The organism is Pseudaestuariivita sp. (assembly GCF_052825805.1).
On sequence record NZ_JBRBVB010000003.1, the window covers coordinates 448514 to 504752 of the forward strand.

At 66.6% G+C, this 56239-nt stretch carries 51 protein-coding genes (2 of these 51 cut by a window edge); 34 read left to right on the top strand and 17 right to left on the bottom strand.

What is annotated here, in order from left to right:
• From ACU0B3_RS06460 to sseA, 10 genes are all read left to right on the top strand, one after another.
• Positions 1–3703: the 3' portion of an alpha-2-macroglobulin family protein gene (locus ACU0B3_RS06460; protein ID WP_446260005.1), read on the top strand. The gene continues 1703 nt to the left of window position 1, outside the view; the window shows 3703 of its 5406 coding nt (coding positions 1704–5406); its start codon lies off the left edge, out of view; its stop codon occupies positions 3701–3703.
• Positions 3700–5724 (top strand): penicillin-binding protein 1C, encoded by a 2025-nt coding sequence (pbpC, locus tag ACU0B3_RS06465; protein WP_446260006.1) that lies wholly within the window; start codon positions 3700–3702, stop codon positions 5722–5724. Before ACU0B3_RS06460 ends, pbpC begins: the two co-directional genes overlap by 4 nt.
• 96 nt (positions 5725–5820) lie before the next feature.
• Positions 5821–7341, top strand: a complete 1521-nt coding sequence (gene gpmI / locus ACU0B3_RS06470) for a 2,3-bisphosphoglycerate-independent phosphoglycerate mutase (protein ID WP_446260007.1) — start codon at positions 5821–5823, stop codon at positions 7339–7341.
• The gene (locus ACU0B3_RS06475; RefSeq protein ID WP_446260008.1) at positions 7338–8471 is read left to right on the top strand and encodes a murein hydrolase activator EnvC family protein; all 1134 of its coding nucleotides are present in this window, start codon (positions 7338–7340) and stop codon (positions 8469–8471) included. Before gpmI ends, ACU0B3_RS06475 begins: the two co-directional genes overlap by 4 nt.
• Before the next feature lie 3 nt (positions 8472–8474).
• Entirely contained in the window at positions 8475–9809 is a 1335-nt protein-coding gene (locus ACU0B3_RS06480; RefSeq protein WP_446260009.1) for a S41 family peptidase, read from the top strand.
• 182 nt (positions 9810–9991) lie between these two features.
• Entirely contained in the window at positions 9992–10477 is a 486-nt protein-coding gene (locus ACU0B3_RS06485; protein ID WP_446260211.1) for an RNA pyrophosphohydrolase, read from the top strand.
• Positions 10474–10968, top strand: coding sequence for a hypothetical protein (locus ACU0B3_RS06490; protein WP_446260010.1), 495 nt, complete (start codon positions 10474–10476; stop codon positions 10966–10968). Before ACU0B3_RS06485 ends, ACU0B3_RS06490 begins: the two co-directional genes overlap by 4 nt.
• Positions 10969–11003: 35 nt before the next feature.
• The gene (gene smpB / locus ACU0B3_RS06495; protein WP_446260011.1) at positions 11004–11480 is read left to right on the top strand and encodes an SsrA-binding protein SmpB; all 477 of its coding nucleotides are present in this window, start codon (positions 11004–11006) and stop codon (positions 11478–11480) included.
• A 116-nt stretch (positions 11481–11596) separates the two neighbouring features.
• Positions 11597–11887, top strand: coding sequence for a hypothetical protein (locus ACU0B3_RS06500; protein ID WP_446260012.1), 291 nt, complete (start codon positions 11597–11599; stop codon positions 11885–11887).
• A 118-nt stretch (positions 11888–12005) separates the two neighbouring features.
• The gene (gene sseA, locus ACU0B3_RS06505; RefSeq protein WP_446260013.1) at positions 12006–12860 is read left to right on the top strand and encodes a 3-mercaptopyruvate sulfurtransferase; all 855 of its coding nucleotides are present in this window, start codon (positions 12006–12008) and stop codon (positions 12858–12860) included.
• 487 nt (positions 12861–13347) lie between these two features.
• On the opposite strand, the gene ACU0B3_RS06510 is transcribed toward sseA, so the two are convergent.
• Positions 13348–13980, bottom strand: coding sequence for a LysE family translocator (locus tag ACU0B3_RS06510; protein ID WP_446260014.1), 633 nt, complete (start codon positions 13978–13980; stop codon positions 13348–13350).
• A gap of 233 nt (positions 13981–14213) precedes the next feature.
• Between ACU0B3_RS06510 and ACU0B3_RS06515 the strand changes: the two genes are divergently transcribed.
• Positions 14214–14528, top strand: coding sequence for a hypothetical protein (locus tag ACU0B3_RS06515; protein ID WP_446260015.1), 315 nt, complete (start codon positions 14214–14216; stop codon positions 14526–14528).
• A gap of 22 nt (positions 14529–14550) precedes the next feature.
• On the opposite strand, the gene ACU0B3_RS06520 is transcribed toward ACU0B3_RS06515, so the two are convergent.
• The 3 genes from ACU0B3_RS06520 to ACU0B3_RS06530 all read right to left on the bottom strand — a co-directional run bounded on the left by ACU0B3_RS06520 (position 14551) and on the right by ACU0B3_RS06530 (position 18212).
• Complete coding sequence (locus tag ACU0B3_RS06520) at positions 14551–15345, bottom strand: metallophosphoesterase family protein (RefSeq protein WP_446260016.1); 795 nt, start codon at positions 15343–15345, stop codon at positions 14551–14553.
• Between the two features lie 33 nt (positions 15346–15378).
• Positions 15379–16974 carry a phosphoglycerate dehydrogenase gene (gene serA, locus ACU0B3_RS06525; RefSeq protein ID WP_446260017.1) on the bottom strand — a complete coding sequence of 532 codons (1596 nt, stop codon included), beginning with the start codon at positions 16972–16974 and terminating at the stop codon, positions 15379–15381.
• Positions 16975–17072: 98 nt separating this feature from the next.
• The gene (locus ACU0B3_RS06530) at positions 17073–18212 is read right to left on the bottom strand and encodes a phosphoserine transaminase (protein WP_446260018.1); all 1140 of its coding nucleotides are present in this window, start codon (positions 18210–18212) and stop codon (positions 17073–17075) included.
• A 155-nt stretch (positions 18213–18367) separates the two neighbouring features.
• Between ACU0B3_RS06530 and serB the strand changes: the two genes are divergently transcribed.
• Positions 18368–19246, top strand: coding sequence for a phosphoserine phosphatase SerB (gene serB / locus ACU0B3_RS06535; protein WP_446260019.1), 879 nt, complete (start codon positions 18368–18370; stop codon positions 19244–19246).
• Between the two features lie 18 nt (positions 19247–19264).
• Here the strand turns inward: serB and ACU0B3_RS06540 are convergent, their stop codons facing one another.
• Complete coding sequence (locus ACU0B3_RS06540; RefSeq protein ID WP_446260020.1) at positions 19265–20260, bottom strand: asparaginase; 996 nt, start codon at positions 20258–20260, stop codon at positions 19265–19267.
• A 225-nt stretch (positions 20261–20485) separates the two neighbouring features.
• Between ACU0B3_RS06540 and ACU0B3_RS06545 the strand changes: the two genes are divergently transcribed.
• From ACU0B3_RS06545 to ACU0B3_RS06555, 3 genes are all read left to right on the top strand, one after another.
• Positions 20486–21016 carry an invasion associated locus B family protein gene (locus tag ACU0B3_RS06545; protein ID WP_446260212.1) on the top strand — a complete coding sequence of 177 codons (531 nt, stop codon included), beginning with the start codon at positions 20486–20488 and terminating at the stop codon, positions 21014–21016.
• 201 nt (positions 21017–21217) lie between these two features.
• Positions 21218–22405, top strand: coding sequence for a 23S rRNA (adenine(2503)-C(2))-methyltransferase RlmN (gene rlmN, locus ACU0B3_RS06550; protein WP_446260021.1), 1188 nt, complete (start codon positions 21218–21220; stop codon positions 22403–22405).
• Between the two features lie 181 nt (positions 22406–22586).
• Entirely contained in the window at positions 22587–22787 is a 201-nt protein-coding gene (locus tag ACU0B3_RS06555) for a hypothetical protein (RefSeq protein WP_446260022.1), read from the top strand.
• 4 nt (positions 22788–22791) lie between these two features.
• Here ACU0B3_RS06555 and ACU0B3_RS06560 read toward each other — a convergent pair whose 3' ends face one another.
• A complete protein-coding gene (locus ACU0B3_RS06560) occupies positions 22792–23604 on the bottom strand; it encodes an LOG family protein (protein ID WP_446260023.1) in 813 nt (270 codons plus the stop codon).
• A gap of 76 nt (positions 23605–23680) precedes the next feature.
• Here ACU0B3_RS06560 and ACU0B3_RS06565 point away from each other — a divergent pair, with 76 nt between their 5' ends.
• Both ACU0B3_RS06565 and dapD read left to right on the top strand, forming a co-directional pair.
• Positions 23681–24589 (top strand): threonine/serine dehydratase, encoded by a 909-nt coding sequence (locus ACU0B3_RS06565; RefSeq protein WP_446260024.1) that lies wholly within the window; start codon positions 23681–23683, stop codon positions 24587–24589.
• 236 nt (positions 24590–24825) lie between these two features.
• On the top strand, positions 24826–25653 hold the full coding sequence (dapD, locus tag ACU0B3_RS06570; protein ID WP_446260025.1) for a 2,3,4,5-tetrahydropyridine-2,6-dicarboxylate N-succinyltransferase: 828 nt from the start codon (positions 24826–24828) through the stop codon (positions 25651–25653).
• A 30-nt stretch (positions 25654–25683) separates the two neighbouring features.
• Here the strand turns inward: dapD and rnr are convergent, their stop codons facing one another.
• The 6 genes from rnr to ACU0B3_RS06600 all read right to left on the bottom strand — a co-directional run bounded on the left by rnr (position 25684) and on the right by ACU0B3_RS06600 (position 31362).
• A complete protein-coding gene (gene rnr / locus ACU0B3_RS06575) occupies positions 25684–27933 on the bottom strand; it encodes a ribonuclease R (protein WP_446260026.1) in 2250 nt (749 codons plus the stop codon).
• A 71-nt stretch (positions 27934–28004) separates the two neighbouring features.
• A complete protein-coding gene (locus tag ACU0B3_RS06580) occupies positions 28005–28589 on the bottom strand; it encodes a TIGR04282 family arsenosugar biosynthesis glycosyltransferase (RefSeq protein ID WP_446260027.1) in 585 nt (194 codons plus the stop codon).
• Between the two features lie 139 nt (positions 28590–28728).
• Positions 28729–29151, bottom strand: coding sequence for a GNAT family N-acetyltransferase (locus ACU0B3_RS06585; protein WP_446260028.1), 423 nt, complete (start codon positions 29149–29151; stop codon positions 28729–28731).
• Positions 29148–30290 (bottom strand): succinyl-diaminopimelate desuccinylase, encoded by a 1143-nt coding sequence (gene dapE, locus ACU0B3_RS06590; RefSeq protein WP_446260029.1) that lies wholly within the window; start codon positions 30288–30290, stop codon positions 29148–29150. Before dapE ends, ACU0B3_RS06585 begins: the two co-directional genes overlap by 4 nt.
• Entirely contained in the window at positions 30280–30621 is a 342-nt protein-coding gene (locus ACU0B3_RS06595) for a hypothetical protein (protein ID WP_446260030.1), read from the bottom strand. Before ACU0B3_RS06595 ends, dapE begins: the two co-directional genes overlap by 11 nt.
• Before the next feature lie 39 nt (positions 30622–30660).
• Positions 30661–31362 carry a glutathione S-transferase family protein gene (locus ACU0B3_RS06600; protein ID WP_446260031.1) on the bottom strand — a complete coding sequence of 234 codons (702 nt, stop codon included), beginning with the start codon at positions 31360–31362 and terminating at the stop codon, positions 30661–30663.
• An 82-nt stretch (positions 31363–31444) separates the two neighbouring features.
• On the opposite strand from ACU0B3_RS06600, the gene ACU0B3_RS06605 reads away from it, so the two are divergent.
• The gene (locus ACU0B3_RS06605) at positions 31445–32131 is read left to right on the top strand and encodes a helix-turn-helix transcriptional regulator (RefSeq protein ID WP_446260032.1); all 687 of its coding nucleotides are present in this window, start codon (positions 31445–31447) and stop codon (positions 32129–32131) included.
• A gap of 94 nt (positions 32132–32225) precedes the next feature.
• Entirely contained in the window at positions 32226–33485 is a 1260-nt protein-coding gene (locus ACU0B3_RS06610; protein ID WP_446260033.1) for a lytic murein transglycosylase, read from the top strand.
• Between the two features lie 38 nt (positions 33486–33523).
• Here ACU0B3_RS06610 and ACU0B3_RS06615 read toward each other — a convergent pair whose 3' ends face one another.
• Positions 33524–34342 carry a sulfotransferase family protein gene (locus ACU0B3_RS06615; RefSeq protein WP_446260034.1) on the bottom strand — a complete coding sequence of 273 codons (819 nt, stop codon included), beginning with the start codon at positions 34340–34342 and terminating at the stop codon, positions 33524–33526.
• Positions 34343–34513: 171 nt separating this feature from the next.
• Here ACU0B3_RS06615 and ACU0B3_RS06620 point away from each other — a divergent pair, with 171 nt between their 5' ends.
• The 3 genes from ACU0B3_RS06620 to ACU0B3_RS06630 all read left to right on the top strand — a co-directional run bounded on the left by ACU0B3_RS06620 (position 34514) and on the right by ACU0B3_RS06630 (position 37068).
• Positions 34514–36091 carry a DUF5928 domain-containing protein gene (locus ACU0B3_RS06620; RefSeq protein WP_446260035.1) on the top strand — a complete coding sequence of 526 codons (1578 nt, stop codon included), beginning with the start codon at positions 34514–34516 and terminating at the stop codon, positions 36089–36091.
• A gap of 34 nt (positions 36092–36125) precedes the next feature.
• Positions 36126–36494: a histidine triad nucleotide-binding protein gene (locus tag ACU0B3_RS06625; protein WP_446260036.1), complete on the top strand. Its 369-nt coding sequence runs from the start codon at positions 36126–36128 to the stop codon at positions 36492–36494.
• Between the two features lie 103 nt (positions 36495–36597).
• Complete coding sequence (locus ACU0B3_RS06630) at positions 36598–37068, top strand: DUF1203 domain-containing protein (protein ID WP_446260037.1); 471 nt, start codon at positions 36598–36600, stop codon at positions 37066–37068.
• Between the two features lie 75 nt (positions 37069–37143).
• Here ACU0B3_RS06630 and ACU0B3_RS06635 read toward each other — a convergent pair whose 3' ends face one another.
• Positions 37144–38127: a mechanosensitive ion channel family protein gene (locus tag ACU0B3_RS06635; protein ID WP_446260038.1), complete on the bottom strand. Its 984-nt coding sequence runs from the start codon at positions 38125–38127 to the stop codon at positions 37144–37146.
• Between the two features lie 124 nt (positions 38128–38251).
• Between ACU0B3_RS06635 and ACU0B3_RS06640 the strand changes: the two genes are divergently transcribed.
• Entirely contained in the window at positions 38252–38431 is a 180-nt protein-coding gene (locus ACU0B3_RS06640) for a zinc-finger domain-containing protein (protein ID WP_446260213.1), read from the top strand.
• Positions 38432–38515: 84 nt separating this feature from the next.
• On the opposite strand, the gene ACU0B3_RS06645 is transcribed toward ACU0B3_RS06640, so the two are convergent.
• Positions 38516–39079, bottom strand: a complete 564-nt coding sequence (locus ACU0B3_RS06645; protein ID WP_446260039.1) for a hypothetical protein — start codon at positions 39077–39079, stop codon at positions 38516–38518.
• On the opposite strand from ACU0B3_RS06645, the gene polA reads away from it, so the two are divergent.
• The 4 genes from polA to ACU0B3_RS06665 all read left to right on the top strand — a co-directional run bounded on the left by polA (position 39041) and on the right by ACU0B3_RS06665 (position 43573).
• Positions 39041–41854, top strand: coding sequence for a DNA polymerase I (polA, locus tag ACU0B3_RS06650; protein ID WP_446260040.1), 2814 nt, complete (start codon positions 39041–39043; stop codon positions 41852–41854). The two genes, ACU0B3_RS06645 and polA, sit on opposite strands and share 39 nt — an antisense overlap.
• A gap of 78 nt (positions 41855–41932) precedes the next feature.
• The gene (locus ACU0B3_RS06655; protein ID WP_446260041.1) at positions 41933–42439 is read left to right on the top strand and encodes a GNAT family N-acetyltransferase; all 507 of its coding nucleotides are present in this window, start codon (positions 41933–41935) and stop codon (positions 42437–42439) included.
• On the top strand, positions 42436–43014 hold the full coding sequence (locus ACU0B3_RS06660; RefSeq protein ID WP_446260042.1) for a YdeI/OmpD-associated family protein: 579 nt from the start codon (positions 42436–42438) through the stop codon (positions 43012–43014). The genes ACU0B3_RS06655 and ACU0B3_RS06660 overlap by 4 nt, the downstream gene beginning before the upstream one ends.
• Before the next feature lie 31 nt (positions 43015–43045).
• On the top strand, positions 43046–43573 hold the full coding sequence (locus ACU0B3_RS06665) for a pseudouridine synthase (protein ID WP_446260043.1): 528 nt from the start codon (positions 43046–43048) through the stop codon (positions 43571–43573).
• Between the two features lie 228 nt (positions 43574–43801).
• Here ACU0B3_RS06665 and ACU0B3_RS06670 read toward each other — a convergent pair whose 3' ends face one another.
• The gene (locus ACU0B3_RS06670) at positions 43802–44377 is read right to left on the bottom strand and encodes a DUF1285 domain-containing protein (protein ID WP_446260044.1); all 576 of its coding nucleotides are present in this window, start codon (positions 44375–44377) and stop codon (positions 43802–43804) included.
• Positions 44378–44446: 69 nt separating this feature from the next.
• Here ACU0B3_RS06670 and ACU0B3_RS06675 point away from each other — a divergent pair, with 69 nt between their 5' ends.
• The 4 genes from ACU0B3_RS06675 to ACU0B3_RS06690 are packed head-to-tail and all read left to right on the top strand — an operon-like array spanning position 44447 to position 51136.
• On the top strand, positions 44447–45463 hold the full coding sequence (locus tag ACU0B3_RS06675) for an AAA family ATPase (protein ID WP_446260045.1): 1017 nt from the start codon (positions 44447–44449) through the stop codon (positions 45461–45463).
• Positions 45463–46332 (top strand): DUF58 domain-containing protein, encoded by an 870-nt coding sequence (locus ACU0B3_RS06680; protein WP_446260214.1) that lies wholly within the window; start codon positions 45463–45465, stop codon positions 46330–46332. Before ACU0B3_RS06675 ends, ACU0B3_RS06680 begins: the two co-directional genes overlap by 1 nt.
• Positions 46332–49100: a DUF4159 domain-containing protein gene (locus tag ACU0B3_RS06685; protein WP_446260046.1), complete on the top strand. Its 2769-nt coding sequence runs from the start codon at positions 46332–46334 to the stop codon at positions 49098–49100. Before ACU0B3_RS06680 ends, ACU0B3_RS06685 begins: the two co-directional genes overlap by 1 nt.
• Complete coding sequence (locus tag ACU0B3_RS06690) at positions 49097–51136, top strand: hypothetical protein (RefSeq protein WP_446260047.1); 2040 nt, start codon at positions 49097–49099, stop codon at positions 51134–51136. The genes ACU0B3_RS06685 and ACU0B3_RS06690 overlap by 4 nt, the downstream gene beginning before the upstream one ends.
• A 91-nt stretch (positions 51137–51227) precedes the next feature.
• Here the strand turns inward: ACU0B3_RS06690 and ACU0B3_RS06695 are convergent, their stop codons facing one another.
• On the bottom strand, positions 51228–52430 hold the full coding sequence (locus ACU0B3_RS06695; RefSeq protein WP_446260048.1) for an MFS transporter: 1203 nt from the start codon (positions 52428–52430) through the stop codon (positions 51228–51230).
• 101 nt (positions 52431–52531) lie between these two features.
• Here ACU0B3_RS06695 and xylB point away from each other — a divergent pair, with 101 nt between their 5' ends.
• The 3 genes in view from xylB to ACU0B3_RS06710 are tightly spaced (at most 27 nt apart) and all read left to right on the top strand, a layout consistent with a single transcriptional unit that may run on beyond the window.
• Complete coding sequence (xylB, locus tag ACU0B3_RS06700) at positions 52532–53998, top strand: xylulokinase (protein WP_446260049.1); 1467 nt, start codon at positions 52532–52534, stop codon at positions 53996–53998.
• Positions 53995–55299, top strand: a complete 1305-nt coding sequence (gene xylA / locus ACU0B3_RS06705) for a xylose isomerase (RefSeq protein ID WP_446260050.1) — start codon at positions 53995–53997, stop codon at positions 55297–55299. The genes xylB and xylA overlap by 4 nt, the downstream gene beginning before the upstream one ends.
• A 27-nt stretch (positions 55300–55326) precedes the next feature.
• Positions 55327–56239, top strand: partial view of an aldose epimerase family protein gene (locus ACU0B3_RS06710; RefSeq protein ID WP_446260051.1) — the 5' portion only. 47 nt of this gene lie beyond the right edge of the window; 913 of the gene's 960 nt are visible here — the first part of the coding sequence; it begins with the start codon at positions 55327–55329; the stop codon falls past the right edge of the window.

A 56239-nucleotide genomic window follows, 5' to 3' on the forward strand; every position in this document is an offset into this window, starting at 1 on the left:
GTTCCTTCCGCTGACGGGGCCTGCGTTCGATCTGTCGGACCGGGGTGTCGAGGGCAATCCGCCGGCGGCCCCCATCGACGTCTTTGTCACCACGGACCGGGGGGCCTACCGCGCCGGGGCAGTGATCCATGCCACGGCGCTGGTCCGGGACGATGTGGGCGCGGCGCTGCCGGATTTGCCGCTGACGGCGGTTCTGACGCGTCCCGACGGAGTTGAGTACACGCGCAAGCTGGCGGATGCGTCGGCGGCGGGTGGCCATGTCTTTGCCTTTGCCACGGGAGCTTCCGTGCCGCGGGGGACCTGGGGGCTGGCGATGTATGCCGACACGAGCGCGGCGCCGCTTGCCCGGACGCGGGTGCTGGTCGAAGATTTGGTGCCGGAACGGATCGACTTTGATCTCGGCCTGCCGGAGACGCCACTGGCCGCGCGCCGCCCGGTGGAGGTGCGCGTTACGGCGCGGTACCTTTTTGGAGCGCCGGGCGCTGACCTGCCTTTGGAGGCGCGGGTGCGAGTCGCTCCGGTGCGCCGTCTCGAGGCGTTCCCAGGCGTGGTCTTTGGCCGCCATGACGCGGAGCGCCGTTCGGTGACGCGGTACCAGACGCCGGTGCGGACGGATGCCGAGGGCGATGCGCTCCTGTCGCTGGCCCTGCCGGAGCGTCTGCGCCACGCCTTACCACTGGAACTGACGGTGATTGGCGAGATGGCCGAGGGGTCGGGGCGCCCTGTGGAGCGCAGTGCGGCGCAGATCATGCTGCCGGACGCGCCGCTGTTGGGGCTGAAGCCTGCCGCCGAGGGACCGGTGCCGGAGGGCAGCACGGCCGTCTTTGACGTGATGGCCTTGGCGCCTGACCTAACGCCAGCTGCCGCGCCAGTGGTCTGGCATGTGAATCGCGTCGAGACGGAGTACCAGTGGTACGCGCAGAACGGGAGGTGGCGGTGGGAGCCGATCACCTCCCGCACGCGTGTGGCGGAGGGGCGGCTTGACGTGGGAGCAGAGACGCCGGGGCGCCTTGAGGTGGCGGTGGACTGGGGGCGCTATGAGCTGGTCGCGGTGCATGAAGAGATGCCGGCGGTCGCGGCGTCACTGATGTTCGAGGCCGGATGGGGCGCAGCGCCAACGACGGACGCGGCGCCGGACCGGCTGGAGGTCACGCTCGACAAGGCGCGGTATGCTCCGGGGGAGACGGCCGTTCTGACGCTCGAGGCGCGCGCGGCGGGGCGCGCGGTGGTCTCGGTCCTGTCGCACAAGGTGATCGACACGATCGAGGCGGAGGTGAGTGCCGGCACCAACCGCCTGTCCGTCCCGGTGACGGAGGCGTGGGGGTCCGGGGTCTATGTCACCGCGCAGGTGATCCGCCCACTGGAGGAGGCGACGGGCCGCGTGCCGGTCCGCGCGCTGGGCCTCGTCCATGCGGCAGTCGATCCCGGTCCGCGCGCGCTCGACGTGACGCTGGAAGCACCGGTTGAGGTGCGCCCGAACACGCGGATGACGGCGCGGGTCAAGGTCGGCGGTCTGACGGGGGTGGGCGAGGCCCACCTTACGCTGGCCACCGTGGACGTGGGGGTCCTCAACCTCACGGGGTTCGAGCCGCCTGATCCGCAGGATCACTACTTTGGCCAGAGGCGGCTGGGCGTGGCGCTACGCGATCTCTATGGACGGCTTTTGGACGGGCAGAGCGGCGTGCTTGGCGCGCTGCGATCCGGCGGGGACGGGAGTGCCGAGGCGCGCCTGCAGGCACCGCCCCCGACGGAGGAGGTGGTCGCGCTCTTCAGCGGGCTGGTGACCGTCGATGCCTCGGGCGTGGCGGAGGTCCCGCTGGACCTGCCGGCCTTTAATGGCACGCTCAAGCTGATGGCGGTCGCCTGGACGGAGACCGCGGTCGGGCAAGCCTCTGCCGACGTTCTGGTGCGCGATCCGGTGGTGATCACCGCTGCGATGCCGCGGTTCCTCGCGCCGGGAGATACGTCGCGTCTGGCGTTGACCTTTGCGCACACGGGTGGCGCAGCCGGGGAGATGGCGCTTGCCGTCGATGCAGGCGGCGTGACGCTAACCGACGCGCCTGAGACGGTGACATTGCCCGAAGGTGGGCGCAGCACGGTAAGCCTGTCGCTGACAGCGGACACGCCGGGGGATCACGAGATCGAGGTTGCGCTGACGCTGCCGGGGGGCGAGGTGCTGCGCAAGCCTCTGGTCCTCGGTGTGCGGGATACCAACCCGGAGGTGAGCGACACGCGTCGCCTGAGCCTTGCGCCCGGTGAGACGCTGACGCTGGGACCGGACCTCTTTGCCGGGCTGAGCGCGGGGCGGGCAACGCTGGCGGCGGGACCTCTGGCGCGGTTTGACGCGCCGGGTCTGCTGATGTCGCTGGACCGCTACCCCTACGGTTGCACCGAGCAGGTGACGAGCCGGGCGCTGCCGCTCCTCGCGCTGCCTTCGGTGGCGACGGCGGTGGGGCTTGGCACACAGGCGGAGATCGACGCGAAGCTGGCACAGGCGATCGGGCAAGTGCTGGCAAGGCAGGACAGCAACGGCGCCTTTGGCCTGTGGCGGACGGGGGGCGGAGACCTGTGGCTCGACGCCTATGTCACCGACTTTCTGAGCCGTGCCCGGAGCCAGGGGCATACCGTGCCCGAGCACGCGTTCGAGACGGCGCTCGACAACCTGCAGAACCGGGTGAACTACGCCCCCGACTTCGACCGGGGTGGGGAGGGTCTGGCCTACGCGCTTTATGTGCTTGCGCGGGAGGGGCAGGCTGCGATGGGGACGCTCCGTTATTATGCCGACGAGAAGGCGCGGGCGTTTGCCACGCCTCTGGCTGCGGCGCAAATGGGTGCGGCGCTGGCGCTTTATGGCGATCAGCGGCGGGCGGATGCGCTCTTTTCCGTGGCGGCGTCTGCCGGTTCGGATGACGCGGCGGGCGGCTACCGCGCGGACTACGGCACGGCGCAGCGCGATCTGGCGGGGCTTTTGACGCTGGCAGTCACACATGGCGCCGCGGGTGTGGACACGCAGGCGCTGTCGCGGCGGATCACGGCGCTGGGACGCCCGCGCTCGACGCAGGAGCAGGCGTGGACGCTGCTGGCCGCCGCCGCGCGCGGGTTTGACGCGCGGGGGACGGGGTTGACGCTGGACGGCAAGGCGCTCACCGGACCGCAGGTGGAGGTGCTCGGGTCGGATACGCTCACTGCGCCCCGGGCGGTGACCAACGCGGGCGCGCGTCCGGTCGACATCACGCTGACCACTTTCGGCGTGCCGCAGGGCGACGTGGCGGCGTCGAGCTTTGGCTATGTGCTGACCCGACGCTATTACACGATGGAGGGTGCGCCGATGCCGGACACGGTCGAGGTCGGGGACCGGTTCGTGACCGTTCTGACGCTGACCCCGGCAGAGGACGGGCGCGCGCGGATCATGGTCGACGACGCCTTGCCAGCGGGCTTTGAGATCGACAATTCGAACCTCCTGCGGGCCGGCGACGTGCGGGCGCTCGACTGGCTCAAGCCGGCGGAGGCGGTGTTCACCGAGGCGCGCACCGACCGGTTCCTCGCGGCGATCGACAAGCGCGGCACGGCGCCGGTGCAGCTGGCCTATATCGTGCGGGCGGTCAGCCCGGGCAGCTTTCACCACCCGCCCGCGGTGGCGGAGGATATGTACCAGCCGGCGTTCGGTGCCCGCACGGCCTCGGGCAGGATCGAGATCCGGTGAGGTGGGCCTTTGCCTGCGTGCTGATTGCGTGGAGCCTTGCCGCCGCGCTTGATGCTGCGCGCGACTGGGTGGCGCGGACGGAGCTGCCGGATCTGCTGACGGAGACCTCGGTGGAGGTGCTGGATCGCGGCGGTACGCTCTTGCGCGCTTATCCGGTGGAGGACGGGCGTTGGCGGCTGGACGTGGGCCTGCGGGACGTGGACCCGGGCTATATCGCCCTGCTCCTGCGCTACGAGGACAAGCGGTTTCGCAGTCACGCGGGTGTGGACCTGCAGGCGATGGCGCGGGCCGTCTGGCAGAGCCTGAGCGCCGGGCGGGTCGTCTCGGGTGGCTCGACGCTGACGATGCAGGTGGCGCGCCTTCTGGAGAACTCGGGCACCGGGCGGCTGGCCGGCAAGCTGCGGCAGGTGCGGCTGGCGCTCGCGCTGGAACAGCGGCTGAGCAAGGACGAGATCCTGACGCTTTACCTGCTGCACGCGCCGTTTGGCGGGAACCTCGAAGGGGTGCGCGCGGCGACGCTGGCCTACTTTGGCAAGGAGCCGGGACGGCTGACCCCGGCGGAGGCGGCGCTGCTGGTGGCCTTGCCGCAGGCGCCGGAGGCACGACGGCCGGATGTTTATCCCGAAAGGGCGCGCGCCGCGCGGGACCGGGTGCTGGCACGGATGGCAGAGGCGAGGGTATTGGAGCGCGAGGACGTGGTCGCGGCACGTCATGCGCCACTGCCGGAGGCGCGCCGGGCCTTGCCGCAGGATGCACCGCACCTCGCAGATCGTGCCGTGTCGGACGCGCCTTTGGCACAGACGCACCACCTCACGCTCGACGGGCAGCTGCAACGCGCACTCACCCGGCTGGCCCGCGACGTGGCCGAAGAGGCGGGGCGCGGGCTGGCCGTGGCGATTGTTGCGGCGGATCATCAGACAGGTGAGGTGCGTGCCTCGGTCGGGGCCTCGGTTTACGGCAATGCGCAGCCGGGCGGGTTTCTGGACCTCACGCGGGCGGCGCGCTCGCCGGGCTCGACGCTGAAACCCTTTGTCTACGGCCTCGCCTTTGACCGGGGGATGCTGCATCCCGAGACGCTGATCGACGACCGTCCGGTCGATTTCGACGGGTATGCGCCGCAGAACTTTGACGGGGTCTTTCGCGGGCAGCTGCCGGTGGCGGACGCCTTGCGCCTATCGCTGAACACGCCGGTGGTGCAGGTGGCCGAGGCGCTGGGGCCGGCACACCTGATGAGCTTTCTCGAGCGGTCAGGCGCCGAGCCGAGGCTGCCGTCGGGACAGGCGGGGCTGGCGGTCGTGCTGGGCGGTGTCGGGCTGTCGCTGCACGATCTGACACGCGCCTACGGCACGCTGGCGCGGGGCGGCAAGGCGGTGCCGTGGCACTGGTGTCAGGGCGCCGAGGTGAAGCCGGAAGCGCGGCTGATGACGCGGCGCTCGGCTTGGCAGGTCGCGCATATCCTGGCGGAGACGCCGCCCCCCACCGGCGCCCGCCCGCTGCGTATCGCGTACAAGACCGGGACCTCGTACGGGCATCGGGACACTTGGGCGGTCGGATTCGACGGGCGCCATGTGGTCGGGGTCTGGATTGGGCGGCCAGACGGGACGGCGGTGCCGGGCGTCTTTGGCGCCGAACTTGCCGCGCCGGTTGTCTTTGCCGCCTTCGAGCAGATCAGTACGGAGATCACGCCCCTGCCGCCGCCCCCACCGGAGACGCTGCTTGTCGGCCATGACCGCCTGCCGGATCACCTCAAGCGGTTCGGACGCGCGGCGGTGGACAGCGCGGCGCCGCGGCTTGCCTTTCCGCCGGACGGGGCTCAGGTGGCGCTGCGCGAGGGAGTGCTCACGGTCAAGGTGCGCGGCGGCGCGGCGCCGTACGTCTGGCTTGCCGAGGGCGCGGTCGCAAGTACGCGGACGGAGGCGCGGGAGCACGACCTGACCGGGCTAGGACCGGGCTGGACCACGCTTGCGGTGGTGGATGCCGCGGGCCGCGCGGCGCGGGTGGAGGTCGAGATCCTGCCCTGACCCGCGATGCGCGCAATCCGAACGATCTGCCGCCTTTTCCCCTGCCCGGCTCCCCGCTACAACGCGAGGGCGATTGCTGAGCGAGGACCCCGACCGATGACCGCCGTGAAACCCGTTGTGCTGTGCATCCTCGATGGCTGGGGGCTGAGCGACCGGGCCGAGGCAAACGCCCCGATGCTGGCCGACACGCCGCATTTCGACCGGCTGATGGCGACCTGTCCGAACGCGACGCTGGTCACGCACGGACCGGACGCGGGCCTGCCGAGCGGGCAGATGGGCAATTCCGAGGTCGGGCATACCAACATCGGCGCGGGGCGCGTGGTGGCGATGGACCTTGGCCAGATCGATCTGGCGATCGAGGACGGCAGCTTTTTCGAGGCGCCGGCACTGATGCAATTTGCCGAGACGCTCGCAGGCACGGGCGGCACGGCGCACCTGATGGGCGTTGCCTCGGACGGCGGGGTGCACGGGCATCTGGCACATATTCTTGCGGCAGCCGAGATGCTGACGGGGCGCGGCATTCCGGTCGTCGTGCACGCAATCACCGACGGGCGGGACGTGGCACCAAAGTCTGCCGATGGGTTCATGGCGGAGCTGTTGGGCCAACTGCCCGACGGGGCGACGGTCGGCACTGTCTCGGGGCGGTTCTACGCGCTGGACCGCGACAACCGCTGGGAGCGGGTGGAGACGGCCTACCGCGCAATGGTGCAAGGCGAGGGTCCGCAGGCTAAGGCGCCGGGCGACGTGATCGACGCCGCCTATGCAGACGGCACCACGGACGAGTTCATCCCGGCCAGCGTGATCGAAGGGTACGGCGGCATGGCGCCGGGTGACGGGCTCTTCTGCCTCAACTTCCGGGCGGACCGCGCGCGGGAAATCCTTGCTGCGATCTGCGACCCGCATTTCTCGGGCTTTGACCGGGGACCTCTGCCGCAGTTGGCGGCGCGGCTGGGGATGGTGACCTTTTCGGATCAGCACGCGGAGTGGCTGGGAGCGGTCTTTCCCAAGCGGCAGATCGCCAACACGCTGGGCGCGTGGGTGGCCAAGCACCGCTTGCGGCAGTTCCGGCTGGCGGAGACGGAGAAGTATCCGCACGTGACGTTCTTCCTGAACGGTGGCGTGGAGACACCGGAGCCCGGGGAGGACCGGCACATGCCGCCCTCGCCGAAGGTCGCCACGTATGATCTGCAACCCGAGATGTCTGCCGACGAAGTCACCGACGCCTTTGTCGATGCCGTTCGGGAGGGGTACGATCTGATCGTGACGAACTATGCCAACCCCGACATGGTCGGTCACACGGGGGATCTGGAGGCGGCCAAGGCGGCCTGCGCCGCGGTGGACCGCGGGCTGGGCCGTGTGCTCGATGCGCTCGAAGCGGCGGGGGGCGCGATGGTGCTGACCGCCGATCACGGCAATTGCGAGGTCATGGTCGACCCGGAGACGGGCGCGCCGCACACCGCGCATACGCTGAACCCGGTGCCTGTGCTGCTGGTGGGTGGGCCTGAAGGCGCCACCCTACGCAGCGGCGGGCGCCTCGCGGATCTCGCACCGACGGTGCTGGCTTTGATGGGGCTCGCGCAGCCGGACGAGATGACCGGGGAGAGCCTGATCGCATGAGGGCCGTTCTGGCAGCGATGCTGACGTGCCTGCCGCTGTGGGCTGTGGCGCAGGACGACCTTGGTACGGCGGCCTCTGCCGCGGCGCGGCAGATTGCGGAGGCGACGGATGCGCTGGAACGCGCCGAGACCGCGCGCGACCGTGTTCGGGCGCTGACGGGCGCGGTGCAGAGCTACGAGGCGGGCCTTTCGGCGCTGCGTGTCGGTCTGAGGGCCGCGACGATCGAGGAGCGGCGGCTGGAGATCAAGCTGGAGGCGGAGCGCGCAGACATGGCGCGCCTTTTGGGCGTTCTGCAGTCGATGGGTCAGGCGCAGCGGCCAACGGCCCTCCTGCACCCCGAGGGGCCGATGGGAACGGCGCGTGCGGGGATGCTCGTGCGCGACGTGGTGCCGGCGCTTGATGCGCGGGCGCAGGAATTGGCGGGGGACCTGGCGCGGGTGCGCGACATGCGCGCGATCCGCGAGCAGGCGGCACTCACGCTGCAGGAGGGGCTGAGCCAGGTGCAGACCGCGCGGGTGTCCCTGAGCCAGGCGATTGCGGACCGGACAGACCTGCCGCGGCGGTTCGTGGAAGATCCGGCGCAGACAGTGGCACTGCTTTCGGCGGCCGATACGCTCGACCAGTTCGCGCGCAACGTGCGTGTTCTGGCGCAGGACGAAGTGCCGGGCAGCCTGCCTTCGATTGCCGTGCGCAAGGGTGCGCTGCCGCTTCCGGCGCAGGGCACGATGCTGCGGCGCGCGGGCGAGGCGGACGCGGCGGGTGTGACGCGCCCGGGCCTCGTGCTGGCCACCCGCCCACAGGCGCTGGTGACAACGCCCACGGCGGCGACGTTGCGCTACCGCGGGCCTTTGCTGAGCTACGACCAGGTGGCGATCCTCGAGCCGCAGGCGGATCTCCTGATCGTGCTGGCTGGCATGGCGCAGGTCTTTGGCGACGCGGGTCAGGTGATCCCCGCCGGCACACCCGTCGGGCTGATGGGCGGCGAGGATGCGCTTATGACGCAGGCCGATCCCGCGTCACGCCTGCGTGAGGGGGGTGGTCCTGACCGGACGGAGTCGCTCTATATAGAAGTCAGAGAGAGTGGGAGCCCCGTGGACCCGATGACTTGGTTCACGCGTGAGAAGGGATAAGACATGAGAAAAGTCGCACTGGCCGCCATCGGCGGCACATTGGCAGGTATCCTCGCGACGACGCAGATCGCCGGACCCCTCGTGGCGCAGGAGGCCAGCTCGCGCGCGACCGTGTACGAGCAGCTGGACCTTTTTGGTGACATCTTCGAGCGGATCCGCGCGCAATATGTCGAGGAGGTCGAGCCGTCCGAGCTGATCGAGGCCGCCATCAACGGGATGCTGATCTCGCTGGACCCGCATTCCTCGTACCTGTCGCCCGACGATGCGCAGGCGATGCGCGTGCAGACCCGCGGCGAGTTCGGCGGGCTCGGGATCGAGGTGACGCAGGAGGAGGGCTTTGTGAAGGTCGTCTCTCCCATCGATGGCACGCCGGCGATGGAAGCCGGGATCGAGGCGGGTGACTTCATCACCCATGTGGACGGCGAGTCGGTTCTGGGTCTCGGCCTCGACGAGGCGGTCGACCTGATGCGCGGGCCGGTCGGCTCGGAGATCATCGTGACGATCTTGCGCGAGGGGGAAGCCGAGCCGTTCGACGTTTCGATCATCCGCGACACCATCAAGCTGACGGCGGTACGCTCGCGCACAGAGGGCGCCTCGGTCGTGTTGCGCGTGACCACGTTCAACGATCAGACGACGCCCAACCTCGAAGAGAAGCTGGCCGAAGAGGTCGAGGCGCTGGGCGGGCTCGACAACGTCAACGGGTTCATCATCGATCTGCGCAACAACCCCGGTGGCCTCCTGACGCAGGCGATCCGGGTGTCGGATGCGTTCCTTGAGAAGGGCGAGATCGTCTCGACCCGGGGCCGCGATCCGAACGACGGGGACCGGTTCAACGCAACGCCGGGCGATCTGGCGCAAGGCAAGCCGATCGTGGTGCTGATCAACGGCGGGTCGGCCTCGGCCTCGGAGATCGTGGCGGGCGCGTTGCAGGACCACCGCCGCGCGATAGTGGTCGGCACCAAGTCGTTCGGCAAGGGCTCGGTCCAGACGGTGATGCCGCTGCGGGGTGACGGTGCGATGCGCCTGACGACGGCGCGGTACTACACGCCGTCGGGCCGCTCGATCCAGGCGCTGGGCATCTCGCCCGACATCGTGGTGGTGCAACCGCGCCGTGAGCAGAATCCGGAGGACGAGGGCGAGGAGACCCGGGCCGGCCGGTCCGAGGCGGACCTGCGCGGCTCGCTCGACAACGATTCGCTGACCGAGGATCAGATCGAGCAGATCAAGGAAGAGCAGGCGAAGGCCGAAGCTGCCGCCGCGCTTCGCGAAGAGGATTACCAGCTGTCTTACGCGATCGACATCCTGAAGGGTCTGAACGCGCTTGGGCCGCAGGAGTGATAAGGGAGACGGATGGGTGCAAGCACCCATCCTACGAGCTGCGCGATGGTCGGTCGCGCGCGGTCTGCAAATGCGGTTTGGGGGCTCTGCCCCCGACGTTGAAACGCGCGGGCGTTTCAACGCCTCCCCCGAGGTATTTTTGAACCGAAGAAGCACGGGGCGTGGAGACTTGGGGGATGGGTGTGACGCCTGAAATTGCAGCTTTGCCGTATCGGCCGAATGTGGGAATCATGCTGCGGAACGCGGATGGCCTGGTGTTCACTGCGCAGCGCAGGGACCGGCCCGTGGGCACCGAAGCCTGGCAGATGCCGCAGGGCGGGATCGACCCCGGTGAGGATGCGCGCACTGCGGCATTGCGGGAGCTGGAGGAGGAGACCGGCGTGACGCCGGATCTCGTGACGGTCGAGGCAGAGAGCGCGGAGTGGATCACCTATGATCTGCCGGCGGAGCTGCAGGGCAAGCTCTGGAAGGGCAAGTGGCGCGGGCAGAAGCAGAAGTGGTTTCTGATACGCTTTGAGGGCCGCGACGATCAGATCAACATCTTTACCCAAGAGCCGGAGTTCACCGAGTGGCGGTGGTCGCCGGTCGATCAGCTGGTGCCGAACATCGTGCCGTTCAAGCGCGACGTCTACGAACGGGTGATCGCGGCGTTCGCGGGGCATCTGTGATCCGGGCGTTGGCGCTGGTGGCCGCTGTTGCGGGCGCAGGCAGTGCGGAAGCTTTCGAATGTGTGCATATCCCGGATGTTGCGGATGCGTTTTTGCGCGCGCAGGCGTCAGAGTTTCAGTTCGTGCCAGTGTATGGGCAGTTGTCCTACGGCGAAGTGGCGCCCGGCGTCGTGAAATATGACGAAGGGTCGTTCCCTCCGGCATCGACGCTGTATGAGGCGCGGATGGTCGGTGTGGCGCTTGGGCCGGACGGGTTTGACGTGCCCTTCGATGCGCCGTTTACCTTGGAGGTACAGTGTTTTCTGGAGCACTGCGGTTACATGGGCGAAGACATTCCGGTGCTGACATTTCTCCGCGCGGAGGACGGTGTGTATTCGGCCAGCGTCTCGATCTGTCCGGTCTTTACCTTCCACTCGCCAAGTCCTGAAGAACTTGCCATCGTCGTGGAGTGCCAGCGCGGCGGCACGTGTGAGCCGGACCCGGATCGCTAGACAAAGCGCGGCACCGCGCCTATCTCAGCCGGACCATGGCCAAACCCAAGACAGACCCGAATTACAAGGTGGTCGCCGAGAACCGGCGCGCGCGGTACGATTACGCGATCGAGGATGATCTGGAGTGCGGGATCGTGCTCGAGGGGTCCGAGGTCAAGTCACTGCGGCAGGGCGGGGCCAACATCGCGGAGAGCTACGCCGCGGTGGAGGAGGGCGAGCTGTGGCTCGTGAACTCGACCATCCTGCCCTATACGCAGGCCAAGACGTTCGGCCATGAGGAGAAGCGTCGGCGCAAGCTGCTGGTCTCCCGCAAGGAGCTGAGCCGGCTCTGGGCGGACACGCAGCGTAAGGGTATGACGCTGGTGCCGCTGGTGCTGTATTTCAACCACCGCGGCATGGCCAAGATGAAGATCGGCATCGCCAAGGGCAAGAAGAACGTCGACAAGCGGGCGACGGAGGCCAAGCGCGACTGGAACCGCCAAAAGCAGAGGCTCTTGCGGCACGGAGAGTAGCGGGGCGCTGCCTATGGTGCGTAGATCGGCGGTGCGTCTTGTGACATACTCGGCCGATGCCGCGCATCGGAGCGCGCGGCGCGTCTGACACGAACAAGCTCCGCAGGGAACGAAAAATGGAACTGATCATCAGCCTGATCGCGGGTGCGGTGGGCGGCAATGCCGCCGGTGCGGCCGTCAAGAGCCTGAACCAGGGCACGCTCATCAACTCGGTTGCCGGGATTGTCGGCGGCGGCCTTGGGGGTACGCTGCTGAGCGCGCTTGGATCGCCCGAGCTGGCGGGGGCCGTGGGGGAGGCCGGCGGGCTCGACATCGGCAGCATCGTCGGCCAGCTGGCCGGGGGCGGCGTCGGGGGCGGTGTCCTGCTCGCGGTGGTCGGCGTGGTGCGCAACATGATGGCCAAGTAAGCGGCAAGCTGGCACCCAAGGGCGCGTGCCGGTCGGCGCGCGTCACCGGGCCCGGCCCTTGCGCCAACACCTCCGCGCCTGTACCCCGCCGAGATGATGCAAAGCGGGGACGCATAACATGACGGACGATCCCAAGACGCTGGTGTCCACGGCCTGGCTCGAGGACAACCTCAAGAACCCTGACCTGCGGGTGCTGGACGGCTCGTGGCACATGCCTGCGGAGAACCGCGATCCCCGAGCGGAGTTCGAGGCCGAGCACATCCCCGGCGCGCGCTTTTTCGATATCGACGACATATCAGACCACCGCAGTGCGCTGCCGCACATGGCGCCGCCAGTGGAAAAGTTCCTGAGCCGCGTGCGCGCGCTGGGTACGGGCGACGGGCATCAGATCGTCGTCTATGACACCGCCGGGATCATGTCGGCGCCGCGGGTCTGGTGGCTCTTCAAGCTGATGGGACACGAGAACGTCGCGGTGCTCGATGGCGGCCTGCCGAAGTGGCGCGCCGAGGGGCGTCCGGTCGAGGACACGCCGCCGGTGATCCGCGATCGGCACATGGTGGCGCGCTTTCAGCCGCAGATGGTCAGGGACGTCACCGAGGTTTCCTTTGCGGCCAAGCTCGGCCAGACGGAGATCCTCGACGCGCGCGCGCCGGGGCGCTTTACCGGCGAGACGCCCGAGCCGCGCGAGGGGCTGCGATCGGGGCATATTCCAGGTTCGCGCAATGTGTTCTTCAAGGAGCTTTTGGACGCGGATGGCTCGATGAAGGACGCCCCGGCCCTGCGGGCGGTTTTCGAGGGAGCGGGCGCGGACCTCGGCAAGCCGATCATCACCACCTGCGGGTCGGGGATCACGGCGGCCGTTCTGACGCTGGCGCTGGCGCGGATCGGGGTCACGGACACGGCGCTCTACGATGGCAGCTGGACGGAGTGGGGTCAGTTCCCGACGGTGCCTGTGGCCACCGGGCCGGCCTGAGGCGGCATGTCCGGGTATCTCACATCTCGCATGGCTTTGGCCGGTTTGTTGGTCTGCCTCCTGCCCGGCTGCGCGGCGGTCACGGCGGGCAAGGCGGCAACCGATGTCGCCGTCTTTGCCGGGACGACGGCGGCCAAGGGCGTCTATGGCGCCGGGCGTCTCGTCGTGCGGGGAACCGCCGCCGGGGTCAGACGCCTGCGCGCGCCTTCGGGGGATTTCCCGGCAGGCGCCACGGTGTGTATTGGAGCGGATGGTGAGGTTTACGCACTAGCTCGGGAAGACCGGCGAGGGCGGTTGGTCTGTCCTTAGGTTGGGTGGGCGACCTTGGACCCGATGCACGCCGCCTAAATCACAGCACCCGCCTGACCGGCACGGTCAGGCCGCGTCATGCCGAAGGCATGCCTCCGGCATGACCCGCCCCCCGGGGGCGGCGCGTGCACATGTGTTTTCCTGTTTTCAGTTTTCGGCAACTACCGAAGCCAAACCCTCAACCCACCGGCCGTTTCGCAAAGAGGCCGGCGCAGCCCGCCGCGACCATGATCGCGCCTCCGCATCGGTTGGCCCAGCGCAGAACCCCGACGCTCCGCACCACCTGGCGCAACGCATCGGTGCCGAGTGCGAAGGCAAGCGCGTTGCCCGTGGCGAGCGCGGTGTAAAGCGCGACCAGCACCGCCGCCTGCACGACATATCCGCCTTCGGGCGTGATGAATTGCGGGATGAAGGCTGCGGCAAAGGCGATGCTCTTGGGGTTGAGCAGGGTCACCAGAAACCCATCGCGCAGACCTTCAAAGGCGCTCACGCCGCTCAGGTCCGGCTCGGCACTCGGCAGGTGAACCGGGGTACGCAGCATCTTGATCCCGAGGTAAATCAGGTACCCAGCCCCGATCCACTTGACCAAGGTAAAGGCCGTCGCCGAGGCCGCAAGCAGCGCCCCTGCCCCGGTCAGCGCCACAACCGAACCGACAAGCGTGCCCAGCCCGACGCCCAGCGCCATCGGCACCGACACGCGCCGCCCCTGCGTAAGCGCCCGCGTGATGACGAGCGCAATCGTAGGCCCCGGGATCGCCAGCGCGATCAGGCTGGCACCGGCAAAAATAGCAAGGGAGATAAGATCGGGCATGGCTTGGTGTAGGGAACGTGCAACCCCCTCTGCAACAACGTCGTTGCGTGTCGGAAGTCAAAGTGTGCCTCAGAAGTGATCTTTGCCCTCGGCGGCTCCAAGAACCTAATTTCTCTGCAGGCACCCGCGAGATGGCCAGCGCCACGGCAAAGCCGGGGTCGAGGTCTATCACTTGTCCCAGCAGCCAATGCAGTCCAAGATGAAGCGCACGCACCAAAGCAAAGAGGTTCCCCATGATGCAGCCTGTCCGTCGCGTCCTCCTGATTTCAGCTCTGCCACTTCTCGTCCTGACCGCCTGCACCGATGACAACAGCGTGGCCGGCTCCACCACCGATGCCGTGGTGTTTGTCGGCAAGACCGCAGTCAAGGGCGTGTACGGGGCAAGCCGGCTTGTGGTGCGGGGCGCGGCCTCGGGCGTGAAGCGTCTTCAGAAGCGCACACCCAACTACGCTGCTGGCACGATCGTGTGCTACAATTCCAAGGGGGAAATCTACTCCGAGGCGCTTGAGGACAACACCGGCAAGTTTGTCTGCCCAGACCCGTCGTAGCTTTGAGGCGTCCGAAGGTCGCTCATGCCGGAGGGAGGAGCCGGGCGCGGCCTTTGGCTTCGAGCGTCCAGACGGCATCTTTCTCGAACACGCCCACGCTCAGGGGGCGGCCGTAGCCGGCGCCGCTGTCGAGGTTCACGCGGTTGCCATGGTGCGTGGGGGTTTCGAGCGCCGTGTGGCCGTGCACCACGAGCCACGGAAGCGGGCCTTCGTACTCGAGCCAGCCTTCGCGGATCCAGACGAGGTCATCCTCGACTTGGTCGGCCAGCGGCACGCCCGGGCGGATGCCGGCGTGCACGAAGAGGCAGCCGCCCTCCTCGATGTAGAGCGGGCGGCGCGCGATGAAGTCGAGGTGGCTTTGCGGGACGGCGGCGCGGGCGGCGGTAAGCAGGGAGGCGTCCGGGACGTCTTCCCCCACGCCATACGAAGCCAGCGTCACGCGCCCGCCAAGCCGGGCGTGCATCCAGGTCAGGTCCTTGGCATGCAGGCGTGGTGGGCCGTTCTCGCCCGTCTCAACGAACGCACGCAGCATCAGGTCGTGATTGCCCAGCACGCAGTCCCAGTTGCGCCCGTCCTCTTCGATCCCGGCGCGTACGCGCTCGATCACCTCGGCGCTGCGCGAACCGCGGTCGCAGAGGTCACCGAGAAAGATCAACCGCGCGTCCGGGCCCCCGTCCGCCTCGATCCGCGCCAGCGCGGTCTCGAGCATCTCGAGCTGTCCGTGGATGTCGCCGATGGCGTAGATCGGAGCTGTCATGCGAGGTGCCTCGATATCGAACGCCGCCCCCGGGTGGGAGCGGCGGGTGTCGTGTCTCATGCGCCTTTGTGTGACGCAAGGTCAGGGAGAGACTTACCCCAAGTGGAACGCGAGCGGTTTGACCTGGGTGAACATGCCGGTGTCCTCGAGCTTTTTCAGCACCGGCGCGGGCACGGGGCTGTCGACGTAAAGAAGGGCGATGGCCTCCCCGCCCGCCTCGGCGCGCCCGAGGGTAAAGTTGGCGATGTTGACGCCGTTCTCGCCCATCGTCTGGCCCAGTGCACCGATGATGCCCGGCACGTCCTCGTTGGTGGTGTAGAGCATATGCGCGCCGATCTCCGCGTCGATGTTGATGCCCTTGATCTGGATGAACCGCGGCTTGCCGTCGCTGAACACGGTGCCAGCGACGGAGCGCTCGCGCTTGGCGGTGACCACGGTCACCTTGATGTAGCCGTCGAAGGCGCCGGACTTGTCCTGGTTGGTGGTGCTGATCTGGATGCCGCGTTCCTTGGCGATCACGGGGGCGGAGACCATGTTCACGTCCGGATTCACCCGCTTCATGATCCCGGCCACGACCGAGCAGTTGAGCGCCTCGAGGTTCATATCGGCGACAGTGCCATCGTAGAGGATGTTGATCGCGGTGATCGGCTCGTCCGTCATCTGCCCGATGAACGATCCGAGGTGATCGGCGAGTTTCACCCAGGGACCCATGACCTTGGCCTCCTCCGCCGTCACCGAAGGCATGTTGAGCGCGTTGGTCACGGCGCCGGTCAGCAGGTAGTCCGACATCTGTTCGGCCACCTGCAGGGCGACGTTCTCCTGCGCTTCGGTCGTGGCGGCGCCGAGGTGCGGCGTGCAGACGACGTTGGGCAGGTCGAAGAGCGGGTTCTCCTTGGCCGGCTCTTCGGCGAAGACGTCGAACGCTGCGCCTGCGACGTGGCCGGATTTCAGCAGCTCGGCGAGCGCCTCCTCGTCCACCAAACCGCCGCGGGCGCAGTTGACGATGCGCACGCCCTTTTTGGTCTTGGCGAGGTTCTCGCGGGACAGAATATTGGCAGTCGCCTCTGTGAACGGCACGTGCAGCGTGATGAAGTCGGCGCGCGCGAGCAGGTCATCCAGCTCGACCTTTTCGACGCCCATCTTCTGCGCCTTGTCCTCTCCAAGGAAGGGGTCGTAGGCCAGCACCTTCATCTTGAGCCCGCGGGCGCGGTCACAGACGATGCCGCCGATGTTGCCCGCGCCGATCACGCCCAGCGTCTTGCCGGTCAGCTCGACGCCCATGAACTTGGACTTTTCCCACTTGCCCGCATGGGTCGAGGCGGAGGCCTCGGGGATTTGCCGGGCGACGGCGAACATCATGGCGATGGCGTGCTCGGCGGTGGTGATCATGTTGCCGAAGGGCGTGTTCATGACGATCACGCCCTTTTTGGACGCCTCGACCTTGTCGATGTTGTCGGTGCCGATGCCGGCGCGGCCGATCACCTTGAGGTTGTCTGCGTGGCGCAGGATCGTCTCGGTGACCTTTGTGGCGGACCGGATGGCGAGACCGTCATATTGGCCGATGACCTCGGCCAGCTTGTCCTTGTCCTTGCCAAGGTCGGGCTGGAAGTCGACGTCGATGCCGCGGTCGCGGAAGATCTGCACGGCAGTTTCGGAGAGTTTGTCGGAGACGAGTACTTTGGGGGCCATGGTGGCGCTCCTTGAGAGATGGCGGGGGATGGGTGCAAGCACGCCATCCTACGTGTGCGATGGGGAGGTAGGATGGGTGATTTCACCCATCCCAGACGTCAGGAAAGTTCAGCTTCGAAGGCCCAGGCCAGCCAGGGGAGCATCGCGCAGATGTCCGAGGTCTCGACCGTACCGCCGCACCAGATGCGCAGGCCCGGAGGCGCGTCGCGGTAGGCGCCGACATCGAGCGCTACGTTCTCTGCCTCGAGCCGTTTGGCGATCGCCTTGGCAAAGGCGGCACCGTCGGTGATGCGCGGGTCGGTGAACTTGAGGCAGACGGAGGTGTTCGACCGGGTGTCCGGGTCCGACGCCAAGAAGTCGATCCAGTCGTGCGCGGCAACGAAGTCGGAGATCGCTTGGGTGTTTGCGTCCGCGCGGGCGATGAGGCCCTTGAGCCCACCCACCGAGCGCGCCCAGTCGAGGCAGTGCAGGTAGTCTTCGACCGCCAGCATCGAGGGCGTGTTGATCGTCGCGCCGCTAAAGATGCCGTCGATCAGCTTGCCGCCTTTGGTGAGGCGGAAAATCTTGGGCAAAGGCCAGGGCGGGGTATACGATTCGAGCCGCTCCACCGCGCGGGGGGAGAGCACGAGCATCCCGTGCGCCGCCTCACCGCCGAGCACCTTTTGCCAGGAGAAGGTCGTCACATCGAGCTTGTCCCACGGCAGGTCCATGGCAAACGCGGCAGAGGTCGCATCACAGAGCGTCAGGCCAGCACGGTCTGCGGGGATCACGTCGCCCGAGGGCACGCGCACGCCGGAGGTTGTGCCGTTCCAGGTGAAGCAGACATCCGCGTCCCAGTCCACGGCGGCCAGATCGACGATCTCGCCGTACTCGGCAGTGGTAACTTTGGCGTCGATGTCCAGCTGTTTGACTGCGTCGGTGACCCAGCCGGAGCCAAAGCTCTCCCACGCGAGCATCTCGACCTTGCGCGCGCCGAGCATCGACCACATCGCCATCTCGTAGGCGCCGGTGTCGGAGGCTGGCACGATGCCGATCTTGTAATCCGCCGGGATGCCGAGGACCTCGCGCGTGCCGTCTATGGCCGCTTTCAGCTTGTCCTTGCCGACAGCCGCGCGGTGCGAGCGCCCAAGGGCGGCATCCGAAAGCTTGTCCAGCGTGAATGTGGGGGGTTTGGCACAGGGGCCGGAGGAAAAACGCGGGTTTGCCGGCCGCGTGGCCGGTGGTGTAAGATCGCTCATGCTACCCTTCCAGATAAGCGCCCCTCGTTGGGGAGGGGTGTCCCGCTGCCGGGTATGCCGCGCCGCGGCACCTTTCACAACCGGCAAAATGCGCCTATAGCGCCGCTTGATCCTGCTTTTGCGACGCGCCGCGTCTTTGATCGGAAACCGATGCCATGTTGACCTGCGTTCTGACCGCGCCTCCCGGCCGCCTTGACCCTGCTCTGGTGCAGTCCCTGCGCAATGCCTGGGGCGGTGGCGAGGTGCGGTGGCTGAGCCCGGACGAGGCGTCGGAGTTCGACGTCGTCGAGGTGCCGGGCAATTTCGATGACACCTGGGCGGGTGTGCAGTCGATGGATGTCGATCTGAACGTGGTGCCTGCGGAGGGCCGCAGGAAGCGCGTGCTGATCGCGGACATGGATTCGACGATGATCGAACAGGAGTGCCTCGACGAGCTCGCCGATTTCGTCGGCGTCGGCGCCGCGGTCAAGGCGATCACGGCGCAGGCGATGAACGGAGAGCTGGACTTCGAGGAGGCGATCGACGCGCGCGTCGGGCTGCTGTCCGGGCATCCCGAGTCGATCATCGACACCGTCCTGATGGAGCGGATCACGTTGATGCCGGGTGGAAACGTGCTGCTGACCACGATGAAGGCAGAAGGCGCCTATGCGGCGCTGGTGTCCGGCGGGTTCACCGCCTTCACCGCCGCGATTGGTGCAAGGCTCGGGTTCGACGAGCATCGGGCGAACACGCTCTGCGCCGAGGGCGGTAAGCTGACGGGCAAAGTCGCGCGGCCAGTGCTGGGGCAGCAGGCGAAAGTGTCGGCGCTCGAAGAGATCACGGCGCGGCTCGGCCTCACAGATGCGGACGTGCTGGCGGTCGGGGACGGGGCCAACGATCTGGGCATGTTGGGGCGTGCGGGGCTGGGCGTGGCGCTGCACGCAAAACCGGCGGTTCAGGCGCAGTGCCGCGTGCGGGTCAACTTTTGCGATCTGACGGCTTTGCTGTTCCTGCAGGGCTATGACCGTGAGGCGTTTGTGCAGCCGAAGCGGTAAGGTGGGCAGCTGCCCACCCTACGCAAGCGCCGCGCAAACGTGGCCGGTCAGGGTGCCGCGCCAGTTGGTGATCGGGGCGTTCAGCCGTTTTTGCGCCATGGGATGCGCCGCGTCGAGCGCTCCGAGCCGCACGAGGAGTGCTGTGACGGCGGCCTCCGACGCGCGGGTGGCGCCGTCGACAACCTTGAGGGCGACGCCGAGCTGCTGATCGGGGAGGATCGCGATGAAGACGCCTTCGGCGCCCGTCTTGATCGCCACTTTGCCGTTCGTGGCGCGCATCAGCTCGGTGCAGGCGCGGCCTTCACCCGCGACGAGGTCGGGGTGCGCGCGCATGGCGTCGACGAGTTGTGCGGCGGCCTGTGAGGCCACATCGGAGCGGCTGGAGGCGGACGCGAACCACGCCATGGCGCGGGCGAGCCCGTGCAGGCTGGTGGCAAAGTTGGGTGCGGAGCATCCGTCGATGGCAAAGCCCGGGGACGTTGCGCGGCTCGTCTCCTCGAACGCGTCGAGGCAGGCCCGCTGCACGGGGTGGTCCGGGTCGATGTATTCGGGACCGGCGCCGAGGTGCTTGGCCAGGGTCAGAAAGCCGGTGTGCTTGCCCGAGCAATTGTTGTGCCACTGGCAAGGGCTGCCGCCCGCCTTGATCAACGCGTGCCGGGTGGCCGTGTCGGGAGGTGGCTGGGCGCCGCAGCGCAGGGCGGCTTCGGTCAGGTCGAGCGCCTTTAGCCATGCCGACACGCGGGACGTGTGGATGGGCGCGCCCTGGTGGGAGGCACAGGCAAGCGCGAGGTGCTGAGGCGTGAGGTGGTGCGCCTCGGCGGCGCCGGAGGTGAGGAGCGGCAGGGCCTGGATCATCTTGGCTGAGGAACGCGGCAGGATGACAGCGTCCGGGTCGCCCCACGCCTCGACGATCTCGCCATCCGGGCGGCATACGACGGCATGGCCGTGGTGCACGCATTCGAGGAAGCTGCCGCGCCAGACTTCGGCGAGCGGGACTGTTGCGTTTTGGGCCATGCGCCGGTTTCTCCCGAGACAAAAGGATGCAGCGGAAAACTGCCAAGAGGTCTTTTACGGACATGCAGCTTTGCGCTAATGTGTATGCGTCGTTGTGGACGGGGTCCACAGCATCCGCACAAGGCCGGTCAGGAGTGTGTCCCGGGCCTCAAGAAGAACGGAAGCGACGGGGCCGAGGGCCTGGCAATTTTGAGGTAGAGCAGCTTGGAGGCTGTAGGCATGCAGATGTTGAAAGTGGCAGCGACGGCGCTTGGGCTTGCCGTGGCGCTGGGGGCCGCCGGGACCGTGGCGGCGCAGGAGGTCAGCACCAACCGCGTGGCGGCCAAGACGGACTGGAGCGTCTTCGAGGGTAACGACCCGCGCGAGTGCTGGAGCGTTTCGGCACCCAAGGAGACGGTGAACACGCGCGACGGGCGCGTCGTCGCGGTGCGCCGCGGTGACATCCTGCTCATGGTCTTCTTCCGCCCGGCCGCGGGCAGTGCCGGGCAGGTCGCCTTTACCGGCGGGTATCCGTTTGCCAATGGCTCGACCGTGGCGGTCGATATTGGCGGGACGAATTTCGAGCTTTTCACCGACGGCGAGTGGGCCTGGCCGGCGACGCCCGCGGATGACGCCAAGGTCGTGACCGCGATGAAGCGCGGCGCGCAGGCGGTGCTGACGGCGCGCTCGGGCCGAGGCACGGTGACGAAGGACACGTTCTCCTTGCTGGGGTTCACGGCTGCGATCGAGGAAGCGGAGAAGCGCTGCGCGGGGTAGGCAGCCGCTCGATGGGGAGCCAGCCGCCAAACCGCACGACACCTTGGGGGGCCAGCCCCCCAAACCGCACGATGTCTTGGGGGGCCAGCCCCCCAAACCCCCCGGGATATTTTTAGCCAGAAGAAGATGAGACGCTTGGGCAAGGGGCCGGGGCGTCTTTCTCTTTTTGGCAAGGTAGTGTAGGTGCCGGGCCTTCAGCAGATGAGGTGTGACATGGTCGGCGCTCCGATCACTCAGGACGTGCATACGATCCCGCGCAATGTGCCGGAGGGTCCGGTGAACCTTGTTGGGTTGACGCGGGACGGGCTCAAAGCGGCGCTGGCTGCGGCAGGAACGCCGGAGAAGCAGCTGAAGATGCGCACGGGTCAGGTTTGGCAGTGGGTGTATCAGTGGGGCGTTCGGGATTTTGACGCGATGACCAACCTCAGCAAGGCCTATCGGGCGCTGCTTGCGGAGCATTTCGTGATTGCCCTGCCAGAGCTGGTCACGCGGCAGGTCAGCGAAGATGGCACGCGCAAGTATCTGGTGCGGATTGCGGGCGGGCATGAAGTCGAGGTGGTCTATATCCCCGAGGAGGATCGGGGGACGCTCTGTGTGTCGTCTCAAGTCGGGTGCACGTTGACCTGCTCCTTCTGTCACACCGGCACGCAGAAGCTGGTGCGCAACCTGACGCCCTCGGAGATTGTCGGACAGATCATGCTGGCACGCGACGATCTGGAGGAATGGCCGACACCCGGCGCGCCGAAGGACGAGACGCGGCTTTTGTCGAACATCGTGCTGATGGGGATGGGTGAGCCGCTCTACAACTTTGAGGCTGTACGCGACGCGATGAAGATCGCGATGGACCCGGAGGGCATTTCACTGTCTCGGCGGCGGATCACACTCTCGACCTCGGGGGTTGTGCCGGAGATTGCGCGCTGTGCCGAGGAGATCGGGTGTCAGCTGGCGGTGTCATTTCACGCGACGACGGATGAAGTGCGCGATGTGCTTGTGCCGATCAACAAGCGCTGGAACATCGAGACGTTGCTCGATGCTCTGAAGGCGTATCCGAGGCTTTCGAATTCGGAACGGATCACGTTCGAATACGTGATGCTCGACGGAGTGAACGACAGTGACGCAGATGCGCACCGGTTGGTAAAGCTGATCGAGGGCATCCCGGCCAAGATCAACCTGATCCCGTTCAACGAATGGCCGGGCGCGCCGTACAAGAGGTCGTCGAACAACCGGATCCGGCGCTTTGCGGACATCATCTACAAGGCGGGCTATGCCTCCCCGATCCGCACGCCGCGCGGGGAAGACATCATGGCGGCCTGCGGTCAGCTCAAGTCCGCCACCGAGCGCGCGCGCAAGAGCCGGGCGCAGATCGCGGCGGATGCGGGGCTTGGGTGACGCGGAGAGACTTCGGGTCTGAGGTCTTCGTCGATGCCGGGGTGTGCTGTGTAGTGCTGCCCGGCTTGGAGCAAGACATGCTCGTGCGCTTCGCAGAATCGCCTTAGTTCGGTGCCATATCCGCCGGCTTTGCCGCGCAGGCTCTTCCTTTGGGGGCAGGTGACAGGAGCAAGGCGAGCCGATGACCCATGTTTCAAAGAACCCGCTGGTGCTGCGTGACGTGTTCCTCATGGTCGCGCAGGACGTGCAGCGCGCGACGTCCCTGACGGACCTCAAACAGCGCCTCGCGAACAAGGGGTACGGCCTGCGCCGGACGCCCGACGGGCCGGTGCTGGTGACCATGCCGCACGGGCTGGAGCTGGGGCCGCTGCCGCAAGTTTGAAGGGTTAGTCTTCGAGCGCGCCGATGATCTTGGCAGCCTCGTCCGCGGTCTCTACGAATTGAAAGAGGTCGAGATCCTCTTCGGAGATCGTACCTGCGTCGGCAAGCGCCTCCCAGTTGACGATCTTGCGCCAGAAATCCTCGCCGAAGAGGAGCACCGGTACCCGGCGCATGCGGTCGGTCTGGATCAGCGTCAGTGTCTCGAAAAGCTCGTCGAGCGTGCCGAAGCCGCCGGGGAAGACGCAGATCGCCTTGGCGCGCATCAGAAAGTGCATCTTGCGGATCGCAAAGTAGTGGAAGTTAAAGCAGAGGCCGGGCGTGACGTACTCGTTCGGGGCTTGTTCGTGCGGGAGGACGATGTTGAGGCCGATGGAGGCGCCGCCGGCCTCCTTGGCGCCGCGATTGCCGGCCTCCATCACGCCGGGTCCGCCGCCCGTGACGATCACGTCCTCACGGCCGTAGCTCTGCATCGATTTGAGCGTGAGGATCCGCGACAGCTCGCGCGCCTCGTCGTAGTATTTCGACAGATCCGCCAGCGTCTTGGTCCGCGCCTCTTTCTTCTTGGACGGCTCGGGGATCCGTGCCCCGCCGAAGAGCACGATGGTCGAGGTGATGCCGCGCTCGTCCATGATCATTTCAGGCTTCATCAGCTCGAGTTGCAGCCGCACGGGGCGCAACTCGTCGCGGTACATGAACTCTTCGTCCGCGAAAGCAAGACGGTAGGCCGGCGCCAGGGTCTGCGGCGTCTCGGGGATGCCCTCGGCGCGGCTGCGGTCGGTGCCGGCATCGGTCATCGGGTTCTGGCGGCTGTCGGTCATGTCTGGCGGTGCCTCATGTTTTCTGCTTTGCCTGTGGTAGCGCCCAAGCCGATGAGACACCAGAGAGGCCCGCACCATGGTCACACCCGACGATATCTCTGCCGCCGCGGCGCGGATTGCAGGCCATGTGCGGCGCACGCCGGTTGTCGAGGGCATTGGCGGGGCGGTGTCGCTCAAGCTGGAGCATTTGCAGCACACTGGGTCTTTCAAGCCGCGGGGGGCGTTCAATACTCTTCTCAGCGGCGGCGTGCCGAAGGCGGGCGTTGTTGCAGCGTCTGGTGGCAACCATGGTGCGGCGGTCGCCTATGCCGCCAAGTCGCTGGGGATTCAGGCGCACATCTTTGTGCCTGAGATCGCGGGGCCGTCCAAGATCGCGCTGATCGAGCGGACAGGAGCCAAGCTGACGGTTGTGCCGGGCGCCTATGCCAATGCTTTGGAGGCCGCGCAAAGCTATGAGGCCGAGACGGGCGCGATGCAGGTGCATGCCTATGACGCACCCGGCACCGTGGCAGGACAAGGCACGATGATGGCGGAGTGGGAGGAGCAGGGCCTCGACGCGGACACGGTGCTGATCGCCGTGGGGGGCGGTGGTCTGATCGCGGGTGCGTTGGCGTGGCTCGGGGGGCGGCGCAAGGTGGTTGCGGTGGAGAGCACTGGCACCGCCACGCTCTATAACGCCCGCAAAGAGGGACCAGAGAGTACGATCCAGCCGCAGGGGGCAGCAGCGAATGCTCTTGGCGCGGCAAAGATCGGGCGGATTGCCTACAATCTGGCGGAGCGCGATGACGTGCAGACGGTGCTAGTGGATGACGATGCCATCGGCGCCGCGCAGACTTTGCTGTGGCAGGAGGTGCGCCAGCTGGTTGAGCCAGCCGGTGCGACTGCGTTGGCGGCGCTCACGTCGGGGGCTTACCAACCGGAACCAGACGAACGGGTTGCCGTGCTTGTCTGCGGCGGGAACATAGCTCCTGATCCGCTGAGCTAGAGTGGATAACCGTTCAGTTACTAGTACCGCCTTCACCAAAGCACCCGCCTGACGGGTACTGTCAGGCCGCGCCGTCCCGCCCCCATGGGGCGGCGCGATTACGCCACCCCGCGGGACGACGCGTGCTCGACTGTGTTTCTCTATTGGTTCGAAGATCATCTGCCGTAAGCGCCGCGCGATTGCCTCCCATCCCGCTTGGCGCTATGTGCCACGCGACTGACACGACGGAGGGTCCCATGTCGAACGCCGCACTCGAAACCGCCATCGAAGCCGCCTGGGAGGCGCGCGACACAATCACGTCCGCCACCACGGGCGAGACGCGCGAGGCGATCGAAGACACGCTGAACGCGCTCGACAGCGGGTCATTGCGGGTAGCGGAAAAACAGGTTGACGGCTCCTGGCACGTCAACCAATGGGCCAAGAAGGCAGTGCTCCTCGGCTTCCGCATCAAGGATATGGAACAGCAGGACGGCGGGCCGCAAGGCGGCGGCTGGTGGGACAAGGTCGACAGCAAGTTCAAGGGCTGGGGAGACAACCAGTGGAAGGCCGCAGGCTTCCGCGCCGTGCCGAACTGCGTCGTGCGCAAGTCCGCCTTTATCGCGCCGGGCGTGGTGCTGATGCCGTCCTTCGTCAACCTCGGTGCCTACGTGGACGAAGGCACGATGGTCGACACCTGGGCCACGGTCGGCTCCTGCGCGCAGATCGGCAAGAACGTGCATCTGTCGGGCGGCGTCGGCATCGGCGGCGTTCTGGAACCTATGCAGGCCGGGCCGACGATCATTGAGGACAACTGCTTTATCGGGGCGCGCTCGGAGGTGGTCGAGGGCTGTATCGTCCGCGAAGGCTCGGTGCTTGGCATGGGTGTCTTCATCGGCCAGTCGACCAAGATCGTGGACCGCGAAACGGGCGAGGTCATGTACGGCGAAGTGCCGCCCTACTCGGTCGTGGTCGCAGGCTCGATGCCGTCCAAGAACAACGTCTCGCTCTACTGCGCGGTGATCGTGAAGCGTGTGGACGAGCGCACCCGCTCGAAAACCGGGATCAACGAGCTGCTCCGCGACTGACGTTAGCCAGGATGGGTACGAGCACCCATCCTACCTGCGTTTGCGCTTGAGCTTCGCGCCTTTCTTCTTGGCTTTGACAAGGCGTCTCTTGCCGCCCCCGCTGCGCTTCCCGCCGGCTTTGGGCCCGCGGTGGAGTGCTTCGCCCTCAAGCTCGATCAGCTCGAGCGCCAAGCCGCCGGTGACGGGCGCGGCTTCGGTGAGGCGTGCGACGACGCGCTGGCCGAGGCCGATGACGGTGCCGCTGTCGGACCCCATGAGGGTCGCGGTGTCGCGGTCGAAGTGCCAATACTCGTTGCCGAGGTTGCGCATGGGGATGAGGCCGTCGGCGCCGGTCTCGTCGAGCTTCACGAAGACGCCGAACTTGGCGATGCCGCTGACGCGGCCGGTCATGTCGGTGCCGATGCGCTCGCTGAGATAGGCGGCGAGGTAGCGGTCCGTCGTGTCGCGCTCGGCGATCATCGAGCGGCGTTCGGTTTCGGAGATGTGCGCGGCGGTCGGCTCGAGCTTGTCGATGTCGGTCTCGCTGAGGCCGTCCTCGCCCCAGCCATGCGCCGAGATCAGCGCGCGGTGCACGATCAGGTCAGCGTAGCGGCGGATAGGTGAGGTGAAATGCGCGTAGCTTTTGAGGCTGAGGCCAAAATGGCCAAAGTTCTGCGGCGCGTAATACGCCTGCGTCATCGAACGCAGCACGCTGATGTTGATGAGCTCCGCCTCGTCGCTGCCCCGCGCGGCGTGCAGGAGCGCGTTGAGGTGGCGGGTCTTGAGCACCTGCCCCTTGGCAAAGGTCAGGCCGGCCGCCTCCGCCGTGTCGCGCAGGCTTTCGAGTTTTTCGGGCGGCGGTTCTTCGTGCACGCGAAAGAGGAGCGGCGTGCGTTTGGCGATCAGCGTCTCGGCGGCGGCGACGTTTGCGAGCACCATCATCTCTTCGATCAGGCGGTGCGCGTCGTGGCGGTCGGAGAAGGCGACGGATGTGACTTCGCCCGCGTCATTGAGCTGAACCTTGCGCTCGGGCAGGTCGAGATCGAGCGGCTGGCGCGCGGCGCGGGCCGTCTTGAGTGCCGCGTAGGCGGCGTAGAGCGGTTTCAGGACCTCCTCGACGAAAGGCGCGGTCTTGTCGTTGGGAGTGCCGTCGATGGCCTCCTGCACCTCGCCGTAATTGAGGGCCGCCGGGGAGCGCATGAGGCCGCGGACGAAGCGGTGGCCGATCTTTTCGCCCTGCGCATTGAGGCACATTTCGACGGCGAGGCAGGGGCGCGGGACACCTTCGTGTAGCGAGCAGAGATCACCGGAGAGGCGGTCGGGGAGCATCGGCACGACGCGGTCGGGGAAGTAGCTGGAGTTGCCGCGTTTGCGCGCCTCCCGGTCGAGGGCCGAGCCGGGCGTCACGTAGTGGGCGACGTCGGCGATGGCCACCCAGACGATGTGCCCGCTTGGGTTCCTGGGGTCCGTGTCGGGGAGCGCGCAGACGGCGTCGTCGTGGTCGCGGGCGTCGGCAGGGTCGATGGTGATGAGCGGCAGATGCCGCAGGTCCGTGCGCCCGCCCATGGGCGCGGGTTTCATCGCGTCGGCCTCGTCCAGCACCTCCTGCGGGAAATCGTCGGGGATGCCGTGCTGGTGGATCGCGATGAGGGAGACCGCGCGGGGCGCTGAAGGATCACCGAGCCGGGTGACGATGCGCGCCTTGGGCAGACCCATGCGCCCACGCGGGCCGGTCTGTTCGGCTTCGACAAGCTCGCCGTCCTGTGCGCCGTGGGTGGCGCCATCGGGGACGGTCCACTCGCGGTCCGAGCCCTTGTCGATGGGCAGGATGCGGCCGCCTTCGGTCCTTTTTCGGAAGATGCCGATGACGCGGTTGGCGGTCTGGCCGATGCGGCGGATGAGGCGCGCCTCGTAGTGGTGCGGCTCGCCGGCGACTTCGGTCAGGCGTCCGAGGATGCGGTCCCCCTGCCCCAGCGCGGGGTCCGAGGCGCGGGGGAGGACGAGCACCTTGGGCTCTGGTCCTTGGCCGTGCCATTCCAGAGGCCGCGCGAAGAGGTCGCCGTCGGTGTCTGGGGCCATCACTTCGAGTACGGTCACGGGCGGCAGGCGGTCCGGGTCGCGGTAGGTCTTTTTGCGCTTTTCGAGGTGGCCGTCCTCTTCGAGTTCTTTGAGCAGGCGCTTGAGGTCGATGCGCGCGGCGCCCTTGATCCCGAAGGCCTTGGCGATGTCGCGTTTGGAGGTAAGGGTCGGGTTTTCGGAGATCCATTGGAGGACCTCGTCGCGGGTGGGGAGTTGGCTCATGTCAGGCAGGTAGCACGCTCACCCGGCGGCGTCATGGGTGGAAACCGTGGGAGCCTCCGGCGGGGATATTTTTAGCCAGAAGAAGCCGGGAGGTCGGCTGCGGTGTCGACGTCCCTTAGGGTGTCGATGGTGGTGAGGGTGAGGGGGCCAAGGGTTGCGATCGTGTCGGCGCGGGCGTGTTCGGTGGACCAGCGGACGTCCTCGAGGAAGCCGGCGGGGACGGCGCGGGTGCGTTTGAGGCCGATCAGCCAGTAGCCGCCGTCAGGGGCGGGGCCGAGGGTGGCGTCGTGGTCTCCGAGCGCTTTGAAGGCGCAGGCGATGTGGCGTTTGCGGATGCCGGGGATGTCGGCGCCGATGATGCAGACGGGGCCGGGAGGCATCGATCGGAAGGCGCGGGCCATGCGGTCGCCGAGGGTGCCGGTGCCTTGAGGGAGGCGCGGCAGATGGGCGGGCCAGATGCGGCTGGTTTGTCCTTGGGTGTCGGGGGAGACGGCGAGGGTCAGCTGCCAGCGGGGGTCTGCGAGGCGGAGGAGGAGCGCGCGGGTCTGGTGGCGGAACCACCAGGCGGCGGAAACCATGCCGATGTCCTTGCCGAGGCGGGTTTTCACGCGGCCGGGGCGGGGCTCCTTGACCATGACGATGAGGTGGCGGGTCATGGGGTCAGGCTGTTCGTGGAGGATTGGGCGAGACCGGCGGGATATGCGCGGACTGGGATGCTGGGGCGCTGTCCGGAAGGTATTCGGCGATGAGCCACAACGGTTCGATGTGGTGTCTTGCAGGACGGTGAAAGGTCGCTCACAGGCTGCGCTCCATCATGATGTGGTCGATGCCGGCGTCGTTGAAGACCTCCCCGTAGCGGTGGTAGCCGAGGCGTTCGTAGAAGCTGAGCGCCACCACTTGCGCACCGAGGATCGTGCGGGTTGCGCCGGTGCTGGCGGCGAGGTGGTGGCATCCGTGGATCAGCTGGGCGCCGATGCCTTGGCCGCGATACGAGGCAAGGACGGCAACGCGTCCGATCTTGGCGGTTGTGCCGTAGGGGATGACGCGGGCGGTGCCGATAGGCGTGCCGTCGATGCTGGCGAGGATGTGTAGGGCGTCGGTTTTGTCATGTTCGTCCGGCTCGAGGTCGGCGGGGACCTCTTGTTCGACGACGAACACCGCGTGGCGGATCGCCCAACATGTCTCCACGTCATCGGTCTGGACCAGCGTGAGCGTCATGCGAACCAGTCGCGCAGGACGCGGGTGTAGATGCCCTTGAGTTGGTGGATGTGGGCGACGGAGACGTGCTCGTCCACCTGGTGCATGGATTGCCCGACGAGGCCGCATTCGATCACCGGGCAATGCGCCTGGATGAAGCGGGCGTCCGACGTGCCGCCCGATGTGCTGAGTTCGGGCGTGCGGTTGGTCTCGGCCTGCACGGCGTTCACGACGATGTCGGAGAAGGGGCCGGGCTGGGTGATGAAGCTTTCGCCGCTGATCTTGATCTCGAGCTCGATGGTGACGTCGAAGGCGTCCGCGACCTTGGCGGCCTCGGCGCGCAGCCAGTCCGCGAGCGCCGCGCCGGTGTGCGCGTCGTTGAAGCGGATGTTGACGCAGGACGTGCAGGTCGCCGGGATCACGTTGTTGGCCGGGTTGCCTGTGTCGATGGTCACGACGGCGAGGGTCGAGGGATCGAAATGCTCGGTCCCCTGGTCGAGCTCGTGCGATGCAAGCTGGTCCATCAGGCGCGCCATCGCGGGCAGCGGGTTCCTGGCGCGGTGCGGGTAGGCGGAGTGCCCCTGCACGCCGGTCACGGTGAACCAGGCGGACATGGAGCCGCGCCGCCCAATCTTGAGCATCTCGCCCATCTCGTTGGGACAGGTGGGCTCGCCGACGAGGCAGACGGACATGGCTTCGCCTTGGTCCTTCATGTGATCAAGCAGAGCGATTGTGCCGTCGAGAGCGTCGCCCTCCTCGTCGCCGGTGATCGCGATGAGGAGCGCGCCGTCAGGGGGTGTTTCCTGCACGAAGTCGATGGCGGCAGCGACAAAGGCGGCGACGCCCGACTTCATATCGCAGGCGCCGCGTCCGTACATCACGCCGTCTTCGACGTCGGCGCCGAAGGGAGCATGCGTCCAGTCACCCTCGTTCCCGATCGGCACCACGTCGGTGTGACCGTTGAAGCCGAAGGTGCGGGGGTGGCCCTTGTCTCCCCAGCGAGCGAGGAGGTTGCGGATACCGCCCCGCTCGACCCAAGTAAGGGTGAACCCGGCCTCGGCGAGAGGCGCGGCGATCACGTCGAGGGCGCCTGCGTCGGCGGGCGTGACGGAGGGGCATCGGATGAGGGCGGCGGTCAGCGCGGCAGGGTCAGTTGTCATCGGAGACCTCCTCGAGCGGGGTAAAGAACGGCTCCATCTGGGCGACGATCACGGAGTTCTCTTCTTTTGCCCGTCCCATCAAAGCGCGTTCCTCGTCCGGGATGTTCTCTCCGGCGGAAAGGCGCTCGTCGAGGGTGCCGTGGCCGGTGACATCGAGGGGCGCGAGATCGGCCTGTTTGAGGATGGCGACGGTCTCGCGCACGGCCTCCGCCTCGTCCACGCCGGAGGCATAGCAAACAAGGCCCGCGCCGGTGCTGCCCTCGGGCAGGCCGTCGCCGGATTTGCGCCCGACCTGCACGACGAGGGTGTAGATGTGATGCTCTTTGCTCATGGCGCCTAGGTGGCGGGTGGCGCGAGGGGGGTCAAGCCCCTAGCCCGGGAGTGGCACTGCCGCAGCGACACGGTCGAGATAGGCCGTGAAGGTCGGGTCGCCGCCCACGCGGCGGGAGAGCGCGGTTTCGACGGGCGTGCTGCGCATCGCGTCGAGCATCGGCGCAACGGAGAGGTCGGCGGCGGTAACCTCGGGGCCAAAGAGGAAGGCGTTGGCGTCCAAGAGCGCGGAGAGCGCGGTGAGGTCCTGTTCGGCGCGGGCCAGCCGCTCTTCGGGGGTGAAACGCCCCAGACCCTGCACCTGCATCCCCTTGATCACCGAGCGGCGCAGCCCTCCGGCAATGACGTGGCGCAGGCCCGGCGGGATCGCGGTAAAATACGTGTCGCGGATGGTGGGCCAGACCTTGGGATCGCCCCACCGATCGAGCATCAGGATGAAGTAGAGGTGCTCTTCGGCCATGCGGATCACCGCGCGGGAGTGGGCTTTTTGCGACGCGCTGAGGCCGGCGTCAAAGTCGGCGCCGCGCGCCTCCAGCCAGGCCCGGATGGTGTCGCTGTCTGCGATCACCTCGGTCCCGGCGCGCAGCACGGGCAGCTTGCCGTAGCGCGTCTTGCGCGGATCCTGAACGTCCTCGCGTTGCCACGGCTGGCCCGAGTGCTGGAGCAGCAGCGCCGCCTTGACGCAGAACGGGCTGAGGCTGAAGACGCCGGCGGCGGCGGGGTACGTGAGGAGTGTGAGCATGGGTGCGATCCTCTTGTGGCTGCGCTCAGATTAGCTGTACTTGCTGACAGATTTCGACAGCAGTCCGTGGTAGCGCTTCGATATGTCCCGCACCGCCCGCCTCTTCCACCTGATGCAGACGATCCGGTCGCTCCCTGCTCCGGTCACGGGAGAGGCGCTTGGCCGCGCGCTCGATGTGAGCCCGCGCACGATCTACCGCGACGTGGACACCCTGCGCGGTCTGGGCGCGGTGATAGATGGGGAGGCGGGCTACGGCTTTACGCTGGTCGAGGACAACGCGGTGCCGCCGCAATCCTTTACCGACGACGAGCTGGAGGCGCTGGTGCTTGGCCTGCGCGAGGTGGAGGTGACCGCCGAGCCGGTGCTGGCGGCAGCGGCGGGCAAGGCGCTGAGCAAGCTGCAGGCGCGGCTCCCGGACCGGCAGGCGCACCGGCTGAAACACGCGGTGCTGCACGCGCGGAGGTACGTGCCGATCCCGCAGCCGCAGGTCGACACGGCAGCCCTGCGGCAGGCGGCCTGGGACGAGCGGCGCGTGCGGTTCGCCTATACCGACGCCGAGGGCAACACCTCCGAGCGGGAGGTCGACCCGCTGAGCATCGTGCATTTCGACGCGACGCATTGCCTGGTGGCGTGGTGCCATCTGCGGGACGATTACCGCACCTTTCGCCTCGATCGGCTGCGCGATCTGGAGGTGACGGAGGTCAGCTTTCGCCCGAACCGCGTGCCGATGCTGCGCACCTACATGGAGCGGCTGGCGGAGCATTGCTGACATGCCCGTGCGATCTTTCCGATTTGGAAACAATCCCCGTATAGTTGTGTCATTGATGATTGCTTCTGCGGGGAATGTGATGCGTGCTTGCTTGATGGCGTTGTTGCTTGTGAGCGGCTTGGGATCTCCGGCCTTGGCCGAGACGCCAGTGGTCACGCTTGCGTCTGCCGCGCCGATCCAGTCGGTGCGCCCTGAAACGCGGCCTTCGAGCGTAGAGCGCGTGAGCGCGGATCAAGACGGGCTCGAGGCTTGGGTGACCGCGTTCCGGGCCAAGGCGCTTGCCGCGGGGATCACCGCGGAGATCTACGATCGCGCGATGCGCGGTGTCACCTATGACCCGGCCATCGTGCGCCGCGATCGCAACCAGGCCGAGTTCACCAAGACGATCTGGGACTACCTCGAGACCGCCGTGTCACCCGCGCGCATCCGCAACGGGCAAGCCGCGTTGGCGCGCCAGGACGCGGCGCTCACGCAGATCGAGGCGCAGTACGGCGTCGAAAAGGAGATCCTGACGGCGATCTGGGGGCTGGAAAGCGCCTACGGCGCGGTGCGCGGGAACACGGAAATCCTGAGCGCGATGGCAACGCTGGCCTATGACGCGCGGCGCGCGGCCTTTTTCGAGGCGCAGGTGCTGGCGGCGCTGCGCATCCTGCAGGACGGGCATACGACGCAGGGCAATCTGCGTGGCTCCTGGGCCGGCGCGATGGGGCATACGCAGTTTATGCCGACCTCGTGGCAGGACCATGCGGTGGATTTTGATGGCGACGGCAAACGTGACATCTGGAGCGACGACCCACGCGATGCGCTCGCGTCGGCGGCGGCCTACCTGCGCGCGAACGGATGGGTGACGGGTCAGCCGTGGGGCGTGGAAGTGCGACTGCCGGGAGGGTTCGACTATGCCTCGGCCCGGCGGGAGACCATGCGCCTGCCCTCCGCCTGGGCGCGGCTTGGCGTGCGGGACGTGAACGGACAGCCGGTGCCGGATCATGGGCGCGCGTCGATCCTCCTGCCCGCGGGCCACACGGGCGCGGCGTTCATGATCTTTGACAATTTCGAAGTGCTCGAAAGCTACAACACCGCCGACGCCTACGTGATCGGTGTCGGTCATTTGGCAGACCGCATCGCGGGTGGTCCCGGCCTCGCGGGAGGTTGGCCAACTTCGGACCGCGCGCTGACCTTCGACGAGCGCATCGAGCTGCAGGAACGGCTGACCGCGGCGGGGTTCGACACGCAAAAGATCGACGCCAAGATCGGTCCGCTGACGATCAACGCCGTGCGGCGGTATCAGCAGGCCACGGGGCGCGTGCCGGACGGCTACGCCTCGCTTGGGGTTTTGGAGTCACTCAGACGGTAGGCTCGGCATTTTCTTCGCAGGAAGAAAATGCGTCCCCGTCAATCGCCGAGCTTTGCGTGAACCTCGTCGAGGTCGATCTCTCCGATGGGCATCTTGTTGCCCGGGTTTTCGAAGTCGTATTTGAAGAGATCGAAATCGCGGTGGTAGATTTCCTTGACCAGGTGCATCGACAGGTCGTCGAAATAATCCTCGACCGGGTGCGCGCGTTTCGGGCCGTGGCCCTCGCTCTCGTTGAACCGAGGGATCTCTGACAGGGTAACGTCGTGCTTGACGTCGATGGCGTCGAGCACGGACTGCATCCCGTCGTTGAAACTCTCGGTCCAGAAGATGTTGTCGTAGCGCCCACCGTTCACGATGAAGGTCGAGACATGGCCCGACATGGCCGACCAGTGGATGTCCGGCTCCATCGGGCGGCGCCAGCGGATGGTGTCGCGGGTGAAGAGCAGGAACCGGCGGAAGCTCTTGATCTGGTCGAACTCCTGCTTGCCGTCATCACCACCGACCTCGATCCCGTATTTCTGGATCAAAAGCGGGACGAGATTGCCGCGATACCGGCGGCCATTGCGCTGGATGCCGCAAATCTTGTCAAAGAACGACGACAGGATCCGGGTGTAGGGATTGCGCACGCAGGTAAACGCATAGCTGCGGTGCGCCGTGACGTTGTCGGTGATCGGCGCCTGGCTGTGGTCGAGCGACCACTTGTGCAAGCCGTCCTTGGCGTCGTGGATGTCCCCGTCAAAGAATTTGCCGTGATCGGCGTAGAACATGATCTGTCCGATGGTCGAACACGCGCATTTGGGAACCACGCGGTAGACCACGCTCTCACTTTCGGTCATCCAGGTGCCTGGAAAGCCCATGCCTGCCGTCCTCTTTGTTGTGGCGCTTGTTTTCGCGCCTTATTGAACCTCACTGCGTCACGAAGATGATCCAATCGTGACCAAATTTTTGCGTGAACGATTGTGTATTCAGCTCTCGTTGATGGTATCAACGTAAACAATACAGGTAAACAATCGTAATTGGTTCTCGGAATGGCAAAGATTGCCTTTATCCTTCTGTGTCACAAAGACCCGGAGGCCGTCATCAAGCAAGCCCAGCGCCTGACGGCGGCTGGCGACTATATGGCGATCCATTTCGATGCGCGCGCCAGCGCGAAGGCGTTTGCCGAGATCACCCGGACGCTCAAGGACAATCCGCGCGTGGTGTTCGCCACCCGGCGCGAGAAGTGCGGCTGGGGCGAGTGGTCGCTGGTGCAGGCGACGCTCAACGCAATTCAGGCGGCGGCTGAGGCGTTTCCCGACGCGTCGCACTTTTTCATGCTGTCGGGCGACTGCATGCCGATCAAGTCGGCCGAGTACATCCACCAGTTCCTTGACGACCGGGCCTGCGATTTCATCGAGAGCCACGATTATTTCGAGAGCAACTGGATCAAGACCGGCTGGAAGGAAGAGCGGCTGATCTACCGCCACTGGTTCAACGAGCGCACGCAGAAGAAGGCGTTTTACGCCATGTTCGAGGCGCAAAAGCGGCTGGGCCTGACGCGTGCGATCCCGGACGACATCCAGGTGATGATCGGCAGCCAATGGTGGTGCCTGCGCCGGCGGACGGTCGAGGCGATCCTCGATTTCGTGGCCGAGCGGCGCGACGTGGTGCGGTTCTTCAAGACGACGTGGATCCCGGACGAGACCTTCTTTCAGACCATCGTGCGGCACCTCGTGCCGGCCACCGAGATCGAGAACCGGACGCTGACGTTCCTGATGTTCTCGGACTACGGGATGCCGGTGACGTTCTACAACGATCACTACGATCTGCTGCTGAGCCAGGATTACCTCTTTGCGCGCAAGATCAGCCCCGAGGCGACCGAGCTGAAGCGGCGGCTGGGGGTGCTCTATGCCTCCGAAGGGACGGAGTTCCAAATCTCGAACGAGGGGGCGAGCCTCTACCATTTCCTGTCGAACCGCGGCCGGATCGGGCGCCGGTTCGCGCTGCGGTTCTGGGAGAACGAGGCTTCGCTCGGGCACAACCGCGAGCTCCTGATCGTCGTATGCAAGAAGTGGCATGTCGCCAAGCGCGTGCTCGAGCGGATCCGGCAGGTCACGAACGTGCCGTGCATCGAGTACCTCTTTAACGAGGAGGCGACGGCACTGCCGGACCTCGGCGGCATCCAGGGCTCGCTCAGCAAGCGGCACCGCCACCGGCGGGCGCTGATGCGGATGCTGTTCGAGTATTACGGGACGGATCGGCTGATCATCTGCCTCGACCCGGCGAACCTCGATCTGCTGCAGGATTTCTGCACCGACAGCGCAGCGACGCGGCTTTTGGAGATCGACTGCCATTTCTCGGACGATTTCTTGCTGGGCCACGCGCAGCGCACGGGGCTGGCCGGAGAGCGGACGCCGCGCGAGACGATCGACCGGCTGCTGCCGACGATCCGGCACGACCTGGCCTACGAGTCCGACAAGATCCGGGATGCGAACTTTGCCAACCACGTGATGATGCGCGAGGGCAATCCGTCCGAGCTGAACGTCGATCCGCTGGTTGAATTCCTGTCCATCACGCGGGACAAGGCAGAGCATATCGCAACCGCCGACCACATCTTTGCCGACTAGGCGCGTGGGCCGGCGCCGCTGGACGGAGAGCGCCGTGACCTACACCTATGACGACCAGAACATCTTTGCGAAGATCTTGCGGGGCGAGATCCCGAACGAGACGGTGCACGAGACCGAGCACACGCTGGCGTTCCGGGACATCTATCCGCAAGCGCCGGTGCATGTGCTGGTGATCCCGAAGGGGCCGTACGTGTGCTACGATCACTTTGCCCGCGCGGCGAGCGATGCGGAGATCGTGGATTACACGCGGGTGGTGGGTCAGCTGTGTGCCGAGCTGGGCGTGCAGGAGGACGGCTACCGGCTGATCTCGAACGCGGGCGCGCACGGTGTGCAGGAAGTGCCGCATTTGCATGTGCACATCCTCGGCGGACGCGTGCTGGGGCGGATGCTCGCCAAGGCCTGAAGCTGCGACGGGTTCTGGGCCGGAGGTCCGGGAATGGGCATGTTCCGGGTCGGGTCGCTGACGAAGGGCGGATAGACACGTGGCACCACAAGGAGGTGTCACGATGCTCACATTTGAAGGATTGGCAACGCAGACGGCGGAGGCGCTGCGCGGCGGCGGCGTCGACGCTTACGGCAACACGGCCGAGCGCGCGGTCTCGAACGGATCAGGTGTGCCGTGCCGTCACTGCTTGCGGATGGTCCCCAAGGGCACTGGCTATCTGATCGTGGCGCACCGTCCCTTTTCGGGCCTGCAGCCCTATGCGGAGACCGGCCCCATCTTCTTATGTGCCGGGGCCTGTGCAGCGCCGGAGGATCGACGGGCGGTGCCGGAGGTGCTGACCGCTTCGCCCGACTATCTGCTCAAAGGGTACGGCGCGGACGAGCGGATCGTCTACGGGACAGGGGCGATCGTCGCGCGGGACCGCGTGCGTGCCTTTGCGGAAGAGGTGCTGAGCCGGGCGGACATCGCCTTTGTCGATGTCAGGTCCGCGCGCAACAATTGCTGGTTAGGACGCATCCACCGACTTGCGTAAAAGATGGGTGCAAGCACCCATCCTACGGGGTGGATCGGCGGGTAGGATGGGTGCTTGCACCCATCCTTGGCTTGGTCAGGAGCTTTCGGCTGCGCGGGTGCGCAGGGCATCCGCGATCCGGCGCGGTTCGGGGTTGCCGCCAGGGCTGGCCGGCCAGCCCTCGCGCTGCTTGCTGCGGTCGCCGTCGTCGGCGTCGGTCTGGTCGTGGAAGAGGACGACCCGCGTCGGGTACGGCATATCGATGCCTGCTTCGTCGAGCGCCTGGTAGACCTGCTGGATCACCCGGCCATAGACATGCACGACCTCGGCGCGTTCGGGCTGGGTCCACCAGCGCAGGCGTATCGTGTTGCCGTCCATCGCCATGTCCCAGGGGATCGTTTCGGGCGCGGGGTCGGAGAGCACACCCTCGATGCCGGCGGCGGTCTCCTCCATGATCTTGCGCGCTTTGTCCCAGTCGTCGCCGCATCCGATCATGATGTCGTACTGGCTGCGCCGCTTGTCGAAGGCGGTGTTGACCACGACGGCGTCGGTGTAGATGTCGGCATTGGGGATCACCACGCGGCGTCCGTCGTAAGTGCGGATGAGCGTCGCACGGGTCTCGATCTTTTCCACCGTCCCCTCGTGGCCACCCGAAACGATCTGATCGCCGACTTCAAAGGGTTGGCGCAGCAGGATCAGGATACCGGCCAGCATGTTCTGCAGGATGTCCTTGAATGCAAAGCCGATGGCCACCGAGCCGATGCCGAGGCTGGCGAAGAGGTCCGCCGGCGTCACCGACGGCGCCACGATGGTGACCGCGAGCATGATGCCGATGATGGTGATGGTCCACCGCACGAGGCTGCCGCCCACGTCGCCGAGATTGCTCCGGTCGCGGTTCCTTGCGCTGCGGCGAATGAGCCCGCCGATCACGCGCCCGAGGATCCAGAACACCACCAGCAGCACGAGCGCGAGGCCGATGTTCGGGAGCAGCTTGAAGAAGCCATCGATCCAGGTGTCGAGTTTCTCGAAGATGTTGCCGACATCCGGGTCGACTTGCTCCAGTCCGGTTTCGTTTTCCATGGCATCCTCGGCTGTGACGTTAGGCAGATGCAACGGGCCAAACCGCGCCGGGGTTCCCCCCGAGCGCATTGACTGCGCGGGCGCAATGGCCAATATGCCGGGCGTCGCCACACCGGAGCCCGCCATGACCGCAGACGCCCCCGTCACCCACATCGTCAACAGCTATCGCGTTGCCTGTGACGGCGGCGAGGGGGCGCTGGGCCATCCGCGCGTCTGGCTGCAAATCCCGCGCGACGTGGGCTGGGTTGTCTGTCCATATTGCGACGCGCGCTATGTGCACCGCGATTTCGAGGGGAAGGTCTGAGCTTTCAGAGACCTGCGCCCGTGGCTTTCGTCGGAGCCTCCGGCGGGGATATTTTGAGCCAGAAGAAGCTGCTGGGGGCAGTGCTCAGCTGATCGGCACGTCCACCTGGTTTCGGCCCGTTCCGCAAGGGAGCGTGGCGAGCTTACCGGTTTCCTTTTCCAGGAATTCGAGGACGTTGAGGCCGGTCCAGACCTGGATACGGCGTCCCAAACTGTCGATGCCCGAGCCTTCGACCGTGCCGGTCTCGTTGTGCAGTGTGTGGTAGAGGACCTGCGCGCGCATCCCGCCCTCGCAGGTGAGTATCGAGTGTCCAGTCCCGAAGAGGCCGCCTGACGTCCATGTGCCGGCGCAGGGCGCGCCGGTGGAGAGCTGGCCAAGGACTTCGCCCGTGTCCCAGCCGCGTGCTTGTCCGTCGAAGTGCACGCCCTCGTGGCCGATGCAGGCGAGGACACGGACGCAATTGGCCTGGCTGTAGGGTGCATTTTCGCACGGGCCGAGGTCGAGTTTGGGCGGCGTGTCAGGGGTCAGGCCTGGGACGGAGAGTGTCTCAGCCTCTGGTGCCGTCGCGGTGATCATGCCACATACGACGAGCACGGCAAGGAGCGCGATATGGCGAGTGACACCGGTGGATTTGGCAAGGGTCATCATCTGCACCTCATTGACGGGTCGGCCTTTATCTTTCGCGCTTATCATGCGCTGCCGCCGCTGACGCGCAAGTCCGATGGGCTGCCGATTGGCGCGGTCAGCGGGTTTTGCAACATGCTGCATCGTTATGTGGAGGCCAACACGGGCGCGGATGCGCCGACGCATGTAGCGGTGATATTCGACAAGGGCTCGCACACGTTTCGCAACGACATGTACGACCAGTACAAGGCCAACCGAGAGGCGATGCCGGAGGACTTGCGTCCGCAGATCCCTTTGACCCGGCGCGCGACGGAGGCGTTCAACATCGCCTGCAAGGAGCTTGAGGGATATGAGGCGGACGACATCATCGCCACGCTCGCGGTGCAGGCGCGCGAGGCGGGTGGTCGCGTGACGATCATCTCCTCGGACAAGGACCTGATGCAGCTGGTGGGTGGCGGCGTCGAGATGCTGGACGCGATGAAGAACTCCCGCATCGACCGGGAGGGCGTGTTCGACAAGTTCGGCGTCTACCCCGAGGGCGTGGTGGACGTGCAGGCTTTGGCCGGCGACTCGGTCGATAACGTGCCGGGCGCGCCGGGAATCGGGATCAAGACCGCGGCTTTGCTCATCAACGAATTTGGCTCGCTCGAGGAGCTTTTGGACCGCGCCGACGAGATCAAGCAACCCAAGCGGCGTCAGACGCTAATCGAGCACCGGGCGCAGATCGAGCTGAGCAAGAAGCTCGTGCAGCTTGATTGTGCGACGCCGCTGGATTTTGGGCTGGATGATCTTGAGGTGCGAGACCCGGACGCGGAAACGCTGATGGGGTTTCTGGCGGAGATGGAGTTTCGCACGCTCACCAAGCGCATTGCCGACCAGCTGAACGTCGAGCCGCCGGTGATCGAGGCGGCGCCTTCCAGCGCATCGACAGAGTTAGACGAGCCGGAGGTCGTGCCGTTCGACAAGGCGGTCTACACCCAGGTGAGCGACCGCGCGACGCTGGATCAGTGGATCGCCAAGGCGCGCGAGCGAGGCTATGTGGCGGTCGATACCGAGACGACCGCGCTCAACGAGATGGTCGCGGACCTCGTCGGTGTCTCGCTCTGCGTCGAGGCGGGGGAGGCGTGCTACATCCCGCTCACCCACAAGGCGGAGGCGGGCGATGGCCTCTTTGGCTCGGACGCGCTGGCCGAAGGGCAGCTGCCGCTCGAAGAGGCCATCGAGGCGCTCAAGCCGCTGCTCGAGGATTCGAGCGTGCTCAAGATCGGCCAGAACATGAAGTACGACGCGAAGATTCTGGCGCGCTACGGCATCGACGTGGACCCGATCGACGATACGATGCTGCTGAGCTACGCGCTGCACGCGGGGCTGCACAACCACTCGATGGACGGGCTGAGCGAACGCTACCTCGGCCACACGCCGATCCCGATCAAGCCTCTCCTTGGCACTGGCAAGTCGGCGATCACCTTTGACCGGGTCAAGATCGAGGACGCCGTGCCTTACGCCGCCGAGGACGCGGACATCACGTTGCGCCTCTGGCAGACGCTGAAACCGCGCCTTCACGCTGCCGGTGTCACCAAGGTCTACGAGCGGATGGAGCGTCCGCTGGTCCCGGTTCTGGCACAGATGGAGCGGCACGGGATCAAGGTCGACCGCGACACGCTGAGCCGCATGTCCAACGCGTTTGCGCAGAAAATGGCGGGGCTGGAGGCGGAGATCCACGAGCTGGCCGGTGAGACCTTCAACGTCGGCTCGCCCAAGCAGCTTGGCGAAATCCTCTTTGACAAGCTCGGGATGGAGGGCGGCAAGAAGGGCAAGACCGGCGCCTATGCCACGGGTGCGGACGTGCTCGAAGACCTGGCAACGGTGCACGATCTACCGGGGCGCGTCCTCGATTGGCGGCAGCTGAGCAAGCTCAAGAGCACCTACACGGACAGCCTGCAGGAGCATATCAACGCCGAGACAGGCCGCGTGCATACCTCTTACTCGATCGCCGGGGCCAACACCGGGCGGCTCGCCTCGACCGATCCGAACCTGCAGAATATCCCGATCCGCAGCGAGGAAGGGCGGCGCATCCGCGAGGCGTTTGTGCCGGAGGCGGGGAACGTGCTGGTGGCGCTCGACTATTCCCAGATCGAGCTGCGGATCCTCGCGCATATCGCGGACATTCCGGCGCTCAAAGAGGCGTTCCGCGACGGTCAGGACATTCACGCTGCGACAGCATCCGAGATGTTCGGCGTGCCACTGGATGAGATGACGTCCGATGTGCGGCGGCAGGCCAAGGCGATCAACTTTGGCGTGATCTACGGGATTTCCGGCTTTGGCCTGGCGCGCAATCTGCGCATTCCAAGAGCGGAGGCGCAGGGCTTTATCGACCGGTATTTCGAGCGCTTCCCGGGCATTCGCGACTACATGGACGCGACCAAGACATTCGCAAAGGAGCACCTCTACGTCGAGACTCTCTTTGGCCGGAAAATCCACACCCCCGAGATCGCCGCAAAGGGCCCACGTGCAGGTTTTGCCCAGCGCGCGGCAATCAACGCGCCGATCCAGGGGACGGCGGCTGACATCATCCGGCGGGCGATGATCCGCATGCCGGACGCGATTGCAGGCAAACCGGCGAGGATGCTGCTCCAGGTCCACGACGAATTGCTGTTCGAGGTGGCCGAGGACGATGTGGATGATCTGATCACAACGGCGCGGGACGTGATGGAGAACGCTGCCGATCCGGTCATCAAGCTCGACGTGCCTCTGATCGTGGACGCGGGCCAGGGCATGAACTGGGCGGAGGCGCATTAGGGATGGGTGAAATCACCCATCCTACGTTTCAGCCGCTCCGTAGGATGGGTGCTCGCTCCCATCTCTCCCGATAAACTCATGCACACCATATCCGCCCTCGATCTGCCCGCAGACCGCGCCGACCTCGACGCGCTGATGCGCGCCTATTTTGCGGACGTCCTGCCCAGGATCGCCGCTCTCGGCGCGCCCGCCCCGACGGTTGCGCAGGCAGTCGCAGGTGCGTGGGACGACATCGACAAATTTCTTCCGCCCAACGGGCAGGTCTTCATCGCGCGCGGCACAGACGGCCAAGCCGTCGGCTGCGGCTTCCTGCACCAATGCGCGCCGGGCGCGGGCGAGATGAAGCGGCTCTACGTCGCCCCGTCCGAACGCGGCACCGGCCTCGGCCGCAAGCTGGTCGAGGCACGCATCGACGCCGCGCGCGGGTTGGGCTGGCACAGCGTTTACGCCGACACGTTCAAAGGCAACACGGGCATGCTGAAGCTCTACGACCGCCTCGGGTTCGCGCCGTGCGACCTCTACGACGGCAACGCCAATTATCCCGAGATCCTTCCGGTCTGCGTCTTTCGAAAGCTGGCGCTGTGAGCCGTGCCGCCGAACAGGCGCCCCAGGTCGAGGTGCGCAGCCGGCAGGCGCTGCGGGACTGGCTCGCAGCCAATCACCAAAGCGCCCCGTCGGTCTGGCTGGTGACCTTCAAAAAGCACACCGCGCACTACCTCAGCTGGGACGCGCTGGTGGGCGAGCTGCTCTGCTGGGGCTGGATCGACAGTCAGACGCGCAAAGTCGACGCCGACCGGACCTCCGTACTGATCGCCCCGCGCAACCCCAAGTCGGCGTGGTCAGCCGTCAACAAGCGCAAAGTCGAGGAAGAGCGCGCCGCGGGCCGGATGACCCCGGCAGGAGAGGTGTTGATCGCTGCTGCGCAGGCGAACGGCATGTGGACATTTCTCGATGATGTGGAGGCTTTGGTTGTGCCACAGGATCTTGCTGCCGCGCTGGGAGAGCTGTCCGCCGGATGGGACACCTACCCGAGGTCGGTCAAGCGCGGGACGCTCGAATGGATCAAGACCGCCAAGACCGCGCCGACGCGCGCCAAACGCATCGAGGACGTGCGCGCGGCGCTGGCGGAGGGTCTCAGACCTTCGCCGTTCAGGAGGTGAGGTGGGCGATGCCCACCCTACGCCGGCCCCGATGATCGTGCTTTTCAACAAACCGATGAACGTGCTCTGCCAGTTCACCGACGAAGGCGGGCGCGCGACGCTCAAGGACTTTGTCGATGTGCCGAACATCTACCCCGCAGGCCGGCTCGACCGCGACAGCGAGGGGCTAGTGGTGCTGACGGACGATGGCCGCTTGCAGGCACGCATCTCCTCACCTCGGTTCAAGAAACCCAAGACCTACTGGGTGCAGGTCGAAGGCGCTCCTACGGACGCGGACCTCGCGCCTTTGAGGACGGGAGTGACGTTGAAGGATGGAAAGACGCGGCCCGCCAAGGCTCGTTTGATCTCGCCGCCTGATGTGTGGCCCCGTGTGCCGCCGGTGCGGGAGCGCAAGTCCGTGCCGGACACATGGCTGGAACTGACCCTGACCGAAGGTCGCAACCGGCAGGTGCGCCGAATGACGGCGGCGGTTGGGTTTCCAACGCTGCGGTTGATCCGGGTGTCGGTGGGGGAGTGGTCGCTCGATGGCCTTTCGCCGGGGCAGTACCGCGTGCTGTGAGCCGTGCATCGACGGGCCTTGGACCGGCGAACCGACGGCCTTTCTAAGCACCTTTATGTCCGCCAAGTTCGGAGAACCTCTGAGCTAAGCACCCAGCTCAACCAAATCGCCGGGCCGTCATGCCAAAGGCATGCCGATTATGAATGGCGCACCTATGGTGCGACGGAGGGCCCGGCGATGCGCGGCGGCTTCGCCTTGGTTCCGCGCCGGATCACCGGACTGACCAAATTACCCCAACTCCTCCGACCGGATCACCCGAAAAAACTCACCAGCCGACCAAAGCCCGAACCACCCGTCATGGTGCACGCCGATGTCGACCAACCGGTAGAACGATTTGCGGTCGATCAATGCCTCGAGGTTCGCGCGCACCAGAACATAAGGAGAGGGCTCGCCCGTCTCAGGGTCCTTCACCACGCGCAGGGGCGCCTGCGGCCCGGCCTCCACATGGTCGCCCACGTTTGTCTCGAAGCGCAGGACCTGCGCCTCGCCCTCCCCCGACACCTCGAAATCCACGGCCACGAACGGCGCGTCGTCGACGGTGATCCCGACCTTCTCGACCGGCGTGACGAGAAAGTACTTCTCCCCATCCTTCCGCAAGATCGTCGAAAAGAGGCGCACAAGCCCGGGCCTGCCAATCGGCGTGCCTTGATAGAACCACGTCCCGTCCCGCGCGATACGCATGTCGAGGTCACCGCAAAAGGGCGGGTTCCACAGGTGCACCGGCGGAAGTCCGCCTTTTGAAGCGGCACGCGCCAAGGCTGCGATGCTTTGTGCGTCCGGTCTCACGGCTTTTTGTCCGCTCATCTTTTGCCATTCCTGCTGCGCGCGTTACTCTTTTCAACGATAGATATAACCAACACGAGGCCGGTTGCCATGACAGACACGGGCGCGGATGCCACCCAAATGGTCGCAGAGATCGAAGCCCTGGCGGACAAGCTGAGCGCCGCTAAGGAAGCGCTTGCCGCGCGGTTCATCGGGCAGACAGAGGTGGTCGACCTGTCGCTGACGGCGCTCATATGCGGCGGGCACGCGCTGCTGATCGGCCTGCCGGGCCTTGGCAAGACGCTGCTGGTCGACACCCTTGGCACGGTCATGGGGCTCAACACCAACCGGGTGCAGTTTACGCCGGACCTGATGCCGGCGGACATCCTGGGGTCCGAAGTGCTCGACCAGAACGAGGACGGAACCCGCGCTTTCCGATTCGTGCCGGGTCCGATCTTTTGCCAGCTTTTGATGGCGGACGAGATCAACCGCGCCTCGCCGCGGACGCAGTCGGCGCTGCTCCAGGCGATGCAGGAAAAGATGGTGAGCGTGGCGGGGGTGGATCGCCCGCTCGACGCGCCCTTCCACGTGCTGGCGACGCAAAACCCGATCGAGCAGGAGGGGACTTACCCCCTGCCCGAGGCGCAGCTCGACAGGTTCCTGGTGCAGATCGACGTGCGTTATCCCGACCGCGAGACGGAGCGGAACATCCTCCTCGCCACCACCGGCGCCGAGACCTCCGCGGCCAAGCCGGTCTTCACCGGCGAAGAGCTGATCGCCGCGCAAGACCTGCTGCGCCGGATGCCGGTGGGCGAAAGCGTGGTGGAACGCATCCTTGATCTCGTGCGCAAGCTGCGCCCGGACGACGCAAGCGCGCCGCGAACGGTGAAAGACTCGGTCGCCTGGGGTCCGGGTCCCCGTGCGGCACAGGCGCTGATGCTCACCGTGCGGGCGCGCGCCTTGCTTGATGGACGCCTTGCACCGTCGGTCGAGGATGTGTCGTCCATGGCGCTGCCGGTGCTGGGGCACCGGATGGGTCTCAGCTTTTCGGCGCGGGCGCGGGGTGAGAGTCTTGCAGACCTCATCCAGTCCGAGACCGACGCCACGCTCAAAGGTGCCGCTGCGTGATCCAAACCGCGCAAGACCTGCGCCTCGAGGCCGAGGACGCCGCCGCGCGGCTGCCGGACTTGCTCGCGCAAGCCGACCAGCTTGCCTCGACCGTGCTGCTTGGCACGCACGGGCGGCGGCGCGCGGGGCTGGGGGATGATTTCTGGCAATACCGTCCGGCTCAAGCGGGGGACCCGCGGCGCAGCATCGACTGGCGGCGCTCGGCGCGGGGCGACACCCAGTTCGTGCGCGAGCGCGAATGGCAGATCGCCCAGACGGTGCAGCTTTGGGTGGATCAGGCGGGTTCGATGCAGTTCACCTCTGGCAAACACCCGGACAAGGCGCATCGCGCAAGGCTGGTGACGCTGGCGCTGGCGGTGCTGCTGCTCCGCTCGGGGGAAAGGGTGGGCCTGACTGGCACGCGCCTGCCACCGCGACGGGGATCGATCCAGGTGCTGAGGCTGGCCGAGATGTTGCTCGAGGAGGATGCCTCCGACTACAGCCCGCCAGACCACAAGGGAATGCTGCCGCGCAGTCAGGCGGTGTTCGTGTCGGACTTTCTCGGCGATCTCGATGAAGTCGAGCTGGGTCTGACCAAGGCCGCCGACCGGGGCGTGCGCGGCGTGCTCTTGCAGATCCTCGATCCGGTGGAGGAGAGTTTTCCTTTCCGCGGGCGCGCCGTCTTTGAAAGCCCGCGGCAGACGCTCGCACACGAGACGCTCAAGGCGGACGACCTGCGGGACAAGTACCTGAAACGACTGGCCGAGCGTAAAGCCAGGCTGACGGCACTCGCGCAGCTGACGGGCTGGCAGTACCACTGCCACCACACCGACCAGTCGGCGCAATCGGCGCTGATGTGGCTCTATCACGCCCTGGACCGGAGGCTCTGATGCTGACGCTGGGACCCATCGCCTTTGCCACGCCGTGGCTCTTGGCCGCGCTGGCCGCGCTGCCGATCCTCTGGATCATCCTGCGCGCCGTGCCGCCCGCGCCGATCAAGCGGATGTTCCCGGCGGTCACGCTGCTGCTGGGCCTCCAGGACGAGGATCATGTAAGCGACCGCACGCCGTGGTGGCTGCTGCTGCTCCGGTGCCTGGCCATTGCGGCGGTGATCATCGGTCTGGCGGGACCGGTGCTGAACCCGCAGTCAGAGGCGGAGCGTGGGAGTGGTCCGCTGATGGTGGTGCTGGACGCCAGCTGGGCGTCGGGCAGCGACTGGACGGCGCAGGTCAATGCGCTCGATGGCATCCTCGCCGAAGCCGAGCGGCAATCGCGCCCGGCTGCCGTGATCTCGCTAACCGCACCAACCGTGCCGGCGTTCCAGGCGGCAGGCAACGCGCGCAGCACGCTCTCCGGCCTAATCCCGAACCCCTGGGCGCCGCGCGACAGCGACATCGCGTCGGTGGTGGCCTCGCTCGAGACGCTCGAAGATTTCGACACGGTTTGGCTTTCCGATGGCCTCGCGCGCGACAACCGCGAACTTTTGCTGGACGCGCTTGCCGTCAAAGGCGACGTGAGCGTGATCGAGACGGGCGCGCCGGTGCTGGCCCTGTCCCCAGCCACGTTCGAAGACGGAGCGATCACGCTGACCAGCCACCGCCGCGATGTGGACAGCGTGCCCAGCATCGACGTGGTGGCCTTTGGCACCGACCCGAATGGAGGCGTGGCAGAGGTCGCGCGGGTGCCGCTCGCCTTTCAGGACGGTGCGAGCCAGGCCGAAGCGACGCTCGACCTGCCCTCCGAGCTGCGCGCACGTCTCACGCGGTTCGCCATCGCAGGTCAGGCACAGGCAGGCGCAGTGACGCTGCCCGACGATTCGCTCGCCCGCCGGGAGGTGGCGCTCTTCGCCGGTCGCGACGACCGCGAGGGGCTCGAGCTGCTCTCCCCCCTGCACTTCCTGTCCAAGGCTCTGGAGCCAACCGCGGACCTGCTCGATGCGGCGTTCGGGGACGTGCTGCCTGCAAACCCCGACGTGATCATCCTTGCCGATGTGGTCTCCCTCACCGCGCAGGAAACGGACGACCTGCTGACGTGGGTCGAGGGGGGCGGTCTGCTGCTCCGCTTTGCCGGTCCACGTGTGGCGGCGAGCGATCTCAGCCGTGATGCCGAAGACCCACTGATGCCCGTGCGCCTGCGTGCCGGAGGCCGGACCGTGGGCGGCGCGATGAGCTGGGGGGAGCCCAAATCGCTCGCGCCCTTCCCCGAGGAAAGCCCCTTCTTCGGGCTCGATGTTCCCGAGGACGTGCGAGTCTCCGCACAAGTCATGGCGCAACCCGACCCGACCCTCGCCGAACGCTCCATAGCGCTCCTCACGGACGGCACACCGCTGGTGACGCGCAAGCGCGTGGGTCAGGGACAGGTCGTGCTGATGCACGTCTCCGCCAATGCCGAATGGTCTTCGTTGCCGCTGTCGGGCCTTTTCGTGCAGATGCTCGAGCGGCTGGCGATCTCGACCGCCGTGGCCGCGCCAGAGGCACAGGACCTCGAAGGGACGTTCTGGCAACCGGCCAAAGTGCTCGACGGGTTTGGCGTGCTGCGCGACTCAGGCACTTTGCCCGGTGTGTCCGGTGAAGACCTCGCCAACGCGCCGCTCGGGCCTGAAATGCGGCCAGGCCTCTATACCTCTGAAGACCGCGCGATTGCCCGCAATGTCGTGGGCGCGGACGTCAGCCTGACCGCGGCAACATGGCCAACAGGCGTCACGGTCAGCGGCCTCGAAGCACCGCAGGAGCAGCCGCTGATGGGCTGGCTCCTGACCGCGGCGCTGGTCCTGCTGGTTGTCGACATTCTTGCCTCCCTCTGGCTGGCGGGCCGCCTCACCGGACCGCGCGCGGTCAAGGCAGCGGCGCTGGTGCTGGCCACCGTTGTTCTGCCGCAGCATGCCGAGGCGCAGACCACCAGCGACAGCGCCGCGATCGCCGCGACAGAGGAAATCCGCCTCGCCCACGTGCTGACCGGCGACCGTACCGTGGACCGCACTGCCGAGGCCGGCCTGCGCGGCCTGAGCGAGACGCTGTTCCAACGCACCTCGATCGAGCCTGCGGGCCCGGCAAGCGTGAACCTCGAAACCGACGAGCTGGCGTTCTACCCGATGCTCTACTGGCCGGTGACCGCAGATCAGTCGCTGCCGTCAGCGGAGGCCGCCGCCAAGGTCAACGCCTTCCTGCGCTCGGGCGGGCTGATCCTATTCGACACGCGGGACGCGGACGTGGCCGGTTTTGGCGCGTCGAGCCCCACCGGGCGCAAGCTGCAGGACATCGCCCGCACGCTCGACATTCCCGCGCTGGAGCCTGTGCCGGAGGACCACGTGCTGACGCGCACGTTCTATCTGCTGCAGGACTTCCCCGGACGCCACGCAGGCCGGGACGTCTGGGTCGAGGCCGCGCCGCCCGATGCGCAGACGGTCGAAGGGATGCCCTTCCGCAACCTCAACGACGGGGTCACCCCGGTGATCATCGGTGGCAACGACTGGGCGGGCGCCTGGGCGCGTGACGAGGCGGGGCGCCCGTTGCTCCCCGTCGGGCGTGGCTTTGCAGGGGAGCGCCAGCGCGAGCTGGCCTACCGCTTTGGCGTGAACCTCGTGATGCACGTGCTGACCGGCAACTACAAATCCGACCAGGTGCACGTGCCGGCTCTGCTGGAAAGGCTTGGACAGTGATCTCGACCGTCGTCTTTGACCCGCTGGTGCCGATACCGGTGTTGATCGCGCTTGCGGTGCTGGTGACGCTGGGGCTGGTGCTCGCGATCTGGCGCGGCCTTGCGGGCTGGGCGCTGCGCGTGCTTGCCGGCGCGGCGCTGCTCGGCGCCATTGCGCAACCGGCACTGCAACGGGAAAACCGGGCGGCGCTGGACGACATCGTGATCGTGGCCGTCGACCAATCCGAAAGCCAGTCTTTGTCAGGCCGTCCCGCCCAGACCGAGGACGCGGCGACCGCGCTGATCGAAGAGCTCGAGGCGCGCGACGGCACAACCGTCCGCCGCGTCGATATCACCAACGGCACCGACAACCTCGGCACCACCGCGATGGGTGCCATTGCGTCGGCCCTCGCTGAAGAACCCCGTGCGCGCGTCTCGGGCGTGCTGCTGATCAGCGACGGTCAGGTGCACGACATGCCGGCCCTGCCCTCCCTGCCCGCGCCGATGCACTTGCTGCTGACCGGCGAAGAGAGCGACTGGGACCGCCGCATGGTGGTCAAGAACGCGCCCGCCTTTGCCATCCTGGGCGAAGAGATCACGCTCACGTTGCGGATCGAGGATCAGGGCGCCGCCCCCGCTGCCGAACAAGCCTTTATCGACATCGCGGTCGATGGCGCGGACGCGCAGCGCTATACGATCGACGTAGGACGCGACGTGGACCTGCCGATCCGCCTGCCGCACGGCGGGCGCAACGTCATCGAGTTCTCCACCCCCACGGTCGACGGAGAGCTGACGGACCGCAACAACCGCGCACTCGTGCAGATCAACGGTGTGCGCGACCGCCTGCGGGTGCTGCTCGTCTCGGGCGAGCCGCATGCCGGCACACGCACCTGGCGGAATCTCCTGAAATCCGACAGCTCGGTGGACCTCGTGCATTTCACCATCCTGCGCCCGCCGGAAAAGCAGGACGGGGTGCCGGTGTCCGAGCTATCGTTGATCGCCTTTCCGACGCGCGAGCTTTTCCTCGACAAGATCGACGATTTCGACCTGATCGTGTTCGACCGCTACAAGCGGCGCGGCATCTTGCCGGCGCTCTATCTCGACAACGTGCGCGCCTATATCGAGGCGGGCGGTGCGGTGTTGATCAACGCCGGGCCTGACTTTGCCTCTGCCGACTCGCTCTACCGCTCCCCGCTTGCGCCAGCCTTGCCAGGTGAGCCGACGGCGCAGGTGATCGACCGCGCCTTTGCGCCGACGGTGACCGAGCTAGGCGCGCGCCATCCGGTGACGGCGGGTCTCGGTGCGCCCGAGGATTGGGGGCGCTGGCTGCGGCAGGTCGAGCTGACGCCGACCTCCGGCGATGTGGTGATGAGCGGTGTGGACGAGGCGCCCCTGCTGATCCTCGACCGGGTCGGTGACGGGCGCGTGGCGCTTTTGGCCTCCGATCAGGCGTGGCTCTGGTCGCGCGGGTACGAGGGCGGCGGTCCGCAGCTCGAACTGCTCCGCCGTCTCGCCCACTGGATGATGAAGGAGCCGGACCTCGAGGAAGAGGCGCTGGTCGCCGAGGCCACGGGTCAGCAGATGCGCATCGTGCGCCGGACTTTGGACGAAAGCGTGGGTGATGTGACCGTCACCTCCCCCTCAGGTGAGGTCTCCATTGTGCCTCTCTCCGAGGTCGCGCCAGGCCGGTTCGAGGCGCAGATCACCGGCGGCGAGATCGGGCTTTACCGGCTCGAAGAGGGCGATCTGACCACCGTGATCGGACTCGGTCCCGCGGCACCCAAGGAGTTCGAGGCGACCATCTCCACTGGCGAGATCGTGGCACCTGCCTTGGCAGCGCTGCGCGGCGGTGTGCACCGGCTTCAGGACGGCCTGCCCCGCCTCCGCAACGTGCGCGAGGGACGGCCCGCGTCGGGGCGCGGTTGGGTGGGCCTCACACCCCGCGACGCGTTCGAGACGCTCTCGATCTCGCGCCAGTCCCTGCTGCCGGCCTGGCTGATCCTGATGGTCATTGCCGCGCTCAGCGTGGGTGCCTGGCTGCGCGAAGGACGGCGCTGATTGCAACACTAGAGGGGGCTCTGCCCCCCGCGTTGAAACTCCGAGGAGTTTCAACGCTCCCCCCGAGGTATTTCTGAACCAGAGAAGGCCTTTACACGAAGGCGCTGATCCGGCGGCGGGTCGCCCAGAAGAGCGTACCGAGGATCGCGATGTTGGCAAGATTCCAGGCGATACCGTTCCAGAAGGCCCAGGTGTAGGTGCCGGTCACGTCGTAGATCCAGCCCGACATCCAGCCGCCCAGCGCCATACCGAGGATGGTCATCATCATTACGAAACCGACGCGCGTGCCGGCCTCCTGAGCGGGGAGGTAGTCGCGCACAATCACGGCGTATCCCGGGACGATGCCGCCCTGGCTGAGGCCGAAGACGAGGCTGACGATGTAGAGCGACACGAGGCCACCGGCGGGCAGATAGAAAAACAGCGCGAGGCATTGCAGCGCCGAGCCGATGAGCACGGTCACGAGACCGCCGAGCCTGTCGAAGAAAAAGCCCGAGACGAGGCGCGACGCGACGCCGCCGAGGAGCATGAGGGACAGCATCTCCGCTCCGACCGCCGGGCCAAACCCGAGGTCGGTGCAGAGCGCCACGATGTGGACCTGCGGCATCGACATGGCGACACAGCATCCAACACCCGCGGCGGCGAGCATGAGCTGCAACTGGCCTGGGGTGAAGGGCATGCGCCCGGTCTTGGCAGCGACGGCTGCATTGGCCCGGGCGGTGGTGTCGGCGCTTACGCGGCGGCGAAGGAACAAGCTGAGCGGAACGACGACGGCCACCGCGATCGCTGCCAGTGCAAAGTAGACCGCGCGCCAGCCGTCCGAGGCGAGCAGCCCGGACAAAGCCACCGGCCAGATTGCGCCGCTGAGGTAGTTGCCGGACGCCACGATGGCGACGGCGATGCCGCGAAACCTCTGAAACCAGTGGGATATGTCGGCCATCAACGGGCCAAAACCCGCCGCGGTGCCCAGTCCGATGGCGGCCTGGGCGAGGATCAAAAGCCAGATCGACGGCGCGTAGGCCGCCGCGACAGATGCCCCGGCAAAGAGGGCCACGGCCCCGAGCAGAGCAAGGGTCACGCCGAACCGGTCCACGAAACGGCCCATCACCAGATTGCCCAAGGCAAAACCGATCATCGTTGCCGTGTAGGGCAGTGAGGCCTCCGACCGACTGACGTCGAACTCGGCCTGAACCGCAGGCAAAACCATGATGATGGCCCACATCCCAACGTTGATCACCGAGGCAATGGCCAGGGTTATCGCGAGTCGGGTCCAGGCGTAGCGGCTGTCAGTCTCCATCGGCGCGACGCTAGGCACGAATGGGCCGCAGGTCGACAGGCTGAGATTTAATTTGACAGCCGAATTAAAACACGCATGCTGGCGGCAACATGGGAGGAGTCATGTTTCTAGGATTGGATCTGGGGACTTCGGGCCTGCGGGTGTTGCTAGTGTCCGAAGACGGCACCGCGCTGGCTTCGTCCGAGGCGCACTATGACGTGGCGCATCCGCACAGCGGCTGGTCCGAACAGGACCCGAATGCGTGGGTGACGGCATGCGACGCGGCGCTGCGATCTCTTGCGCAGAGCCACGCCAGTGAGCTGAAAGACGTTTTGGCGCTGGCCATATCGGGTCACATGCACGGTGCCGTTCTGGTGGATGAGACTGGCACACCGTTGCGTCCTTGCATCCTGTGGAACGACACCCGCAGCCACGCCGAAGCGGCAGAGCTCGATGCGATGGCCGATGTGCGGGAGCTGTCGGGCAACATCGTCTTTCCAGGCTTTACCGCGCCCAAATTGGTATGGGTCGCGCGGAACGAGCCGGACATCTTTGCCCGAACCGTGATGGTGCATCTGCCCAAGGATTTTGTCATCCGGCATCTGACGGGCGTGACTGTCGGGGAAATGTCGGATGCCGCCGGGAGCGCGTGGCTCGACATTAAGGCGCGCGACTGGTCGGTGGACCTTTTGAACGCCTCCGGGATGGTCGGCAGCCAGATGCCTCGCCTGATCGAAGGTACGGACATCGCCGGCACGCTCAGGCCGGACCTGGCACAGGCCTTGGGTTTGCCGGGTGGCGTGCAAGTGATCGGCGGCGGCGCGGACAACGCGGTTGCCGCGTGCGGCGTGGGCGCGACGGCGGAGGGCGACGGCTTTGTCTCGCTCGGCACATCCGGCGTACTGCTGGCCGCACGCGACACGTGCGCGCCGATGCCGGAGACGGCGGTGCACACGTTCTGCCACGCGCTGCCCTCGCGCTGGTACCAGATGGGGGTGATGCTTGCGGCGACCGACAGCCTCAACTGGCTGGCCACGCTGACCGGACAATCGCCTGCCGCTTTGGCAGGGGCGCTGCTGGAGGTGCCAAGCGGTCCCGGCGCTGTGATGTTCCTGCCGTACCTGTCGGGCGAGCGCACGCCACACAACGACAGCCGCATCCGGGGGGCCTTTCACGGGCTCGACATCGCGCACGGTCCTGCCGCGCTCACGCAGGCGGTGATGGAGGGCGTGGCCTTTGGCCTGCGCGACAGCCTCGAGGCGCTCGAGGCGACCGGCGCGCAGCTGACGCGGCTGACGGCCATCGGGGGCGGAACGCAGTCGCCCTTTTGGTGCCAGACGCTTGCCAACGTGCTGAACCTGCCGCTCGATCTGCCTGCACAGGGAGAGTTCGGGGCGGCCATGGGCGCGGCGCGTTTGGCAATCTGCGGTGCCACAGGCGCCGACCCGGGCACCGTGATGACAAAACCTGAGATCGCCCGCACTTTTGAGCCTAACCCTGCGCAACTCGGCGCCTACGAGGCTGCCTACCAGCGGTTCAAAGCCACCTATCCCGCGCTCACCGCGCTGCCAGATGGAGCCACGACATGACCGATTTCTTCCAAGGCATCGCGCCCATCACGTACGAAGGACCAGAGAGCGACAACCCGCTGGCCTACCGCCATTACAACCCCGATGAAGTCGTCGCCGGCAAGCGGATGGAGGACCACCTGAGGTTCGCAGTCGCCTACTGGCACTCCTTCGCGTGGGAGGGCGGGGACCCGTTCGGCGGACAGACATTCATCCGCCCCTGGCATCCGCAGGACAGCATGGAGACGGCCAAAGCCAAGGCGGACGCAGCCTTCGAGATGTTCCGCATCCTCGGCCAGCCCTACTTCTGCTTCCACGACGCGGATGTGCGCCCCGAGACAGGATCCTTTGCGGGCAACCTCGCGGGCCTTCAGGAGATGACCGACGTCTTTGCCGCCAAGATGGAGGAGACCGGGACCAAGCTCCTCTGGGGGACGGCCAACATGTTCTCGCACCGCCGCTGGATGTCCGGCGCGTCGACCAACCCGGACCCGGACGTGTTCGCCTTTGCGGCGGCGACGGTGAAATCCTGCATGGACGCAACGCAGGCCCTCGGCGGCGAGAACTACGTCCTCTGGGGCGGGCGCGAGGGGTACGAGACGCTGCTCAACACCGACATGGGGCGCGAGCTCGATCACATGGGGCGGTTCCTCACGATGGTCGTCGAGTACAAGCACAAGATCGGCTTCAAAGGTCAGATCCTCGTCGAGCCGAAACCGCAAGAGCCGTCCAAGCATCAGTACGATTACGATGCCGCGACCTGCTTTGGCTTCCTGCAAAAGTATGGCCTCGAGAACGAAGTGAAGTTGAACCTCGAACAGGGGCACGCGATCCTGGCTGGGCACTCCTTTGAGCATGAGATCGCGACGGCGGCGGCGCTTGGCGTGCTCGGCTCGATCGACATGAACCGCAACGACTACCAGTCCGGCTGGGACACCGACCAGTTCCCGAACAACGTGCCGGAGGTGGCGCTCTGCTACTACCACATCCTCAAGGCGGGCGGGTTCACCACCGGCGGCACCAACTTTGACGCCAAGCTGCGCCGCCAGTCGCTCGACGCCGAGGACCTGATCGCCGCGCATGTGGGCGGCATGGACATTTGCGCGCGCGGGTTCAAAGCCGCCGTCGCGATGCAGGAGGACGGCGGTTTGGAAAAGGCGCTGTCGGAACGTTATGCCGCATGGGAGAGCGCCGAGGCGCGGGCCATGCTCGGCTCTGATTTGGAGAGCATCGCCGCGCGGGTGCTGGCCGATGGGGTGAACCCGGAGCCGGTGTCGGGCCGTCAGGAGATGCTCGAGAACTACGTGAACCGCTTTGTCTGACCCCAACGAGGCCGCCAGAAAGGGCGGATGAGTATGCGCCCGCCCGTCGATCCTTCCGACATCCAGACCGCCGTACTCGAGACCGAGGCGGCGCGGATCACCGTCCTCTCGCTCGGGTGCGTAGTGCAGTCCTGGCAGGTGGCGGGTACCGAGATGGTGCTCGGATATGCCGACCCTGCCAATTATATCGAGAACCCGGTGGCCATGGGCATGGTGATCGGGCGCGTCGCGAACCGCATCTCGGACGGGCGGATGGTGGTGGATGGCACGACGTACGATCTGCCTCGGAACGGCGGCGCGCATCACATCCACGGAGGACCCGGAGGCTTTGGCTGGCGCAACTGGGGCATGGTCCAGGACGGCAACGAAGTCACCCTCACGTTGCGTTCCGAGGACGGCGACCAAGGCTACCCCGGCGCGTGCGACGCGCGAGTTGTGATGACCCTCACCGGCGCCACCCTCCGCTACGAGATTGCAGCGACCGTCGACCGCCCCTGCCCGCTCAACTTTGCGCAGCACCTCTATTTCAACCTGATGGGGGCGGGCGATGTGATGGACCACACCCTTCAGGTCCACGCCAGCCAGCACACGCCCAACCGCGCGGACCTCGTGCCCGAAGGCCATATCGCGCCGGTCGAGGGCACCCGCTACGACTTCCGCACTGCGCGCACGCTCTCGGACGCGGACCCTCAACGCGAAGGGACAGACGGCAACGTAATCCTCGACCCGCACCAAGGCCCTGCCGCGACTCTGACTGCACCAAACGGGAGAAAGCTCAAGCTCTGGACTGACCAGCCCGGCTTGCAGCTCTACACCTCCGTCACGCTGGGACCACACGGCACCCCGACCGGTGCGCCGCACCAGCCATTCGGTGCGCTCTGCCTTGAGGCGCAGGGGTATCCCGACGCGCTCACCCACGGCTTTCCGACGACGCTGCACG

Bases quoted from the DNA above. Each gene is read 5' to 3' on its own strand.
- ACU0B3_RS06580 (WP_446260027.1), bottom strand. From the start codon at position 28,589: ATGACCCGCCACCTCATCGTCATGGTCAAGGAGCCCCGCCCCGGCCGC.
- ACU0B3_RS06615 (WP_446260034.1), bottom strand. From the start codon at position 34,342: ATGGGCTTTCCAGGCACCTGGATGACCGAAAGTGAGAGCGTGGTCTAC.
- ACU0B3_RS06605 (WP_446260032.1), top strand. From the start codon at position 31,445: ATGTCCCGCACCGCCCGCCTCTTCCACCTGATGCAGACGATCCGGTCG.
- ACU0B3_RS06555 (WP_446260022.1), top strand. From the start codon at position 22,587: ATGACCCATGTTTCAAAGAACCCGCTGGTGCTGCGTGACGTGTTCCTC.
- ACU0B3_RS06695 (WP_446260048.1), bottom strand. From the start codon at position 52,430: ATGGAGACTGACAGCCGCTACGCCTGGACCCGACTCGCGATAACCCTG.
- ACU0B3_RS06540 (WP_446260020.1), bottom strand. From the start codon at position 20,260: ATGGCCCAAAACGCAACAGTCCCGCTCGCCGAAGTCTGGCGCGGCAGC.
- ACU0B3_RS06670 (WP_446260044.1), bottom strand. From the start codon at position 44,377: ATGAGCGGACAAAAAGCCGTGAGACCGGACGCACAAAGCATCGCAGCC.
- ACU0B3_RS06545 (WP_446260212.1), top strand. From the start codon at position 20,486: ATGTTGAAAGTGGCAGCGACGGCGCTTGGGCTTGCCGTGGCGCTGGGG.
- rlmN (WP_446260021.1), top strand. From the start codon at position 21,218: ATGAGGTGTGACATGGTCGGCGCTCCGATCACTCAGGACGTGCATACG.
- serB (WP_446260019.1), top strand. From the start codon at position 18,368: ATGTTGACCTGCGTTCTGACCGCGCCTCCCGGCCGCCTTGACCCTGCT.
- dapD (WP_446260025.1), top strand. From the start codon at position 24,826: ATGTCGAACGCCGCACTCGAAACCGCCATCGAAGCCGCCTGGGAGGCG.
- polA (WP_446260040.1), top strand. From the start codon at position 39,041: ATGGCGAGTGACACCGGTGGATTTGGCAAGGGTCATCATCTGCACCTC.
- ACU0B3_RS06645 (WP_446260039.1), bottom strand. From the start codon at position 39,079: ATGATGACCCTTGCCAAATCCACCGGTGTCACTCGCCATATCGCGCTC.
- smpB (WP_446260011.1), top strand. From the start codon at position 11,004: ATGGCCAAACCCAAGACAGACCCGAATTACAAGGTGGTCGCCGAGAAC.
- ACU0B3_RS06510 (WP_446260014.1), bottom strand. From the start codon at position 13,980: ATGCCCGATCTTATCTCCCTTGCTATTTTTGCCGGTGCCAGCCTGATC.
- ACU0B3_RS06600 (WP_446260031.1), bottom strand. From the start codon at position 31,362: ATGCTCACACTCCTCACGTACCCCGCCGCCGCCGGCGTCTTCAGCCTC.
- ACU0B3_RS06565 (WP_446260024.1), top strand. From the start codon at position 23,681: ATGGTCACACCCGACGATATCTCTGCCGCCGCGGCGCGGATTGCAGGC.
- xylB (WP_446260049.1), top strand. From the start codon at position 52,532: ATGTTTCTAGGATTGGATCTGGGGACTTCGGGCCTGCGGGTGTTGCTA.
- ACU0B3_RS06595 (WP_446260030.1), bottom strand. From the start codon at position 30,621: ATGAGCAAAGAGCATCACATCTACACCCTCGTCGTGCAGGTCGGGCGC.
- ACU0B3_RS06530 (WP_446260018.1), bottom strand. From the start codon at position 18,212: ATGAGCGATCTTACACCACCGGCCACGCGGCCGGCAAACCCGCGTTTT.
- dapE (WP_446260029.1), bottom strand. From the start codon at position 30,290: ATGACAACTGACCCTGCCGCGCTGACCGCCGCCCTCATCCGATGCCCC.
- ACU0B3_RS06610 (WP_446260033.1), top strand. From the start codon at position 32,226: ATGGCGTTGTTGCTTGTGAGCGGCTTGGGATCTCCGGCCTTGGCCGAG.
- ACU0B3_RS06685 (WP_446260046.1), top strand. From the start codon at position 46,332: ATGCTGACGCTGGGACCCATCGCCTTTGCCACGCCGTGGCTCTTGGCC.
- sseA (WP_446260013.1), top strand. From the start codon at position 12,006: ATGACGGACGATCCCAAGACGCTGGTGTCCACGGCCTGGCTCGAGGAC.
- ACU0B3_RS06630 (WP_446260037.1), top strand. From the start codon at position 36,598: ATGCTCACATTTGAAGGATTGGCAACGCAGACGGCGGAGGCGCTGCGC.
- ACU0B3_RS06655 (WP_446260041.1), top strand. From the start codon at position 41,933: ATGCACACCATATCCGCCCTCGATCTGCCCGCAGACCGCGCCGACCTC.
- ACU0B3_RS06635 (WP_446260038.1), bottom strand. From the start codon at position 38,127: ATGGAAAACGAAACCGGACTGGAGCAAGTCGACCCGGATGTCGGCAAC.
- rnr (WP_446260026.1), bottom strand. From the start codon at position 27,933: ATGAGCCAACTCCCCACCCGCGACGAGGTCCTCCAATGGATCTCCGAA.
- ACU0B3_RS06560 (WP_446260023.1), bottom strand. From the start codon at position 23,604: ATGACCGACAGCCGCCAGAACCCGATGACCGATGCCGGCACCGACCGC.
- ACU0B3_RS06520 (WP_446260016.1), bottom strand. From the start codon at position 15,345: ATGAGACACGACACCCGCCGCTCCCACCCGGGGGCGGCGTTCGATATC.
- ACU0B3_RS06665 (WP_446260043.1), top strand. From the start codon at position 43,046: ATGATCGTGCTTTTCAACAAACCGATGAACGTGCTCTGCCAGTTCACC.
- gpmI (WP_446260007.1), top strand. From the start codon at position 5,821: ATGACCGCCGTGAAACCCGTTGTGCTGTGCATCCTCGATGGCTGGGGG.
- ACU0B3_RS06620 (WP_446260035.1), top strand. From the start codon at position 34,514: ATGGCAAAGATTGCCTTTATCCTTCTGTGTCACAAAGACCCGGAGGCC.
- serA (WP_446260017.1), bottom strand. From the start codon at position 16,974: ATGGCCCCCAAAGTACTCGTCTCCGACAAACTCTCCGAAACTGCCGTG.
- ACU0B3_RS06475 (WP_446260008.1), top strand. From the start codon at position 7,338: ATGAGGGCCGTTCTGGCAGCGATGCTGACGTGCCTGCCGCTGTGGGCT.
- ACU0B3_RS06640 (WP_446260213.1), top strand. From the start codon at position 38,252: ATGACCGCAGACGCCCCCGTCACCCACATCGTCAACAGCTATCGCGTT.
- xylA (WP_446260050.1), top strand. From the start codon at position 53,995: ATGACCGATTTCTTCCAAGGCATCGCGCCCATCACGTACGAAGGACCA.
- ACU0B3_RS06675 (WP_446260045.1), top strand. From the start codon at position 44,447: ATGACAGACACGGGCGCGGATGCCACCCAAATGGTCGCAGAGATCGAA.
- ACU0B3_RS06500 (WP_446260012.1), top strand. From the start codon at position 11,597: ATGGAACTGATCATCAGCCTGATCGCGGGTGCGGTGGGCGGCAATGCC.
- ACU0B3_RS06585 (WP_446260028.1), bottom strand. From the start codon at position 29,151: ATGACGCTCACGCTGGTCCAGACCGATGACGTGGAGACATGTTGGGCG.
- ACU0B3_RS06480 (WP_446260009.1), top strand. From the start codon at position 8,475: ATGAGAAAAGTCGCACTGGCCGCCATCGGCGGCACATTGGCAGGTATC.
- ACU0B3_RS06515 (WP_446260015.1), top strand. From the start codon at position 14,214: ATGATGCAGCCTGTCCGTCGCGTCCTCCTGATTTCAGCTCTGCCACTT.